The sequence below is a fragment of the Xanthomonas vasicola pv. musacearum NCPPB 4379 genome (genome assembly GCF_000277895.2).
Classification (GTDB): domain Bacteria; phylum Pseudomonadota; class Gammaproteobacteria; order Xanthomonadales; family Xanthomonadaceae; genus Xanthomonas; species Xanthomonas vasicola.
On the sequence record NZ_CP034655.1, the window covers coordinates 3700001 to 3756909 of the forward strand.

A 56909-nucleotide genomic window follows, 5' to 3' on the forward strand; every position below is an offset into this window, starting at 1 on the left:
GGCCCAGGTGCAGATCCGGCGCGGTGGGATCGAAGCCGGCCTTCACCCGCAATGGCATGCCTGATTTCAGCCGTACTTCGAGCTGATCGAGCTTGAGGATCTCTTCAGCGCCACGGCCGATGAGTGCGAGGGATTCTTCGATAGTGGCCAACCACAGACTCCAGCGGCGCTTGCCGTCAAAAACGTGAATTATGTTAAACGCGAGTTAATTTTGCGCCAAACGAAAATAATGAACAGGCTCAATGGTTTGACGCGCTGTTACAGGCTCTCTATGGTACCGGCGATTGGGCTCGCACTTCGAGCCAGTTAGGAATTTGAACGATGCAGAATTCAGAGCAGGGCCGTGCACGCAAGCGGCGCTTTCAAGAACGCCTCCACGTCCTCCACGACACTGCACTGCATCGCAAGCTCAAGGCGCATCTTCCGGCAGCATTCAACGACCGTTGGACCCGCCGCCATTGGATCCATGCCAGCCTGTTCGCCACGATCGGCGCGCTAGTTGCCACGATTGTGCCGGGCTTCTCCAGCGCGATCGACACACCGCTTTCCAGCCCTTCCACGCTGGCATTGCCGTTGCCGCCGCTGCTGCCCAGCCGAAAGCAGCTGGCGCCGAGTACCGATTGGGAAATTCTGCAGGTCAAGCCAGGCCAGACGCTGAGCACCTTGTTCGGCGAGCTGGGGATTCCGACCACGGTGATGTATCAGGTGCTGGCGCATCCCGGCACCAAGGAGGCGCTGACCAAGCTGCGTCCGGGCGCAGAGATCGCTTTCGATATGCCGACACCGGGGCAGTTGCGCGCACTGCGCTTTGATCGCGACGACAGTCATCGGGTGGAGCTGCGCCTGCTGGGCGACAGCGTGCGCGAGAACGTCACCGAGCGCGCGACCACCACGCGCACGGTGGTGGCTAGCGGCGAGATCAGCAGTTCGCTCTATGCATCGGCCAACAAATCTGGGCTATCGCCAGCGGCGGTAGCGATCATGACCGACGAGATCTTCAAGTACGACATCGACTTCGACAAAGATCTGCAGCCCGGCGACCGTTTCAGCGTGGTGATGGATGAGACCTGGCGCGAAGGCGAGCGGATCAGCACCGGCGACATCCTGGCGGCAACGTTCACCACTGGCGGCAAGACCTACACCGGCTTCCGCTTCGAGCGCGCCGGCAAGCCGGCCGAGTACTTTGATATCAATGGCCGGCCGCTGAAGAAAAGCTTCATCCGCATGCCGGTGGCCTATAGCCGGATCAGCTCCACCTTCGGTGCGCGCATGCATCCGGTACTGGGGACCATGCGCATGCACAAGGGCGTGGACTACGCGGCCGCCTCGGGGACGCCGATCATGGCGGCTGGCGATGCGCGGGTGGTGTTTGTCGGCACCCAGCGCGGTTACGGCAACGTGGTGATCCTGGATCACGGCAAGAACTACAGCACCCTGTACGGGCACATGTCGCGCTTCGGCAAGATCAAGGCCGGGCAGCACATCAACCAGGGCACCGTGATCGGCTATGTCGGCATGACCGGCATGGCCACCGGACCGCACCTGCATTATGAATTCCGCGTGGCCGGGCAGCAGCGCAACCCGATGTCGGTGACGATGCCGCCACCGGAACCACTGCAGGGCGCCGAGCTGGCGGCCTTCCGTGCGCAGACGGCGCCAGCCATGGCGCGCATAGAAGGGATGGAGAAGCTGATCTACGCCGATGCGGGCAAGCCTGCCAATGGCAAGTCGCGCGGCTAATTGCGTGCGGCTGAGCAACTGCGCCGGCCGTTGAGGTGGTTGCACAGTGCAAGGTCCGCCGAAGCTGACATCGCGTGCAGTGATGACGCGCGGCGAGCTGCCGTGCGGGCACTTGCTGCAACCAACTATGCGCAATGACGGCCCGACTTCGCGCACACGGTGTTGGGCCTGACCTGTCGCCCCGCATGCCGTGAACGCGTTCATTAGAGATGCCTGCGGCTTGCGGGCAATCTCGAAGCCTCCCCCGATCGGCGGCAACGCGCGTAGCGCAGGTACCGGTGCCGCGGTGATTTCCCGCTGCGCATCTATTTCCAGATGCAAGACGAGTTGACGGACATGGCACAGCTGCACAAGCTGGCCGACCGTGCATATTTGGCCTCGGCATGCCTGTCCTGGAACACGTTGACTCCCCTCTTTATCTGGGCCTGATGTCGGGCACCAGCGCCGACGGCATCGATGCGGCACTGGTACGCTTTGCCGATGACACCCACCGCCGCTGCGAATTGGTGGCCGGGACGACGGTGGCGTGGGAGCCGCAGTTGCGCGAGACCTTGGTGGCGCTCGGCCAGGGCGCCGAGACCGTGGCCATCGATGCGCTGGGGCAGTTGGATGCGCAGGTGGGGCTGGCATTCGCGGCGGCGGCCAATCAGTTGATCCGCGACAGCGGCGTGGCGCGCCGGCAGATTCACGCGATCGGCTCGCATGGGCAAACCATCCGCCACCGGCCAAAGGCCGACCCGGCCTTCACCTGGCAGATCGGCGATGCCAGCCGAATTGCCGAGCACACCGGCATCACCACGGTGGCCGATTTCCGCCGTCGCGACGTGGCCGCCGGTGGCCAGGGCGCGCCACTGATGCCGGCCTTCCATCTGGCCATGCTGGGCGCAGGCGACGAAGACCGCGCCGTACTCAATCTGGGTGGGATCGGCAATCTGACCTTGATTCCGCGCGATGGCGCGGTGCTGGGATTCGATACCGGCCCGGCCAATGCGCTGCTGGACAGCTGGTGCCAACGCCATCGCGGCACGTCGTTCGATGTCGATGGCGCGTTTGCGGCCAGCGGGCGCGTCGATGCAGCGGTGCTGCAGACGCTGTTGGCCGATCCGTGGTTTGCGTTGCCACCGCCCAAGAGCACCGGGCGCGAGCAATTCCATCTGGACTGGGCCCTGCAGGCGATGGGCAGCGCGACGCTGGATGCCGCCGATGTGCAGGCGACCTTGCTCGAACTCACCGCTGCCAGCGTGGCCGATGCCTTGCTGCGGCTGCAGCCAACCACGCGTCGCGTGCTGGTCTGCGGCGGCGGCGTGCGTAACCCGGTGCTGTTGGCGCGACTGGCGGCGCGGCTGCCGGGCGTGGTGGTGGAATCCAGCGCGCGCCACGGACTGGACCCGGATTACCTGGAAGCGATGGGCTTTGCCTGGTTGGCAGCCGAGCTGCTGGCCGGGCGCGCAGCCAATCTGCCTTCGGTGACTGGAGCGGCCGGGCCACGGTTGTTGGGAGCGATCTATCCGGCGTGAGCCGGTCGGTCTATTCCAGGCTCGATGGAGCGACTGCAGCGCTAGGGATTATTTCCCGCCGGCAGCGCCTTGAGCGCGGCGATCGCTTCGGCCAGGGCATCGACCTCCGGGTGCTGCAGGCCGCCAGTGACCTCGTATTCGCTGGCGAACAGGCCTTGTTCGAGCAGATGCATGACGGTCTGGTGCTGGGTCCAGCCACGTGCGACGGAAATGCGGCGAATACGGTCTACCAGCACCGGGTCGATGTCACGCAATACCAAATCGGTCATGCCCTGCCTCGTGCAATGCGCTGCCCCGCGGACATCATCGGCAACCTTTGCGGACGTTTCAATCCGGTCGTCTGTCGTGCGCCAACAGCCGCGGCCACAACCAAGCCAGCAGCATCAGGGTGGGAATGACGGTCAGGGCGCTGAGGATGAAGAACGTGCTGTACGAAGTCGCCTGGACGAGGAATCCGGACACACCACCTGCGAACTTGCCCGGCAGATTGGCCAGCGAGACCAGCAACGCGTACTGGGTGGCGGTGAAGTTGCGGTCGGTCAACGAAGACATGAAGGCCACCAGCACCGTGGCGGCAAACCCCTGGAACAGGTTATCGGCGCTGAGCGCGGCATAGAACGCCCACAGCTTACCGGGGTTGTGCGCCATCAGCAGGAACGCCAGGTTGGATAACGCCACACCCAACGCGGCTACCAGCAACATGCGCCGGAACCCGAACGCGGCGATTGCGGCACCGCCAGCGAAGGCACCGACGATGCCCATCCAGACGCCGAACAGTTTGGAGACGGTGGCGATATCGGCTTTGGTGAAGCCCGAATCCAGGTAGAACGGCCCCGCCATGACGTCGATCACTTGGTCGGGAAACTTGTACAAGCCCACGAACAGCAGCAGCACGACACCCATCGCCAGCCCATTGCTGGAGAAGAAACTGGAAATCGGCTGCCAGAAGGCGCCGACCACATCGATGCGACGCACCACGGTCGCCTCGGGACGGTCGGGCTCGCGGCACAGCAAGGTGGTGACGATCGGCACCAGCATCAGTGCGGCCATACCCACGTACGCCCACGTCCAATCGAGGTATTGGGCCATGTACAACGCGCCTGCACCGCCCAGGATCAGGCCGATGCGGTAGCCCAGCGTGTAAGTTGCCGCTAGCGCGGCCTGCGCGGCATCCGGAGCGATTTCGATGCGGTAGGCATCCACCACCGAGTCCTGGGTGGCACCCCAGAACGAGGCAAACAACACCCAGCCCACCAAGCCCGTAACGCTCAGATCCGGGCGCGAAAATGCCAGCGCGAACAGGCCGATGGTGACGCCGATCTGCGCCACCAACAGCCAGGAACGACGACGCCCCAGAAACGCGGTGAGCGGAAACGCATAGCGGTCGATCAGCGGCGCCCACAGAAACTTGAGCAGATAGAAGAAGCTGGCCAGGCTGATCAAGCCGATGCTGCCCAGGTCCAGCCCCACGTCGCGCAAGCGGGTCGACAAGGTCTGCGAGGCGATCAGCAGGAACGGAAGACCACTGCCGAAGCCGAGCAGCGCCATGGTCGCCGCCGATGGCGTGGCGAAGGCGCGCTGGATGCCGCGCCAGCCTTTATAAGTGGATGCGGGCTTGGTCATGCGTCAAACCGGTGAGAACGAACGCCGGTAGCTGTGGCGGGCAAGGCAGACTGCGCCGCTGCGTGCAGCGCGCCGTCGACAACAACCATCGCCGCCGAAGTCATGCCTGCGACGGTGTGTGCGGCATCGCCACGACGCTGGGCCGTCCCGAAGAGAAACGCCTTGCTCGCCATCGACAGACCGCGTGATGGCGTCTGAGAGCCACCGCGCGAGCTGCATTGCCCGAAGCGTGGCCGAATGGCGATGCTGCCAGCAAGGCTGTCGCCTTGTTCAGTAAAACGCTGGCGCGATGTTGCGCAAACCACTGACCTCGCCTGTCTCACTGCGCGTAATCCACGATGTAGGGCGCGTGGTCGGAGAAGCGCTCTTCGCGGTAGATCGAGCAGGCCTTCAAGGTGTCGCGCAGGCCGGGGGTGACCAGTTGGTAGTCGATGCGCCAACCGACATTGTTGGTGCGCGCAGCGCCGCGGTTGCTCCACCAGGTGTAGTCCTGGCCTTGTGGATGCAGCACGCGGTAGCTGTCGACCCAGCCGCGGCCTTCGGCGGCGTTGGCGTCTTCTGGCACGTCGGCGCACAGGCCGTTGAGCCAGTCGCGCTCGGGCGGCAGGCAGCCGGAGTTCTTCTGGTTGGATTTCCAGTTCTTGATGTCCAGTGCAGTGCGCACGATGTTCCAGTCGCCGCACAGCACGTACTGGCGGCCACTGGCCAGCCATTCGTCCAGGATTGGCCGCAGCCATTCCATTACCTGGAACTTGTAGCCCTGGCGCAACTCGCCCGAGGAGCCGGAGGGAATATAGAAGGACACCACGCTGAGGTTGCCGAAGCGCGCTTCGATATAACGGCCTTCTTCGTCGAACTCGGGCCAGCCCAGCGCGGTACGCACCTCATCGGGCTCGTGCCGGCTGTAGATCGCCACGCCGCTGTAGCCCTTCTTGGTGCTGGCGTCGCGGAACCAGGCCTTGTAGCCGGTGGGCAGGAAGTCGGGCCCGGCCAGTTGGTGCTCCTGGGCCTTGGTCTCCTGCACGCACAGTACGTCGGCGTCCTGGGCGGCGAACCACGCGAAGAATCCCTTGCTGGCGGCCGAGCGCAGGCCGTTGGCGTTGAAACTGATGATGCGCATAGGGGCCGGGAATGGGAAATTGGGGATGGAGAATCGTAAAGCCTACCCCAGGCGCATGCGGAAGGCTGCCGGCGCGCGATGCGTTTACCATTCCCGATTCCCTATTCCCCATTCCTGGCCAATGACCGACCACCGCACCCGTTTCCTGCAGCTGGCCCTGGGCGCCGATGCCCTGCGCTTTGGCGAGTTCACGCTCAAGTCCGGGCGACTCAGCCCGTACTTCTTCAATGCCGGGCGCTTCGATTCGGGCGTCAAGACCGCGCAGCTGGCGCAGTGCTATGCCGATGCGATCGATGCGGCCGGGGTGGACTTCGACCTGTTGTTCGGGCCGGCCTACAAGGGCATCCCGTTGGCGACCGCGCTGGCGTGCGCCTATGCCGGGCGCGGGCGCGACCTGCCGCTGGCGTTCAACCGCAAGGAAGCCAAGGACCATGGCGAAGGCGGCACCCTGATCGGCGCGCCGCTGGCCGGGCGCAAAGTGTTGATCGTCGATGACGTGATCACCGCCGGCACCGCGATCCGTGAGGCGCTGGGGATTATCCGCGCCGCAGGCGGGGTTCCGTCGGGCATCGTGGTGGCGCTGGACCGCCAGGAGATCGCCTCCGAGCAGGATCGCCGTTCTGCCGCTCAGGCAGTCGCCGCCGAGGCCGGCATTCCGGTGATTGCGGTGGCAAACCTGGGCGACCTGCTTGCTTTTGCGGCAAGAAACGCCGACCTTGTGGACTTCCGGGAACCGCTGTTGGCCTATCGTGGCCGCTACGGGACCGACACCACAGGCTGACGGCAGGCGACAGGGGGCTGCGATGATGCCAATACACACACGTTTGGCGTTATTCGCCGCCATCGCGGCAAATGTCGCTGCGACATTTGCCGTTGCCGTACCGGCCGGTGCGCAAGACAAGGCGACAGCCAAGAAGCTGTATTGCTGGAACCAGAACGGCGCCCGTGTGTGCAGCGATACGCTGCCGCCGGAGGCAGTGAACCAGGCGCGTGACGAATTCAACGCCAAGAGCGGTATGCGCAGCGCCGAGGTGCAGCGCGCGATGAGCAGCGACGAGCGCACTGCCGCCGCGGCCAGCGAGCAGCAACGCCAGGCCGATCTGGCCGCCGAGCAGATGCGCCAGCGCACCGACCAGGCCATGTTGATGTCCTATCAGAGCGAGGACGACCTGCGCCGGGTGTTCAACGAGCGCATCGTCATCGTCGACAACAACATCCATACCGCGCGCTTCAACGTGACCAGCCTGCGTGAGGGGCTGGCCAGCATGCTGCGTAGCGCCGGCGACCGTGAGCTGGCCGGACAGGCGGTGGCCGACAAGCTGGCAGCCGACATCCAGCAACGCCATCGCGATTTGATGGCGCAGTTGCGTCTGCAGACCAGCTTCGAGCAGCAACGGGTGGCGCTGGACAGCGAGATCGCCGACATCCTGCAGCGCTACCGGGCCATGAAGGAGCCACCCGGTGGCGCCTCGCCCACCGGTTGACCGACGCCTGCGTCATTCCCGCCCGTGCGGCGTACCGCCGCGGGCGGCATTTCCCGATCCGACGCCCTGCCCGCATAATGGCCGGTCTTACTCTTCGCCCACGAGGCTCTCCCGCATGGCCCGGATCATCGCCATTGCCAACCAGAAAGGCGGCGTCGGCAAGACCACGACCGCAGTCAATCTGGCGGCCGGCCTGGCGCGCGCGCCCAAGCGTGTGTTGCTGGTGGATCTGGACTCGCAGGGCAACGCCACCATGGGCAGCGGCATCGACAAGCGCGATGTGGCCGCCTCCACCTGCGATCTGCTGCTGGGCGAAAACACCGCCGCCGAGATTCGGGTGACCGCGCCGGAAGGCTTCGACCTGCTGCCGGGCAACATCGACCTGACCGCCGCCGAGATCCAGCTGATGGACCAGGGCGAGCGCGAACAGCGGCTCAAGCGAGCATTGGCGCCGATCCGCAACGAATATGACTTCATCCTGATCGACTGCCCGCCGGCGTTGTCGCTGCTCACGCTCAATGCGTTGACTGCGGCCGATTCGATCATTGTGCCGATGCAGTGCGAGTACTACGCCCTGGAAGGGCTAACCGCGCTGCTGGAAACCATCGAAGCGCTGCGCGCCAACCTCAACCCGGAGCTGGAAATAGAAGGCGTGCTGCGCACCATGTTCGACATCCGCAACAACCTGGCCAATGCGGTGTCGGCGGAGTTGACCGAGCATTTCGGCGACAAGGTGTTCCGCACCATCGTGCCGCGCAACGTCCGCCTGGCCGAGGCACCCAGCCATGGCCAGAGCATCGTCGGTTACGACCGCACCTCGCGTGGTGGGGTGGCTTACCTCGGGCTGGCCGGCGAGATCGTGCGCCGCCAGAACGACCGAAATAAGACCTACCGGCCGGTGGAGACCGTCTGATGAACAAGCCGATGCCCGCAAAGAAGCGTGGCCTGGGCCGTGGCCTGGAAGCGCTGTTGGGACCGAAGGGCGCGGCCGCCGCCGCAGCGCCAAGCGCCGCCAGCGAAGACGCGTTGCAGCCGGGCGACAGCTTGCGCCAGTTGCCGGTGACCCAGTTGCAGCCGGGCAAGTACCAGCCGCGCCGGGAGATGGACGAGGTCAAGCTGGCCGAGCTGGCGGAGTCGATCAAGGCCCAGGGCGTGATCCAGCCGATCGTGGCGCGCGCGCTGGCGCCGGGGCAGTTCGAGATCGTGGCTGGCGAACGCCGCTGGCGCGCCTCGCAGCTGGCCGGGCTGACCGAGGTGCCGGTGGTGGTACGCGAGCTGGACGACCGCACCGTCATCGCGATGGCGCTGATCGAAAACATCCAGCGCGAAGACCTCAATCCGTTGGAAGAAGCGCAGGCGCTGCAGCGGCTGATCGACGAATTTTCGCTGACCCATGCCGAAGCCGCCGGTGCGGTGGGGCGTTCGCGTGCGTCGGTCTCCAACCTGCTGCGGCTGCTGGAATTGCCGGTAGCGATCCGCGTGCTGCTGGAAACCCGCCGCCTGGAAATGGGCCATGCGCGTGCGCTGCTCACCCTGGCGCCGGAACTGGCCAGCAAGCTGGCGCAGGAAGCGGCCGACCAGGGCTGGTCGGTGCGCGAAGTCGAACATCGCGCACAGCAGTTCGCCGCCGGCAAGGTGCCCGGCTCGCTGCGCAAGGGCAAACCGGCACCGGTGGCCCCGCAGGCCGATATCGCCTCGCTGGAAACCGAACTGTCCGAGTCGCTGGGCACCAAGGTGGTGTTCAATCACGGCCGCGGCGGCAAGGGCAAGCTGGTGATCCATTACACCGATCTGGACACGCTGGACGGTGTGCTCGAACGTCTACGTCTGCAGCGCAGCTGATCGCTGTTGCGCATCCAACTGGATCCTCGCCGGCCATGAATCCCGCCAAGGTGGACCGCCAGCATCTGCTGCAGCTGACCGACCTGCCCAACGTCGGGCTGGCCTGCGAAAAGGATCTGCACCTGATCGGCATCCGCGTGCCTGCGCAGCTGCGCGGTCGTGATGCCTACGACATGCATGCACAGCTGTGCCTGCGCACCGGCGTACTGCACGACCCATGCATGATCGATGTGTTCCTGTCGATCCTGCGCTTCATGGACGGCGAGGCGGCGCAGCCGTGGTGGAAGTTCAGAGCCGAACGCAAGGCCAAGCTTGCCAGCGAAGCACCGCTCGCCCTGCGGTGAACGAACACGCATGGCGCGCTGCAGCCTTTACCCGGAGCACCGCATGAGCTGCTACCAGTGCGAATCACGCCTGACGCGCTGCGCATCGCAGGCGCGTCAACAGCATCAAAGCGCCGACGCCGTACGCGGCGATGTCTGCGGCGCGCCGCACGTGCAGATCAGTTGCGCCGGCCTTTTGTTTCCGCATTTCCCAGGATCACAGCCATGACCATTCTCGTCACCGGCGCTGCCGGCTTCATCGGTGCCTACACCTGCCGCGCGCTGGCGGCCCGCGGCGAGACGGTGGTGGGGTTGGACAACTACAACAGCTACTACGACCCGCAGCTCAAGCACGACCGCGTGGCGGCGCTGTGCCCCGGCCTCGATATCCGCACGCTGGACCTGACCGATCGCGATGGCCTGGCTGCGTTGTTCGATGAGATCCAGCCCACACGCGTGGTGCATCTGGCTGCGCAGGCAGGCGTGCGGTATTCGCTGGAGAACCCGTCTGCCTACGTCGACAGCAACCTGGTTGGCTTCGTCAATATGCTCGAGCTGTGCCGGCACCGCGGCGTGCAGCACCTGGTGTACGCCTCCAGTAGCTCGGTGTACGGCGATTCGGCTACCCCGCCGTTTTCCGAAGACCAGCGCGTGGATCAGCCGCGTTCGTTGTATGCGGCGACCAAGGCGGCCAATGAACTGATGGGCTACACCTACGCGCAGCTGTACGGCCTGCGTGCGACCGGGCTGCGCTTTTTTACCGTATACGGGCCGTGGGGCCGGCCGGACATGGCGCCGTTGATCTTCAGCCGCGCGGTGCTGGCGGGGCGGCCGATCGAGGTGTTCAACCACGGCAAGATGCAGCGCGATTTCACGTTCGTCGACGACATCGTGGCCGGCGTGCTGGGCGCGCTGGATACGCCCGGCAGCGAGCCGGTGCCGCACCGGGTGTTCAACCTGGGCAACCACACGCCGGTGGAGCTGGAATACTTCATCGACGTGATCGCGCAGGCCGCAGGCCGCCCGGCCGAGAAGGTCTACCGGCCGATGCAGCCGGGCGACATGATCCGCACCATGGCCGACACCCAGCGCGCGCGGGCCGCCTTCGGGTTCGATCCGGCCACCCCAGTCGAGCGTGGGTTACCGCAGGTGGTGGCTTGGTGCCGGCAGTATTTCGGCGAGCGCGCCTAGGGCTTGTCGGGAGTCGATAGGGTTGGGCGCGTTTGTGGTTGATTGGCGTGCGCGGCGTAGGGTGTTGCGCCACGGCCCGGGCTGCGGGCTGGGCTACGATGTTGCGGGGACCGTGACGCCTATTTTCGCCCTTGCAGCATCTGATCGCGTGCGGCGAACAGAGCAAGTCGCGGCGCAAGACTCCTGCACGGCTGCGCCGAAATGCACGATGTGCCCACTCACCCACGCAGTGTGACTCTCTCTGGTACGCGCCACACGCTCCAGACCGCTTCCCGATCGCTCCGATTCGCATAACGCATGCTTGCTTCATGCCTGACTCAGAGAGTCAGGGCACAATGCGCGATCTTTTCGCTCAGCCTTCATCCGGCCACCCTGCATCCATGAGCCAACCTCAGCTGTCCGTCGTCGTCCCGGTGTTCAACGAGCGCGATAACGTCGCCACGCTGGTGGGCGAAATCGTCAGCGCCCTGCGCGGCGTGGTGGCCTTCGAAATCGTGTACGTCGACGATCATTCGCGCGACGACACGCTGGCAGTGCTGCAGGGCCTGAAGAGCACCACGCCGGAACTGCGCGTGCTGCATCACGTCACCCAGAGCGGCCAGAGCACGGCGGTGCGCAGCGGGGTGAAGGCCGCACGCGCCAGCTGGATCGCCACGCTCGATGGCGACGGCCAGAACGATCCGGCCGACATCCCCAAGCTGCTCATCGCGCGCAGCCAGGCGCAGGCGCAGGTGAAGCTGTTCGCCGGCTGGCGGGTCAATCGCCAGGATTCCGGCTCCAAGCGCTGGGCCAGCAAGTGGGCTAACGCGATCCGCTCGCGCATGCTGCGCGACAACACGCCCGACACAGGATGCGGCATCAAGCTGTTTGAGCGTGAGGCGTTTCTGGACCTGCCCTACTTCGACCATATGCACCGCTACCTGCCGGCGCTGATGCAACGCGCCGGCTGGCGTACGGTGAGCGTGCCGGTCAACCATCGCCATCGCACCGCTGGCGTCTCCAAATACAACAATCTCAATCGCGCCCTGGTCGGCATCCGCGACCTGCGCGGTGTGGCGTGGCTGATCACCCGCAGCAAGCGCACCGTGGTGCAGGAACGCTGATGGATCCGTCCTTTCTCGACCAACCACTGACCTGGCTTTACTGGACCGGGATCCACGTCACCGGCTGGAAGCTGATCGGCTATGTCGGCGCGCTGATGTTCGGCGGCCGCTGGCTGGTGCAGTTCGTGGCCTCCAAACGCGCCGGCAAACCGGTGATTCCGCGCTTGTTTTGGTACATGAGCGTGGTCGGCAGCCTGATGACGCTGAGCTATTTCGTGTTTTCGGCGAAGCAGGATTCGGTGGGCGTGCTGCAGAACCTGTTCCCGGCGTTTACCGCGTTTTACAGCCTGTATCTGGATGTGAAGCATCGCGGGTGGAAGCGGGATCGGGCGGGTCATTGAGGCGGGGATTGGGGGTTCCGATCTTTGATCCGTAACGTCTGGTCTGGATGTTTGTTTAATGATGATCGATGGTCGCTGATGCACGTCATGGCGCGTTGATGCGATCCGGTTGCATGTGCCGATGCAGATGCATTCCTGGACCAAATCTTTGGGCGATCGATTTTGTTAGCGATGCCTCAGCGCATTGATGCGACCGGTGCATTGCCGATGCATCGGATGCCTGACTGGGTTGTTTAGGTGGTGATGCATCGTGAGTGATGCGCGCCGGAGCGCATTGACGTGATCAGCACGCATCAACCGAGGCACTGCTGATTGCAGGACGCGTAGCGCTATCGCTGAAGGTTGACGCCTGCTTTTCGGACACACCACTGCGCATGTGGCCGACGCGATAATAGGGCGCCAGCCGATGTTGCCGTCGTTACGCCGCGGGCAAGCTGTGGTCATGTCCAGCGCACCCTCTCATCGCCCGATGTCCATGACAATGCGCGAGGCAGCGTATTGGTATCTGCGACTGCCCACGCATCAGAACGTGCCGTTGTTCGCGGACTGGCGTTGCGCGCGCGCAGCAGCTGCCAGCTTGGCGCTGCCGCGGCATTGGCCAGGTGCGCAGTTGCTGTGCTGGGTGCTGCTGCCGGACGCATGGTGCGGGTTGCTGCAGGCACCGGGCAAGGCCGTGTTGCTGCAAGTGGCCGCGACGGCGCGGCTGATGGCTGCCGACGCGGTCAATCGCGCGCGCGGACGTGGCGGAACAGTGTGGCAGCCGCAGATGGAGGTTTCGGCGCTTCCGCCACGGGACGATCATCGACAGTTCGCCCGCACATTGGTCGCGATGCCGTTGCGTGCAGGACTAGCCGAGCAGATCGGCGGGTATCCGTACTGGGACGCAGTGTGGTTGTTGCCGGAGGATCACAACGCCGCACCAATCCACACACCACATGGCCCTGCTGAGCTCACCGGAACAGGCGGAACACGCTGATGGCCACTTTCGCCGGGGGAGTTATCGGATAGCGGTCAGCCGCGCCCCGCGCCGGCCCAGCTGCGCTGCCTCTCAACAGGCAGCGCAGATGGCGCCCGCATCTGGCAATCAGAACGCCAACGGATGCTCCGGCAACAAGGTCTGCAATTCGCTGCGGAACAGCGCGCGAATCCGCTCCAATGCTGCCTCGCTGTCGGCTTCGAACCGCAGCACCAGGATCGGCGTGGTATTGGAAGCGCGTACCAGGCCCCAGCCGTCGACGAAATCCGCCCTCAGGCCATCGATGGTCGACAGCCGTGCCGATTCGAACGGCGATTCTTGGGCGGTCTGCGCACGCTCAACAAAACGCGTAACCAGCGCATGCGCATCGCCCTGCACCGGTACCTTGATCTCCGGCGTGGAGACGCTTTCGGGCAAGGCGTCCAACACCTCGGACGGGGTCTGCTCGCGCTGGGCGAGGATTTCCAGCAGGCGTGCGGCAGCATAGATGCCGTCGTCGAAGCCGTACCAGCGCTCCTTGAAGAAGAAGTGCCCGCTCATCTCACCGGCCAGCTCGGCATCGGTCTCGCGCATCTTGGATTTGATCAGCGAATGCCCGGTCTTCCACATCAACGGGCTGCCGCCATTGCGCAGCACGTAGTCGGACAGCTTGTCGGTGCACTTCACGTCGTAGATGACCAACGCGCCGGGATTGCGCTGCAGCACATCGGCGGCGAACAGCATCAACAGGCGGTCGGGGAATACCACCGTGCCTTCCTTGGTCACCACGCCCAGACGATCGGCGTCGCCATCGAACGCCACCCCGATCTCCGCATCGAAGCGCTGCACCATCCTCACCAGGTCGTCGAGGTTGTGCGGCTCGCTCGGGTCGGGGTGATGATTGGGGAAAGTGCCGTCGATATCGCAATACAACTGAACCACTTCGGCGCCGATCGCTTCCAGCAGACGTGGCGCGATCTCACCGGCGACGCCGTTGCCGGCGTCCACCACCACCTTGATCGGGCGATCGAGCTGTACGTCGTCGGCAATGCGCTGGATGTAGGCATCGCTGATATCGCGCTGCTCCAGCTCGCCGGGCGTGGCAGCGGTATGCAGGCGGCCTTCGTTGATGCGCTGATGCAATTCGGCAATGGCTGCGCCGGACAAGGTCTCGCCGCCGATCACGATCTTGAAGCCGTTGTAGTCCGGCGGATTGTGGCTGCCGGTCACCGCTACGCAGCTGCCGGCACGCAGCTCGTACGCACCGAAGTACACCACCGGCGTCGGCGCCAAGCCGATGTCGGTGACATTGCAGCCGGCGCGGCGCAGGCCTTCGATCAGGCCGTTGGTCAACTCAGGTCCAGACAGCCGGCCGTCGCGGCCGACCACCACATCGCGCAGGCCCTGCGCCTGCATCACGCTACCGATGGCCTGGCCGATCAAGGCGGCAACGCCGGGGTTGAAATCTTTTCCCACCACACCACGGATGTCGTAGGCGCGGAACATCTCGGTGGCGATCTGCACCACCGGCACCAGCACCGGCGGCGCTGCGGGCGAGGTCTCGATGTCCAGCGCGCGCGCTTCGCTGGCAATGCTGGCGTCGTGCTGCAGGCTCTGACTGAAGGTGGGTTCATCGGCGCTGGATTGGTCGGCAACCCGGCGGCGTGGCAAGGCCACCTGCCCCCGGCTGGCCAGCACCAGCAGCACGGCAATGATCAGCAGCAGCGCCGCCACAATCGCGCAACCAACGGCGCCCAGGCCCAACGGGCCGCTATCGCCTTGCGGCACCGCTGCAGCCACGCGCAGACCGCTGCTACCGAGCGGTTTGGCCAGCGTTTCGGCCGCACCGGACAACCCGGCATCGCCCTGCTGGGCCACGTTGTAACTGCCCTGGCGCAGTGCCAGATAGGCGCTGCCGGGCACCGCAATCGCGCCCATCGGGCCGGTCAGACGCAATAGCGGCAAGCGTGCATACGCCACCGCTGGCTGCCCGCCCAGGCGCACCGCGGCAGCCACACCCACCCGGACCTGATTGGCGTCGCGCACCACGCGCACCTGCGCATGATCGGCCACCAGCGCCGATTCGAGCAGGCTCAGACGCGCGTAACCGAAATCCTTCGGGTTGGCATAGGCGGCAAGGTCGCCAGGCAATACCTGTACATCCTCGGCGCCCTTGAAGCGCTCGCCGATGGCCGATGCAGCCGCCAGCGCGTCGCCACCGGCCAGCACAGCGACGACCGACGGCTGCTTGAGCACGGCGTCGAGCTGGCTGGCCTGTGTGGCCATCGCCTGACCCACGTCCTGCACTGCGCGGTCGCGCGCCTGCTGCAGGTCCTGCGCCACCGCGGCTTGGCGCCATTGCGCATAACTGTTCCAGCCGAACCAAGCAGCCAGCAACAGTAATATGCCCCCCAACACCGGACCACTCGTACGCACGCTGGACATCGATTGCCTGCGCTCGTTCGCCTTGCTCATGTGATTTCCCCAGTCAGCGCACGCCGGTGTGGCCGAATCCACCCGCTCCCCGCGCGCTGTCGACGAAAGTATCCACCACTTGCAAGCCCACGCGCACGATCGGCAGGATCACGAACTGCGCGATGCGGTCGCCCGGCTCGATGGTGAAGGCCTCGCGGCCGCGATTCCAGGTACTGATCAGCAGCGGCCCTTGGTAATCCGCATCGATCAAACCGGTACCGTTGCCGAGCACAATGCCGTGGCGATGGCCCAACCCCGAGCGCGGCAGGATCACTGCGCACAGCTGCGGGTCGGCCAGATGGATCGCGATGCCGCTGGGGATCAGCGCCGCATCGCCCGGCTGCAGCGTCATCGGTGCTTCCAGCGCAGCGCGCAGGTCCATGCCTGCGCTGGATTCGGTGGCATAGGCCGGCAACGGCCACAGATCGCCAAAGCGCGGGTCGAGCAACTTCACCTGCAAGGACTGGGTCGGGTTACTCATGCCTGCAATCTCTCCGCGATCAGGGCCAGCAGTTGGTCGGCCAATTCGGTCTTGCTGCTACTGGGGAATGCCTGTTCGCCGCCTTGCCAATACGCAGTGGCGGCGTTGTTGTCGCTTTCGAAGCCGCCGCCTTCGATCCCCACCTGATTGGCGATGATCAGATCCAGCCGCTTGGCCGCCAGCTTGCCACGCGCGTAATGCTCCACGTCGTGCGTTTCGGCAGCAAAACCGACCACCAGTTTCAATGCACCGGTCTGCGCGGCAACCTCGGACAGGATGTCCGGGGTGCGCACCAGTTCCAGGGTCAGCGTCTGGCCGGTCTTCTTGATCTTCTGCGACACCACCCGCTTGGGGGTGTAGTCGGCCACGGCGGCGGCGCCAATGTAGATGTCGGCCGGAAATGCGCCCAGCACCGCATCGCGCATCTGCGCGGCCGAGCGCACGTCGATGCGCTGCACGCCGGGTGGCGTGGTCTGATGCACCGGCCCGCTGATCAGTACCACATCGGCGCCTTGCTTGGCAGCTGCGGCAGCCAGGGCGTAGCCCATCTTGCCGCTGCTGCGGTTGCCGACGTAGCGCACCGGGTCCAGGTCTTCGAAGGTGGGGCCGGCGCTGATCACGATGCGCAGGCCCACCAGCTGCGCGCTGCTGGGCACGAACACCGGCGCAGCGGTGCTTTTGCCACCGGCCGGTGCCGCGTTTGCGACAGCACCACAGACCAGCGCGGCAATGATCGCCGCCGGCTCGGCCAGCCGCCCGGGGCCGGACTCGCCTTCGGCCAGCGGGCCGTCGTCCGGGCCCACCACCGCCACCCCCCGGGTGCGCAGGGTGGCGATGTTGGCCTGGGTGGCAGGATGCAGCCACATGCGGTGGTTCATCGCTGGCGCCACGGTCAGCGGCGCGGTGGTGGCCAGGCACAGCGTGGTGACCAGATCGTCGGCCAGGCCATGCGCCAGACGCGCCAGCAGGTCTGCGGTGGCCGGGGCGACGATCACCCGATCGGCCCAGCGTGCCAATTCGATATGGCCCATCGCCTGCTCGGCGGCGCTGTCCCACAGCGTGGTGCGGGTGGGTTGGCCGGACAGTGCCTGGAAGCTGAGCGGGGTGACAAATTGTTGCGCGCCGCTGGTCATGGCGACCTGCACCTGCGCGCCGGCGTCGCGCAGGCGACGGACCAGTTCGAGCGATTTGTAAGCGGCAATGCCTCCGCCGACGCACAGCAGCAAACGCTGTCCGTCCAGGGGGCGGGCCTGAGTGGAGCCGATCACGTCGGAGTCGTCCTACGGTTACGAGGACAACTAGATTAGCCGATGCCCTCGCTTGGCCTGATGGGCGTCGGCGATGAGCACCGGCAAACTCGCCATATGCACATACACGACTGGCCCACCCACGAACGCCCGCGCGAGAAACTTCTGGCGCGCGGAGCCACTGCCTTGTCCGATGCGGAGCTGCTGGCGATCTTCGTCGGCTCCGGCCTGCGCGGCCAGGACGCGGTACAGACCGCGCGCGATCTGCTGCACCAGCACGGGCCGCTGCGCCTGCTGCTGGACCGCCCGGCCAAGGCGCTGACACGCCTGCCAGGGCTGGGCCCGGCCTCGGCCTGCAAGCTCGCTGCGGCGCTGGAATTGGCCCATCGCCACCTGATGAGCGCGCTGGAGCGCGGCGAGGCGCTCAGTGACCCGCCCAGCGTCGGTCGCTACTTCTCGCAGCGGCTGCGCGCGCGGGCCTACGAAGTGTTCGCGGTGCTGTTCCTGGACAATCGCCACCGTGCCATCGCGTTCGAAGAATTGTTCACCGGCACCATCGACGGCGCCGACATCCATCCGCGCGAAGTGGTACGGCGGGCGCTACTGCACAACGCGGCGGCGGTGATCGTCGGGCACAACCACCCGTCCGGCAATCCGGAGCCCTCCGAGGCCGACCGCGCAGTCACCAAACGGCTGCTGGAGAGCCTGGAGTTGGTCGACATCCGCCTGCTGGACCATTTCGTCATCGGCGATGGCCGGCCGGTGTCGCTAGCCGAGCGCGGCTGGCTGGAATGAGCAGTGGTGCACCGACCTGAACCATCGGTCGGACCCTGCGGCACGCGGTCGGGTAAAATCGCTGGTTTGGTTCCAAGCAGGTCCCACGTGAAAGCCCTACTCCGCGCACTGATCGGCCAAGGCATTGAAGCCTTGCGCGCCAACGGCACCCTGCCTGCCGACACCCTGCCGCCGGATTTTGTGGTCGAGCGACCCAAGACCCGCGAGCACGGCGACTTCGCCACCAATGCCGCCATGCTGCTGGCCAAGGCCGCGCGCAGCAATCCGCGCAGCAATCCGCGCGTGCTGGCGCAGGCGCTGTTGGCGGCGCTGCCGGCCAGCGACGACGTGGCCAAGGTGGACATCGCCGGCCCCGGCTTCATCAATTTCCATCTGGCGCCTACCGCGTATCAGCGCGAAGTAGCGCATGTGATCAAGCAAGGCCACGACTACGGGCGCGGGCTGGCCGGCAACGGCCGCTCGGTGGGCGTGGAATACGTCTCGGCCAACCCCACCGGCCCGCTGCATGTGGGCCACGGCCGCGCCGCGGCGATCGGCGACAGCCTGGCGCGCGTGCTCGATGCCAACGGCTGGAACGTCAAGCGCGAGTTCTACTACAACGATGCCGGCGTGCAGATCGAGAACCTGGCGCTGTCGGTGCAGGCACGCGCGCAGGGACTCACTCCCGACAGCGCGGGCTGGCCGGAAAACGGCTACCGCGGCGACTACATTGCCGATGTGGCCAACGCCTACCTGGCCGGCGACACCGTCGACCTGGAAGGCCATCTGGTCACCGGCACCAAGGATCCGGCCGATCTGGAATCGATCCGCCGCTTTGCGGTGGCGTATCTGCGCAACGAGCAGAACCACGACCTGGCGGCGTTCCGGGTCGATTTCGATATCTACTTCCTGGAAAGCTCGCTGTACAAGGACGGCAAGGTCGAAGAAGCGGTGCAGCAGCTGATCGCCTCCGGCCACACCTACGAGGAAGGCGGCGCGTTGTGGTTGAAGTCCACCGACTTCGGCGACGACAAGGACCGCGTCATGCGCAAGTCTGACGGCACCTATACCTACTTCGTGCCGGACGTGGCCTATCACCTGACCAAGTGGCAGCGCGGCTACGAGCGCGCAATCACTGAACTCGGCGCAGACCATCACGGCTCGCTGACGCGCGTGCGCGCCGGCCTGCAGGCAATGGAGTTGGGCATCCCGCAGGGCTGGCCGGAATACGTGCTGCACCAGATGGTCACGGTGATGCGCGGCGGCGAGGAAGTGAAACTGTCCAAGCGTGCCGGCAGCTACGTCACCCTGCGCGACCTGATCGAAGAAACCAGCGCCGATGCGGTGCGCTGGTTCCTGATCGCGCGCAAGCCCGATTCGCAGCTCACCTTCGATATCGATCTGGCGCGTGCGCAGAGCAACGACAACCCGGTGTTCTACGTGCAGTACGCGCATGCGCGGGTGTGCAGCGTGCTGCGCCAGGCGCAGGAAAAGGGCTACAAGTACGACCAGACCCATGGCCTGGCCGAGCTTGCACACCTGGACGACGAGCACTCGCTGGCGGTGATGCTGGAGCTATCGCGTTACCCGGAAGTGGTGGAAATCGCCGGCCAGGCGCTGGAGCCGTACCAGATCGCGCAATACCTGCGTGAATTGGCGCACGCCTTCCACACGTGGTATCACAACAGCAAGGTGCTGGTGGACGATGCCGCCGAGCGCGACGCCAAGCTCACCCTGGCCGTTGCGACCCAACAGGTGCTGGCCAATGGCCTGGAACTGCTCGGCGTCAGTGCTCCGGAAAAGATGTAATCGCGCGGGAGCATCGCGGGCCGCTGGCCCAGCGCATGGCACTGCGGTAACGCCGGCCTGCAACCTCGAGCGCTGATCGCGTTCACCAGGCAATGCGCGCAGCAGCGCGCATTGCCGCAGCAAGTCGGGCCAGCTGGCCCGCAACGACATGATTCGGAGAAGTGGTAGATGGCAGCACGACGCGGTAAGAGTCAGGCCCGACGCAACACCAGCAATGGCACCCCCGGTTGGGTGTGGCTGGTGGCTGGCGCCGCGATTGCGGCAGTGATCTTCCTGGCCGCACCCAACCTGTTCAAAAAGGACGGCGACGGTTTCCTGCGCGTGGGCCCGCGTGCCAACCCGGACGCGCAGCCCGAGCCGGTGGCCGATGCCGACGTGGATACGCCGACCGAATTGCCCAAGCCCAGCGTGCAGCCGCCCAAGCCGCAGGCCAAGCCGGGCGATGCGCAGACCCAGTACGACTTCTACACCTTGCTGCCCGGCAAGGAAGTGCAAATGTCCGACGCCGAACTGGCCGCCAGCGCACGCGCCGAAGAGGCCGCACGGGCACGTGCGGCGTTGGAAGGCAAGCCGGTTGCGCCTGCACCCGGTGCCAGCGTAGCGGCAGCCACACCGGCCGCCAGCGTACCGATGCCGTTGAAGGAAACCGCCGCCAGCGCGCCCAAGCCGCTGCCGCAAACCGCACCGGCACGCCCGGCAGCTGCCCCGGCCCCGGCCAGCACCGCCGCGCTCACCACGCCGGCCGCCGCTGCGCCCAAGCCCGCCGCAACCGCCGCCACTGCAACAGCGACGACGGCTGCCCCGGCGGTTGCCGACAACACCCGCTACATCCTGCAGGCTGGCTCGTTCGGCGCCTCGGGCGATGCCGAATCGACCAAGGCCAAGCTGGCGATGATGGGCCTGGCCGCACGCGTGGAATCGGCCGACATCAGCGGCAAGACGGTCTATCGCGTGCGCATGGGGCCCTACGGCAGCGCCAGCGAACTGGCCGAAGCCAAGCAAAAGCTCACCGGCAGTGGCCTGTCCGCCATCGCGATCAAGGCGCAGTAACCGCGCGTGATACGGCGCATCGCTGGCCTGTTGCTGAGTGTGCTGGCGTGGGCCGGCCCGGCGCATGCCACCGATCAGATCCCTGACCTTATCCAGATCGACGGCCGGCAGGCGACACTGCTGGCCGAGCCATTGTTCGCTCCACTGGACGACCCAGCCACCTGGAAGCGCTTCGTGGCCCACGCCGGCAGTGCGCTGGGCGGCTGCAGTGCCAACTGGCGCGGTTATCGCGCCGACTGGCGGCTGGACGGGCAACAACTGTGGCTCGATCGCGTGGTTCTTGGCGCCTGCAACGACGCGCCGCCAACGCTGCCGCTGGATGTGCTGTTCCCCGGCCAACTCTCACCAGTGCCTGCAGCCTGGGTGGATGGCGAATTGATCGTCGAGCTGGCCGCCACCGCGACGACTGCGGCGCCCGCACCGGCCACATACGTGTTGCTGCGGCTGCGCCGTGGCCATGTCGTCGCACGCGAGACCTTGACCGCAGAAATGCTGCAAGCACGGCGTGACGCAACGGCAAGCCCGCACCCTATTCCGTGAATCTGGTTGCACGAATCCCCCTGTCCCCTGGAGTTCCCCATGTCCAAGACCGTCCTGATCACTGGTGCCACCTCTGGTTTCGGCAGCGCCACCGTGCGCCGCTTCGCCGCAGCCGGCTGGAAGGTCATCGCCACCGGCCGCCGCGGCGAGCGCCTGCAGGCGCTCGCCGCTGAACTGCCGGCCGGGCAGGTGCACACCGCCGCGTTCGACATGCGCGATGCGCAGGCTTTATCGGACGCAATCGACGCACTGCCGGCCGCATTCGCCGACATCGACGTGCTGGTCAACAACGCCGGTCTGGCGCTGGGCACCGCGCCTGCGCAGCAGGCCGACCTGGCCCAGTGGCAGCAGATGATCGACACCAATGTCACCGCACTGGTCACGCTCACCCACCGCCTGCTGCCGGCGTTGATCGCGCGCCGCGGTGCCATCATCAACATCGCATCGGTCGCGGCGACCTACCCGTACAGCGGCGGCAACGTCTACGGCGGCACCAAGGCCTTCGTGCAGCAGTTTTCGCTGGGCCTGCGCGCGGACCTGCATGGCACCGGCGTGCGCGTGACTTCGATCGAACCGGGCATGGCCGAAACCGAATTCACGTTGGTGCGCACCGGTGGCAACCAGGCGGCGTCGGACACGCTGTACCGCGGCGCCACGCCGATGACGGCAGACGATATCGCCGAACAAATCTTCTACGTCGCCAGCCTGCCGGCGCACTTGAACATCAACCGTTTGGAAATCATGCCGGTGACGCAGTCGTTCGCTGGGTTCCAGGTGGCGCGCGACGCGCAGTGAGGCGTTGCAATGTAGGCACGGCGGCAGCGGTCAACGCGCAGCGTGCAACCACGTGGTGCGGTGCACCGCGTAAGCCATAGCAAGCATCGAACGGATGCATCGAAAAGCCGCGCACTGTGCGGCTTTTCTTTTCAACGTCCGCTCGTGCGATGGATGAACCGCAGATCGCCTCACGCCAGCTCGGCATCGCTGCGCACGGCAGCATGTCGCCGCAGCAGCACTCCACGCAGCTGCAGGAACGGGCGCTCCACCGCGTAATGCAGCAACGCGCCTGCCACCAGCGCTACCGCCCCAGCCCGCCGACGACAAACGAATGAAACAGCATCACCCAGACGATGGCGATGCCACGCAACAGATCCAGAGCAGGATAGCGCATGCGGGCGAGATAAACCGAGGGAGCCCGATTGCCGCATGCCGGCAGCGCGCAGTGCGTCGCTGCCAACGACGCACTGCCGCACACCACGCTGCAATGCGCCTATCGAACGCTGCGGCGGATGCGCAGCGTCATCGCACTTATGCGATGGCGTGCTGCGCGGGCCGTGCCGCTGCTGCGGGCGTCACGGCCGTCGGTTTCAGCAGTTGCCAGGCTTCCAGCTGATCGACCGCATTGCGCACGCCGTGTTCCGCGCGAATCCGTTGACCGAGCGCCTGCGCAGCTGCACGCATGGCCGGCTTACTCGCCTGCTGGATGGCAGCGGCCAGGGTTTCTGGCTGCAACCCGGCACGTGCGAGCCCTGGCGGCGCAACGCCGCGCTGGGCCAGGCAATATGCCCAAAACGACTGGTCGTAGCCAAACGGGAGCACCACCGAAGGAATCCCCGCCGCCAACGCGGCACCGCTGGTGCCGGCGCCACCGTGATGCACGGCCACCGACACGCGCGGGAATAGCCAATCGTGCGGTGCCTGTTCCAGATGGAAAAAGCGCTCGGCGTCATCGGCGGCAGCGGCGTCCCCAGCCCCCAGACCGCCCCAGCCACTGGCCAGCAACGCACGCTGCCCGGTCAACCGCACGGCTGCCTTGACCGTGGCAGTGAGCTGCGCGACGGCGCTGCTGGTCATGCTGCCGAAGCCAACATACAGCGGCGGCGGCCCGGCCTGCAAAAACGCCTGCAGCGCGGCCGGCGGTTGCCATTGCGACCGGGGCAGCTGCCAGAAGCCGCACACCTGTGCGCTTTCCGGCCAGTCTGGCGGACGCGGGCACACATGCGCGCTATAGCCGTAGATCACGCGTAGCGCGCTGCGATCCGGGCCGCTCCACGGATACCCCGGCAGCCCCAATGCCGGACGCACGATGCCGTTGACGGCCGGCCGCATCAGCTGCCAGCACATAAAGCGCATCGTGCGATGCAATGCCACGCTGACCCTTCCAGGCAGACGCAGGTTGGGCAACAGCATCAGCGGCAGATGGCGCGACTCGGTGAGCGGCTGCAACTGCGCAAACGCCACCGGCACACCATACGCCTCGCCCAGACTATGGACGAGGAGGCTGGCACTGCCCACGCCCAGGATCAAGCCGGCATCGGCACACGCCGCGCTGCTTTGTGCGGGCCAATCGCGCGCCCACTCCAGCAACTTCTTGCGCAAGATGCCGGGGGCACCGCGCATTTCGGCGACGTCCGGATGGTCTTTCAACAGCTGCTGAAGATCGCCGCTGAGCGGGAAGAATTCCAGGCCGTTGGCACGGATGAACGTCTCGAAGTTGGAACTGGTCAGCACCCGCACCGGGTAACCGCGCCGCTGCAGGCCAAGGGCCAGCGCAATGATCGGGCGCACATCCCCATGCGTGCCAAGGGTGGCAATGACCACCGGGCGTTGGCGTGCCGAATCGGCTCTGGACTCAGGCATATTCGGTCTCTCCGTCGCTGGCGACCGCGCCACGGCCGGCCTGTCCCACCGGCCGCACAGCCCGGGTGGACTCTGCGGTGGCCGCGTGCAGCAAGGTGCTGAGCGTGGCCGCATGCGTCGGCGAGAGCATTGAATGGTGGTCACTGTCCAGAACGTGCAGCTGCAGGTTGCGCACGTACGGGTGCCACGCCTGGGGACGGTAATCCACCCACAGCGCATCGTCGCCGCCGGAGCTCATGCGCACGCTCGCTTCGACAAAGACCACATCCTGGTCCAGCTGCCTGGGCCGATGACGCCGCGCCAGCTGCAGGTGATGCTGGGTGAGGGCGCCCAGATCGTCCAGCAAGGTGGGACGTTGCTCCAGCAACTGGCGCACCGCAGGCAATTCGTTCAGCCCGTAGTGATCGCACAACAGGCTCGCCAGCTCGGCGACCGTGGTCGGCATCGGCTGGCCCGGCGCCAGATGCAAGGCCAACGCGTGCACCGAGGCGCGCACGTTCTCCGATTCCGACAACGCTGCGGCCTGTTCCAGATGCGGGTAACTGTCGAGCATGGCCAGCACCTCGACCTCTTCGCCCAGCGCATGCAATTCGGCGGTGATGGCGTGCGCGATCAAACCGCCCAGCGACCAGCCCAGCAGACGGTACGGCCCCCTCGGCTGCACGCTGCGCAGACGCGCCAGGTAATCGCGCGCGATCGCCTCGATGCTCTCCGGACGGTGCTGCGGGTCGCTCAAGCCCGGCGATTGCAGCGCATACACCGGCCACTGCGGATCCAGCTGACCCAGCAAGGTGAGATACGACCAGCCCAGACCGATGACCGGATGGATGCAGAACAGCGGCGTGCTGCCGGCGGTGCCTGCACGCAGCGGCAGCAGCACGCTCAACGGGTCGTTGGGCGTGTGTGCGCTGCGCTTGATCACCTCGGCCAGGCCGGCGACCGTCGGCGCATGGAACAATGTGCCCAGCGGCAGTTCCACCCCGAACATCTGCGGGAAACGCGCGGCCATTTCCGCCGCACGCAGCGAATCGCCGCCAAGCTCGAAGAAATTGTCGTCCACGCCCACCACTTCGATGCCCAGCACCTCCTGCAGCATCGTTGCCAGCTGGCGTTCGAGCGCATCGCGCGGCGCCAGGTGCGCGCGTTGCGGCAATGCGCCAGGCGCCGGCAACGCGCGCCGGTCCAGCTTGCCGTTGGGGGTCAGCGGCAACGCCTCCAGCGGCACCCACAGGGTGGGAATCATCGATGCCGGCAGGCGCTGCTGCAGATGCGCGCGCAACAACTCGATCGACGGCGCATTGCCGTGCTTGCCCACCACATAGGCCAGCAGTTGCAAGGCATGCTCGCCATCGCCGTGGCCCACCACCACCGCCTGCGCCACTTGCGAATGCAGCAGCAAGGTACTTTCGATTTCGGCCGGCTCCACCCGATGCCCGCGGATCTTCAGCTGCGCATCGGTGCGCCCGATGAATTCCAGCAGACCATCATTGCGTCGACGCACGCGGTCGCCGGTGCGGTACATGCTGCCGCCATCGTCGGCAAACGGGTCGCGCATGAAACGCTCGCTGGTCAGCTGGCGCTTGCCGCGATAGCCCTTGGCTACGCCCGCGCCGCCGATATACAGCTCGCCGATTGCACCGGTCGGCAGCGGTTGCCGCTGCGCATCCAGCACATAGACGCGCGTATTGAGCAGCGGCCTGCCGATCGGCGGTGCGGCGGCATCGGTCAGCTGCAACGGCATGATGGTCGACCAGATCGTGGTTTCCGTCGGCCCGTACAACTGGGTCAGCCGCCCCACCCGGCTCAGCAATTGCGTGGCCAGTTCCGGCACCAACGCTTCGCCACCGATCAATGCATGGATGCGATCCAGCATCAGATCTTCATTAGTCAGCAGGATGCGCCACAGCGATGGCGTGGCCTGCACCACGCTGATCTGCTCGTCCGCGATCAGGCGCGAGAGGCTGCGCGGATCGTTGCTGATGCCGGCCGGTGCGATGACCACACGCGCGCCCACCAGTAACGGTAAATACAACTCCAGCCCGGCGATATCGAAGGTGATTGTGGTAACTGCCAGCACGCGATCGCGCGGACGCAATGCCAGCTCGTGCTCCATCGCATGCAGGAAATTGAACAGGTTGCGATGGCTGATTTCCACGCCCTTGGGCGCGCCGGTGGAGCCGGAGGTGTAGAGCACGTAGGCGGTGCCATCGGGCGTGGCGAGCGGTGCGATCGCTTCAGGCAACACGGCAGGACGCGGATCCAGCCAGACCATGCCGCCGAGCAGATAACGCTCGCACAGCGCCGGTTCGCAGACCAAGCCAATAGCACCGGAATCGTTGAGCATCTGGCGATTGCGCGCGGCCGGGCTCTCCGGATCCAGCGGCAGATACGCTGCACCGCTCCACATCACTGCCAGCAACGCCACCAGCAATTGTTCGCTGCGCGGCAAGGCTACCGCGACCACATCGCCAGGGCCCACGCCATCGGCCACCCACTGCGCGGCAATGCGCGAGGCAAGCTCGCACAGCGTGGCGTAATCGAGCGTGCGGTTGTCGTACTGCGCCACCACCGCTGCAGGCATCAACTCGGCGCGTTGCAGCATGCCGTGCAACAGCGTGGCCGGTTCCGGCAACGGCGCTGCAGTGTTGTTCCAGGTGTGCAGCAAACGCCGGCGTTCGCTATCGCCGAGTATATCGACCTGGCCCAGCGCGCATTCCGGATCGGCCAGCACTGCATCGGCCAGATGGGTCAGACGACGGCAGTGTTCGGCCAGCTCCTCGCTGTCGTACAACGCCGGGTTGGCATCCAGATCGAAACGCAGGGCAGCGCCATCGCCGCGTTCGTAGCAGAAGATGGTGAGGTCGTCGGCCGGGCCATTGGAAAGGTTGTGCGGCACCGCGTACGCCTCGCCGAAGCGCAAGGTGTAGTCGAAGGCATCGATGTTCACCGCCAGGCGCGCGAACTTCTGCTCCATCCCGAACATGCCCAGATCGCGGCGCACGTCCTCGAAGCGATATTGCTGATGGCGCAGCGCATGCCGCACCACCGAGGACACCTGCGCGAACAAGGTATGGATGGGCTGCTGCGGGTCCATTTTCAGCCGCAGCGAAATCACGTTGGCCACCAGGCCGGCGGTCTGCCGATAGCGCGCGTTGATGCGTCCGGTCACCGGCATTGCCAACACCAGATCTTCCGCGCCGGTGCAGCGGTAGTAATAGGCCGCAATCAGCGAAATCAACATCTGCGGCAGACTGGCGCCGTACTCCTTGCCGAGCGCACGCAGACGCACCACCTGCTTCGGCGAAAACTGCCAGGCGCCACGCAGCAACCCGGTGGACAGATGATTGCCCGGCCGCGCCAGCGTCGCCGGCGGCGGCAGATCGGCCAGCTGCTGCATCCAGTACTCGCGGTCGCGTTGGAACCGATCGGAGTTGCGATAGTGCTGTTCCATTTCGAGCAGCGACAGCGCACTGCCGTACTGCGCAGGCTCGGGCTCCACGTCGGCCACGTAGGCGTTATAGAGCACAGCCATGCGCTGCATCATGACCGACGCGCAATAGCCGTCCATCACCAGATGGCTCACGCATTGCATCCAGATATGATGATCTTCACCAAGACGGAACACCGCGCAGTGCCAGAGCGGCCCGTTCTGCAGATCTTCCGGCTTGCGAATTTCTTCGTCGATCCAATGTTCGGCGGCGTTGCGTGGAGCAGGGTCCGAGCTGACGTCGAAATACGGAATCGTGCCGTTGTACTCGGGCAAGACCACCTGCGAAGGCACGCCCTCGTGCTCGACGATGCACAGTCGCAACGTGTCGAACTCCTGCGTCAGCTGCATGCTGGCGCGGATCAGCACCTGAGGGTTCAGTGGGCCGAACATTTCCAACACTTCGGCCAACATCAAGGTGTTGTCGGTGTGCAACTTGTTGGCCACCCAAAGGCCACGTTGCGCTTTGGTCAAGGGAAAAACGGGAGAGGCGTCAGCGTACATTGCGTGCATCCTTCTGGTGTGGCGCGCAGTCCGTCGACACCTCTCAACCGTCATACGGTCGATGGACGCCGAATCAGTACCTGGCCTGAGAAAACGAGGGATAGAAAAACTGCCGACTGCCGACAGTTGCCGGCAATACGCGGTGGAAAGGCACGATGAAGACGCATAGCAAAACGACTTGCACAACAAAAACAACGATGTGCAGGTGACCTAGTTGAATCAGTTGTATGCCTACGGGCTAAGCGAACACTAACAACTCGCGCAGGCGTGAAACCGTGCAAAAATCACGGAAATCACCTAATACCTTAATTTTTTACCGAAGTGTGATTTCAACTAGTGTTCCTGATGCATACATCGGCTCAAGTCCGGCGCCGCATCCAGCGCACGCCAGTGCCAAGCCACGCACGCGGCATGCTCGACGAAAAACACTGTTTTCCATGCAAATAAACGCGCACCACGGTATATCCGGTGCCGCGTTGAATAAGACCATCTCCAAATCAACGTTGCTGGAATCACGTTATTTTAAACATCACTTTAGGAGAGGAATGCGTTTTTACGGCGTGCGCTTCAATCCGTGGGTACGATCACGCGATGGTCGCCTGACTGTCATTGTCGTGCAGCACAACGCAGGAGGGAGCGTACGGCCGAACCGATCGCAAGGCGTGGCGCAAGGCTAAAGTCGGGCGCATTCCTCGATATGAGGACGCGCGTCGCACGAGGCGCAAGACGGAGCGAACGCAAAAACGGCGGGCCACGCGATGGAGCCCTGCAGACCTACAGCAGCCATGCCGCTGATGCGCATGGTCTGCTTTTAAGCGGAATTTGCGACGTGGCGCGGCAGATGTGCCACGCACTGCACAGCAAGCGCTGCGGCACAGGCCGCAGCGCTTGCCGGGATCAGCCCAACGGTTCGTCGGACAAATAGGTGTAACCGGTCAGGCCGGCTTCCAGCGCAGCGCTGAGTTCCTGCGCGCGCTCGGGCGACAATTGCGCGGCAGCGATGCGCTCGGCATAGGTGGCACGCAGCGTGTCCAGGTGATAGCCCACGTAATCCAACATCACGTCGGTGGTGTCGCCGCGACGCTGCTGCGCGATACGATAGCCATCGCCATTCACCACAACCTCCACTGCATCGGTATCGCCGAATAGGTTATGGATATCGCCCAGAATTTCCTGGTAAGCACCCACCAGGAAAAAGCCGATGCGATAGCTCTCACCCGCATTCAAACTGTGCAGCGGCAACGAGCTGTCCAGACTTTCGTTCTCGACATAGGTCTTGACCATACCGTCGGAATCGCAGGTCATGTCGGCGATGATGCCGCGCCGCTGCGGCGCTTCGTTCAAGCGTTCAATCGGCACGATCGGGAACACCTGATCGATCGCCCACACATCCGGGATCGATTCGAACACGCTGAAGTTGACGAAGTACTTGTCCACCAGCCGCTCGTTGAGCTCATCCAGCACCGGCCGATGGCTCTTCTCGTCGAAGCTCAGGCGCGCACGCACGCCGTGTGCGATGGCATAGAACAGATCGTCGATGCGCGCACGGTGGGTCAGGTCGATCTGGCCCAGCGCATACGCACTCAAGCCCTCGGCATGGAAGTGCTGGGCTTCCTGAAACAGTTCCACTGCCGGGCGCACGTCGAGCTCGTCATGAATCTCGCGCAGGTGGCGAATCGCTGCCGGTTCGTCGGCATGCGCGTCCGGCACGCGGCCTTCGGGCGCCTGCTCCACTTCGGAGACGTTGGCGATCAGCACCGCGTGGTGCGCCGTCATCGCGCGCCCGCATTCGGTGACGATGCGCGGTGGCGGCAGGCCATGTTCTTCGCAGGCGCTAGCCAACGGCTGCACGATGTTGCTGGCGTACGAATGCAGGCCGTAGTTGATCGAGCAATAGCTGCGCGAGCGGGTGCCTTCGTAATCGATGCCCAGGCCGCCACCGACGTCCACGTGGCTGATCTTGGCGCCCAGGCGCGAAAGCTCCACGAAATAGCGCGTGGCCTCGCGCATGCCGTTGGCGATATCGCGCACATTGGAGATCTGCGAGCCCATATGGAAATGCAGCAACTTCAGGCTGTCGGCGTATTCGGTGTCGCGCAGCGTCTTCCACAGGTCCAGCACCTGGCGCGGCGAAAGGCCGAACTTGGCCTTGTCGCCACCGCTGTTCTGCCACTTGCCCGCGCCGAGCGAGGCCAGGCGCATGCGCACGCCCAGGCCCGGCTGGACGTCCAGCGCGCGTGCCTCTTCCAACACCAAGTTCAGCTCGGACGGCTTTTCGATGACGATGAAAGTCTGCAGGCCGAGCTTGCGACCGATCAGCGCAAGGCGGATGTATTCGCGATCCTTGTAGCCGTTGCACACGATCAGCCCGCCTGGGCGCGACAGCGCCAGCACCGCCATCAACTCCGGTTTGCTGCCCGCTTCCAGGCCGAAGCCGTCGCCGTGATGGCTGGCCAGGGTACCGGCCACGCCGCGGTGCTGGTTGACCTTGATTGGATACACCGCGGTGTAGCCGCCGGCGTAATCCCATTCCGATTGCGCCTGTGCGAAGGCTGCCTGCAGCTTGCCCAGGCGCTGGCCCAGGATGTCCGGGAAGCGCACCAGCAGCGGCAGCTTGGCGCCTGCAGCACGCGCGGCATCCACCACCTCGGGCAGCGACACCGCCGGGCCATCGGCGGTTGGGGTGACCACCACGTGTCCGGCAGCATTCACATCGAAATACCCGTCGGCCCAATGCGGGATCGAATAGGTCTTGCGGGCTTGGTCGAGGGACCAATCGCTCATTTCGCTGTCTCGGCTGGAATAAAAAAGGGCGTGAAGTGTAACGCCTGGCATGCGCAGGGTCCGTTACAATCCGCGCCGACTTCACGCCCCTCTCCTGTTGGAGCGGGGCCGAGCAAGGGTTAGCCGCTGCGCAGTTTGGCTGCATGAGGCTGCGCCCGACCCTCATCCGGCGCTTTGCGCCACCTTCTCCCGGTGGGAGAAGGAACCGCCCGCTTCTTCCAGCATTAGGACGTCCGCATGAGCACCAACGACAACTGGTACATCGAACACTTCCAGCCGACCGGCTCGGCGATCGGCTTCCGCATCAGCGGCAAGCTGGACGAGGTGCAGTCCCCGTTCCAGAAGATCGAGATCTACCAGACCACCGATTGGGGCAAGCTGATGCTCATCGACGGCGCGGTGATGCTGACCAGCCGCGACAATTTCTTCTATCACGAAATGATCAGCCACCCGGCGCTGTTCACCCACGCCGCGCCCAAGCGCGTGGTGATCATCGGCGGCGGCGACTGCGGCACGCTGCGCGAGGTGCTCAAGCACCCGGGCGTGGAAAGCGCCACCCAGTGCGATATCGACGAGCAGGTCACGCGCATGTCGGAGAAGTATTTCCCCGAGCTGTGCGATTCCAACCACGACACGCGCGCCGAACTGCTGTTCGACGACGGCGTGGCCTATATGGCCAATTGCCCGGCCGGCAGCGTGGATATCGTGATCGTCGATTCCACCGACCCGGTGGGCCCGGCCGAAGGCCTGTTCAACAAGGCGTTCTACGACAGCTGCTTCAAGGCATTGAAGGACGACGGCATCCTGGTGCAGCAGTCCGAGTCGCCGCTGGCGCTGCTGGACCTGATCAACGAAATGCGCACCGAAATGGGCAAGGCCGGCTTCCAGTCGTTCAAGACCCTGCCGTTCCCGCAGCCGTGCTACCCCACCGGCTGGTGGAGCGTGACCATGGCCAGCAAGCAGGCCAACGCGGATTTTGCGTTTCGCCAGGATGCTGCGCAGACCAAGGGCTTCGAGACGCTGTACTACACCGCACATCTGCACACTGGCGTGCTGGTTGCGCCGCCGTTCGTGGCCAAGGCGCTGGGCGAGTAAGCGGCGAGCCACAGCCACATAGAGTGAGCAGTCTGCCTCGAGGTGGTCGTCGGTCCGCTACCGGACGCGTCACCACCTCGGCTCAGCCGAGATCTGCACCGCATTGGCCGCCTTCAGGGGCGGCCTTTGTGTATGAGCGGCGGCAGGCGCGCAGATGCGCAGTGGCAATCGATCCATCTCTCGGCCGCGCCTGTCTGATGGCTGGATACAGTTGTCGATCGCCGCGGTCGGTCACCCACGTTCGGCATTGTGATTCGCATGCCGGCGGCCAAAAGCGCTGAGCAGCATAGGCCGCAACTTGAGGACTTCCAGAATCGCTACCGGCATCGCTTGGCGCGTCCAGTGCCTGCTCGTCTCTGCAGCGCACTTGGCGCGGCCCGTACGTCCTTGCACTGTAGAGCAGCTAACCAAACGACTGCGCCGCCGCGCCAGGCGGTCGCGACCGGTGCTCGGTTTGGCATCTAGCACTCGTCCACTGTGGTTCCTGCGCGCCGTCCGCACCTGCCTGATGACTGCTCGCTACGTGTTGTTAGCTGCTCTAAAGTTCCGGCGCAATCCTCCCGCCCGGCTGGCGGGTGCATGTTGCACGTATAGCCCTTACAGCCGTGCCAACACCTCGGCTTTCTTGGCGTCGAATTCTTCCTGCGTGACCAAACCGGCATCCAATAACTGCTTGAGCTTGCTCAGCACCTGCACCGGATCATCGGAGGCGGCCAACGCGATCTGCTGGGCCGAAGGCAACGCTCCCTGCGCGCTGGGCGCATGCACCACCACGCCGCCGGCTGCCGCACGCAGCTTGTCGATTTCCAACTGCTGGCGCTTTTCGTAGGCAGATTCTTCCACCTGCTGCGCGTAGGCGTACACGCGCCGCGCCTGTTTCTTGGGCAGGCTGTCGATGGAGGCGTAGGCACCCTGCGTGGTGCGGCACATGATGGTCGCCCCGAGCATTTGTTCGCTCATGTGCACATCGAGCACCTCGCGCCAGGGGAAATCGCGGAACGTCATGCCGAGCAATTTCGGGTACACCACGATGAAGCGGCGGTTGGTCAGCACCACCGCGTCCGGCGACAGGTTCACCATCTTCTTCTGCACGGCAATGTACTCGACCTGCTCGTCGCGGGTCAGCAACTCGGTGATCTTGGGCAGGATCTTGCCCACAGCCACCGGGTCCTGCTCGTCTGTCAAAAACTGCGCCAATGCGTCCATCTGCCCTCGCCCACGGCTGAATCACTGCGTTGAGCGCGACACTACAACACCCCGCATGGATGGCTGTGCAATGCCGATAACCGTTTGCGCTACCGGCTTCAAATGGAGTTGCTGTCTACTGCATAGCTGTTGCGTGCGGCATGACGCAGAAGGGCGAGCGCTGCCGTTCGCCTTTCTTTGCCGTTGACCCGCATCAAAAGCGGATTTCGGCTCCGCAGCTCAGCACTTCCGCACGGTTGATCGTGAGGTCTTCGTAGTTGCCGTAATACGCGTCAGCGTAGACGTAATTGGTGTAAAGCGCGCTCAAGCTGACGTGCTTGCCGATATCTACACCGAGACCGGCACCAACGTATGCGCCATAAACGCGTTCGTTGTAGTCCTCACCTTTCGCCGTGCCGCCCCAATAGCCCAGCCGCACAAGCGCAAAGACAGGTGCATCGCCAAAGTTGAAGCGCGCCGTTCTACCGACGCTGCCGGAATCCACGTTTGGAACGACAACAAAGCCGTCCTCATCCTTGGAACCATCCACTTTCCCGGTTGCGGCTTCGATGCCGAGCAATGTGACCGGACCTGCGCGCCAGCGGTAGCCAACGTTGAAGCCCTGCATGTCCTGCTTGCCGTTTTCAAACACTTTGGCTTTGCCACTCTGGACACCGAGGAACACGCCGCTTTTGAGGCGTTGCTCTTCTTCGCGCGGCGGCGGCGGTACGTAGGCAGGCGCGGCGGGCGCTGCCTCGGCCGATGTCGGCTCAGTCACCGTGCTGAAACCACCGGATTCGCCGGTTCCGGTTCCGCTACTACCGACAACAGCCGGCGCTCCGCCGGTGCCCGCTTGCGCAGGGCACGACGACGGCGCTACCGGCGCGGTGGCGGCCTGGGTGCCGGCCTGCTGCTTTTGCTGTTGACGGTAGCTGTCCCACCGCGCGACAACGATTGCCCCGAGGCCTGAGCCGTGACGCCGAACGCCGTGCAGGCCAACAGCAGTGTTGCGATACTTTTCATTGCATCCCCAATGAGTCGTACTCCATCGTTCCCGCATCCTTGCGCACGCAGGGTCACCCTGACGGCGTCTGGAAGTGGCACAGTTGCTGTCGAATTCGTGGGCTTTCCCGGCATCACCGGATGTTGTTCGACATCGCTCCGGGCGCCGCCCGAAGAACGTGCCCGTGCTATCGGGTGATGCAGCCCCTGACCGCAGCCGGCACAGTGCTTGGAGTCCCAGCGGCTGCAAGAAGCGATGTGACCATTGCTGCATTGTCAAACGGCGTGGGTTGCCTGATTGTGGGCCGGGAGCCGGAGCCAGGCAGTGCGCTGGCGGTACGACAAGGCAACTTGTGGCTGGCGTTGCCCGCATCCATCGCCAGCGCGCGGCAAAAAATCGAAGAGAATTCCATCAAGCGCTTGATTAGCAAAGCCGTTCCACTTCCGGAACATTACATTTATTAAATAGATGTAATTTCAGTACTAAAAAGTTCTAAAATTCCCCGAACCGATCCCCTGCGATCATCGTGAACCTGTGCAACGCGTGACATCTCCGCGCCGCCACGGTCCGGAGACCTGCCATGCATTACCAGCCGCTGGATGTGTCCAGCCTGCACCTCGTCACTCCCGTTCTGCTCAAGCAAGGCACGCGGCTGCTTGAGCCCGACGTCTACCGCACCCACCTGGATGGGCAGCTGGCGGTGGTCAAGGACTACGGCCGCTATCGCAGCACGTTGCTGGCGCCCATTGCGCGGCTGATGGTGCGCCATGAGGCCAGCATGCTGCGGCAGTTGCAGGGCTGGCGGCATGCGCCGGCCCTGCTCGGCACGTTGGGCGGCCTCGCGCTAGGCATGGAATTCATTCCTGGCGACACGCTCAGCACCAGCACAATCGTGGGCCAGGAAGTCTTCCAGCAATTGCAGCAGGCGTTGCGCCGGCTGCATGCGTTAGGCATCACCCATAACGACCTGCATAGCACCAATGTGGTGGTCAGCGCGGGCGTGCCGGTGCTGATCGATTTCACCTCGGCGTGGCGATTCCCGCGCTGGCTGCAGCGCGGCACGCTGGCACGTCAGCTGCAACGCAGCGACGTGGCCAACTTCCAGAAAATGCGCCAGCGCCTTGCCAGCATCGCGCCGACTGCCGACGAATCCGCACTCAGTGCCGAACCGCGCTGGGTATACGCGATTCGCAGTGGTTGGAAGCGGCTGTATCGGCGTTTGAAAGACACTGCGTGATCAGCGCTGCTGACATAAGGGTGGCTGAGCACGTTGTGTCATGCCATCCGCTGCGCTGATTGCGTCAGTTTCATTTGCAGAGCGGAACATGCTTATAAGCGTTCTATCCCATGCCACCTGCTGCGATGCAGATGGCAATAGCGCTCCGGTGTTTGCATGCACAGCCACGCGCACAGTCACCCATGCGCGTCGCTGTGCTTCTGCGCTAAGCCATCACTTTGCAGCTGCCGACTCGGCGACTGCCGGCACGCGGTAAGCAATCAAGCGCGGTGCCTGCGCGATGAAGCGGTCGAGCACGCCGTCGGCGATCTTGACCGGGCCACCGAAGCGCGTGGCGCCGGGAATGGATGGAACCGAAGCAGCTGTGGCGGCAAGCGCAGCCGCCTCGGCAAACAACGCCGGTGTCTGCGTGTCGCCGCGATTGCCCGCATCCAGCCCGGCTGCCGTCTTCTGCAGCGCGCGGCCCCAGCCTTCCATCGCGGTCAGCCAGGGACGCGATTGCTCGGCAAAGCCCTTGTCGGCAACGCCATCGCGAATGATCTGCGGCGCGGCAGCCAACTCGTCGGCAGTGCGCACCAATTCGGTAATCGCCTGGGTGCGCGCTGCCGCATCGCCCAGTGCGATCGCTTCGCGCACATGATCAAGCACCGCCTTCAGACGTGGCGCCTGTTCCTGCCACGGCTGGCTGCCGAAGGTTGGTGCCAGGTGCTGGGTATCGAAGAAGGTCAGCAATGCCGCCGTGACACGTGCATCGCCGCCGGCCAGATCGCGCGCTGCCGCATGCCAGGTGCGTTGCGCGTCGTAGTCTTTGTCGTTCCAGGCGAACGCGGTCAGTCCCATCACCGCGACGCGGCTGGGTACTTCCTGATTCATCGGGTTGGAGACAATGCCGGACAATTCGGCCGACAGGCCGGCCTCGCGCCGCGCATACGGCGCCATCAGCAAGCGCCCGGCCGAGGTTTCGAAATCGTTGACCGGGTAGTTGTCCCACAACAGCGTCTTGCGGCCGAATGCCTTGGTGGCAGCGCGCGCATCGGGGATGGAAATGGCCGGCGGCACCACGTCGGTACCGGTCCACTGCACCACGATCCTCGGGTCCAGATGCTTGCGCAACGCTTCCTTGTAAGGGCTCTCTTTGGCGTCGTAGTACTCGGTCGGCACCATGATCAATTCCGACGTTGCATCGTGCCGCGCAACCAGATCGGCCTGCACCAGATTGAGCAGATGCGACTGCGCGATACCGGCTGCCTGCGCGCCGGACTCACCAAAGGTGGTCTTGTCGCGCTCGCAATTCCACTTGGTGTATTCGATATCGTCCAGCGCCACGTAGAAACTGCGCACGCCCAGCGCGCGGAACGCATCGAACTTGCGTAGCAGCGCCTTGGCATCGGCCGGATCGGAGAAGCACACCGTGGGGCCGGGCGAAATCGCATAGACGAAATCGACGTGATTACGCTTGGCGGTGGCGGCCAACTGACCTAGCGCCTTCAAGGTCGCCTTCGGATACGGTTCGCGCCAGCGATCACGCGCGTAGGGGTCGTCCTTCGGGCTGTAGATAAAGGTGTTGGCCTTGGTGCGGGCGAGGAAATCGATGTGCTTGCTGCGGTCGCTCATCGACCACGGCGCGCCGTAGAAGCCTTCGATCGTGCCGCGAATCGGCATGGCCGGGTAATCCTGGATCGTCAGCGTCGGGATAGCCGGCCGCTCGACCAGCTGCCGCAGCGTCTGCGCCGCATGGAACAGGCCATCGTCGTCGTGACCCGCCAGCGTGATCAGGCTGCCGCGATCGAGCGCAACGCTGGCCAGCGTGTAGCCCTCCTTGTGGGTGTCCTGCACGGCCTTGCTGCGCGTGAGCGCATCGCGCACCACAGCCGCATCGCCGGTACCGAGCACGATGTGCGGGCGGTCCAGCGTGGCAGGCAAGCGCGTGGCGGTGGAAATCTTGCTGACACCGGCGCGACGGTGGCCTTGTCCGCGCCAGGCGCGACCACCAGCACTACCGAGCGGCCCAGCGCGATGGTCGCGCCGTCCAGCGTGATCGATACCGGCGTCGGATAGATCGCTGGCTGGACCACAGGCTCGGTCACCGACTGCGCTAACGCCGGGGCGGCCATGCCCAGCGCCACCAATACCGAAAGCAGGCGCACGCCCGGCTTGCTGTTGCGTCGCTTCATATCGAACTCCGGTATTGGAATGGTATTACGCCCTAGAGTAGGCAAGTCGCGTGGCGGCGACAAGCGCGGCCGCATCTGCGTGCGGGCACGGCTTTCTTTGGGGCCTTTCCCAGCGCCGGCTCACGCCCTGGCATTGATCGGAACGGATCCGTCCGCAAGATGTTGCGGTATTGAAATGGTATGAGCTTCATTGGCGAGGATTGGCCAACATGCACAGTAACTTGGCGCATGCACGCGTCCAGCAGTGGGTTAGCCCGTCAGCCGCAGCCGTCAACAGCGTGGACCAGGGTGCAATCGGAGCACGGCATGGCCACGTCACGCTGCCAGCGCTGCCGGCAGCGCGTCGCTGCCAACATCCTTGCCTCGATCAACAGCACACGTGGTGGTCAGCGCAATGGCGCAAACACGCACACATAAAACGCATTACCGCTTGCATTCCCGCACCACTGTCAACGCACGGATGCCCCGGCCAAGGGCAGCTAACAAAACGATCGCGCTCACCCCCAAACGGGAACAGCCGGGGGCTCGGCATCGGTATGTGCCAGACGCGTGCGGTGCGTTCCCTACGTGCGGCCCACTCACCCAACCATGCTCGCTGGGTTTTGTTTGCCGCTCTCAGCAGCAGACCTACAGCGCATCGCTATCCAGCTCGCCGGTGCGGATGCGCACCACCGTGCCCAGGTCGTACACGAACACCTTGCCGTCGCCGATCTTGCCGGTGCCGGCCGCCGCGACGATCGCCTCGACCACGCGCTCGGCCTGGTCGTCGGTCACCGCCACTTCGATCTTCACCTTGGGCAGGAAATCGACCACGTATTCGGCGCCGCGATACAGCTCGGTGTGGCCCTTCTGGCGTCCGAAGCCCTTGACCTCGGTCACCGTAATGCCCGCCACCCCGCAGCCGGCGAGCGCTTCGCGCACATCGTCGAGCTTGAACGGTTTGACGATGGCCATGATCATTTTCATCGGTGCAGGTCCCAGGGCATGACGGCCGCGCAGCATACCGTGGACGGGGGCAACACTCATCCCACCGCGCGCTGCCGTCAGCGCGGACGACAGCCGAATGGGACTATCCTTACCTTCTGCCGACTGCCTTGCCGATGTCCCGCGTGTCCCGGCCTGCACTAGGCTTCCTACGGACCTGCGGAGAACACCATGATCGATTTCAATCAGCTCGACGACCTTGCCCGCCGCCTCAGCGACCTGGTACCGCCGGGCCTGCGCCAATCGCGCGAAGAACTGCAGAGCACCTTCAAGGGCGCGCTGCAGGCAGGGCTGGGCAAGCTGGACCTGGTCACCCGTGAAGAGTTCGACGTGCAGCGCGCGGTATTGCTGCGCACCCGCGAAAAACTCGACGCGCTTGAGCAGACCGTCGCCGCCATGGAAGCGAGCGCGCCCGGCACGCCGCCCGCTGCACCGCCCACCACCCCCTGAGTCAAGGCCACCCACGATGAGTCTGGCGCTGGTGCACAGCCGTGCCCGCGTGGGGGTGCATGCGCCTGAGGTTCGGGTGGAAGTGCATCTCTCCGGCGGTCTTCCCTCCACACAGATCGTGGGCCTGCCCGAAGCGGCAGTGCGCGAATCGCGCGAGCGTGTACGCGCTGCCCTGCTGTGCGCACAGTTCGAATTCCCCGCCCGGCGCATCACCATCAACCTGGCACCGGCCGATTTACCGAAAGAAGGCGGCCGGTTCGATTTGCCGATCGCGCTCGGCATCCTGGCTGCCAGCGGGCAGATCGACCGCCAGGCCCTGGCCGATTACGAATTCCTCGGCGAGCTTGCGCTCACCGGCGAACTGCGCGGTGTCGACGGCGTGCTGCCCGCTGCGCTGGCGGCCGCGCAGGCCGGGCGACGGCTGATTGTGCCACTGGCCAATGGTGCCGAAGCGGCGATTGCCGGGCAAGTGGAAGCCTTCACTGCGCGCACCCTGCTGGAAGTCTGCGCCACGCTCAATGGCAGCCAGAAAGCACCTGCCGCCCAGCTGGCCATGCAGGCGCTCGGCGCACGCGCCCTGCCCGACATGGCCGATGTGCGCGGGCAACCGCACGCCCGCCGCGCGCTGGAGATCGCCGCCGCCGGTGGACATCATCTCCTTCTGGTCGGCAGCCCCGGCTGCGGCAAGACCCTGCTGGCCTCGCGCCTGCCCGGTCTGTTGCCAGAAGCCAGCGAAGCCGAAGCGCTGGAAACCGCCGCCATTACCTCGATCAGCGGCCGTGGCCTGGATCTGGCCCGCTGGCGGCAACGGCCGTACCGGGCTCCGCACCACACTGCCAGCGCAGTTGCGCTGGTGGGCGGTGGCACGCATCCGCGCCCTGGCGAGATCTCGCTGGCCCACAACGGCGTACTGTTCCTGGACGAATTGCCCGAGTGGCAACGGCAAACTCTCGAAGTGCTACGCGAACCCTTGGAATCTGGTCTGGTCACGATCTCACGGGCGGCGCGCAGCGTGGATTTCCCGGCACGCTTCCAACTGGTCGCAGCCATGAACCCGTGCCCCTGCGGCTGGGCGGGCGATGGCAGTGGGCGCTGCCGCTGCAGCAGCGACAGCATCCGCCGCTACCGCAGCCGTATCTCCGGCCCGTTGCTGGACCGCATCGATCTGCATGTCGAAGTGCCACGCCTACCACCGCAAGCACTGCGTAGCGGCAACCTCGGCGAGGACAGCGCCAGCGTGCGTGGACGCGTGGTCGCCGCGCGGCAGCAACAACTTGCGCGCGGAGCGCTGCCCAATGCGCAACTGGATCAGCCCGACACCGATCGCCATTGCCGTCTGCAGCACGACGATCAGTTGTTGTTAGAGCGTGCCATCGAACACCTGCAGCTGTCTGCACGCTCGATGCATCGCATCCTGCGCGTGGCACGCACCATCGCCGATCTCGACGACAGCGCGGACATCGCCACGCGGCATCTCACCGAAGCCATCGGCTATCGCAAACTAGATCGCGCACTAAGTGCTGCCAGCGCGGCGTAGCGTGTTTGGCCGGGCACTCCGGGGCATGTGATTCGGACGCCACGGCCGCTGAGGTCAGCATGGCCTTTATGAATAAGGCATACCACATGGCCGGCACCAAGGAATGGCACCACTGCGCCGTACGGTTTAAGGCTACGTAACGGCTGCTGCCAACGGCGACACGGGCACACCCATCTGCAAATGCAGCACGTGCGCATTGTTAGGGCACTACGTATATCTTCAGGATGGTACGTAATGTGCCGCCGCTACGGCATTTCCCTGGCCCGGCAAATGCGCGGAAACATTCTGGCCAATGGCAGCAACAGCCCGAAGCGCAGCGCACGCAGCACCAATACGCTCGCAACCGTGGCCGCACCCGCTCGCCCGTATACCAACATGTATTTCATGGCGGTGCACGTACAACAGGCGCCATTCCATTATGCAGAGGCCCGCATGAGCCACCATCCCGAACTCACCACTGTCCCGGCGCTGGATCTGAATCGCTATCTGGGCACGTGGTACGAAATCGCTCGCCTGCCGATCCGCTTCGAGGATGAGGATTGCACCGATGTGTCGGCGCATTACACCCTGGAAGACGACGGCAGTGTGCGCGTGCAGAACCGTTGCCTCACCGCGGAAGGCGAGCTGGAAGAAGCGATCGGCCAGGCGCGCACCATCGACGACACACACAGCCGGCTAGAGGTGACCTTCTTGCCCGAGGCCCTGCGCTGGATCCCTTTCACCAAGGGCGATTACTGGGTGATGCGCATCGACCCCGACTATACCGCCGCACTGGTCGGCAGCCCTGATCGCAAGTACCTGTGGCTGCTGGCACGGTTGCCGCAGCTGGACGAAAACATTGCGCAGGCCTATCTGGCGCACGCACGCGAACAAGGCTTCGACCTGGCACCGCTGATCCACACTCCGCACACCGGGCGACTGACCGAGCAACCGCTTCCGTAGTCAGGGAGCCGTCCTCGGGGCGCGGGACGCGGCCTTGAGCGTCTCAACCGACACATCCCGTATGACCCCGCCCACTGGCTTGATCGCCATGCACAAGACAAGCGATCAAGCGCACGAACACAGTGGGTCGACCAGCATGCCGCCGGCACATGGCCTCCGCGGTCAGCCGTTGAGCGTGCCCAGATCCTTGGCAGCCGCCTGGGCACCTTCCAGGCTGTCGAAGGCCACGCCGGTGTCACCGACCACGTACTTGGTCAGTTCGCCATCGCGTGTGGTTTCCTGCATCTTGAAAATCGGCACTGCGTCAGTGCCGCCGACGCGTTCTTTCTGCGTTGTCATGGGTGATTCCTCCAGTGAAAGCGCCTTGCATGGGACCGGATTGTCCCGCTGCTCCCCTCCGGGAGCGCAGACCACCCGACCCTAACGCGGCATCGTGTGGAGGCACGTGAATCCGCAAGCGACCCCGACTGCCATGATGCGGCGCAGGACGATCGACAAAAATCACGGCGGCTTCGCTCCACAAACGCGCGCAATCCACGCGTGTGTCGTACATTCGCGACGTGCAGCCTCATCAGTCCATGCCGTGTGTCACCAATCGCTGCGCGCGACGCGTTCGCCTGCACTCCGGCGAGCCTGTGTCGGCCAGTCGCTACCGCGCGCATTGCGCGCATCGCCTCAGAGGCCGTGCGTGAACCGGCCGCACCGTCGATGCGGGTGGTGAGGTGAAACGCCAACGCATCATCAATGTGACCGTGCTGCTGGTGTTGCTCTGCGCAACACTTCCGGTCGGGCTGTCCTACTACCTAGCCTGGCGGCTGGCGTTGGCGCGCGAAGAGGGCAGGCTGAGCCAGCTGGCTGCGCTGTCGATCCGGCGCACCGAAACCGCCTTCGACGAGGCACATGGTGCGTTGCTGAGCATGGCCGGCTCGCGGCTGCCGTCGTGCTCGCCCGCGCATCTGGCGCAGATGCGCGCACTGGTGCTGACCAGCCGCTACATCGTTGAGCTGGGGCGTTTTCAACAGGGTCGTCTTAGCTGTACCTCATGGGGCCAACTGCGCAACAGCATTCCGCAGACCAAGGCCGACTTCGTGGTCAAGCGCGGCATCGCGGTGACCACGCGGCTGCTGCCGTTAGCCAATCCGCAACGTCCGCTGATGGCCCTGCAACTGGGCGACTACAACGTCCTGATCAACCCAGACACGCTGGCCGACATCAATATTCCGCCTGGTCTGCAGCTGGCGATCGGCACCCCGGAGGGGCAGCTTCTCAGCAGCACCGGAACCGCCGCCGAACAACTGCTGATCGGGGCAACCGCGGAACGCGCGCCGGACGACCGCGCGCTGTCGCAGGTGCTGTTCGGACGCGACCGCCGTGGCGACTGGACGGCGGTGGTCACAGAACCGGTGCCCTATCTGCGCGGACCGCTGGCGGCGGCACGGTTGCAGCTAGTGCCCGTGGGCATCGCGGTGGCGCTGCTGCTGGTCGGTGCCGTGCTTTTGGTCTCGCGGCGGCGGCTGTCGCCGCTGGCGCGGCTGGAAATCGCAGTGCAGCGTCGCGAATTCATCGTTCACTACCAGCCGATCATCGGGCTCGACAGTGGCGCCTGCGTCGGCGCCGAAGCCTTGGTGCGCTGGCAGCAACCCGACGGCGTGCTGGTGCCGCCGGATGCCTTCATTCCACTGGCCGAAGAAAGCGGCCTGATCCTGCCGATCACCGACCTGGTGGTGGCCGAAGTCATCCGCGAACTCGGCACCACCCTGGCTGCCGATCCGGCGCTGCACGTGGCCATCAATGTCTGCGCCCAAGACATCAAAAGCGGCCGCGTGCAGAGCGTGCTGGCGCAAGCGTTGCGTGGCACCGGCGTTAACAGCGGCCAGCTGTGGGTGGAGGCGACCGAACGCAGCCTGATGGACATCGACGCGGCACGCACCACCATTACCCATCTGCGTGGCGCTGGCCACACGGTGTCGATCGACGACTTCGGCACCGGCTACTCGAGCCTGCAGTATCTGCAAGGTCTGCCGCTGGATGCGTTGAAGATCGATAAGTCGTTCGTGGATACCATCGGCACCCATTCGGCCACCAGCGCAGTGACCGCGCATATCATCGAAATGGCCAAGACGCTGCGGCTGCGCACCATCGCCGAAGGCGTCGAGCGGCAAGAACAGCTCGATTATCTGCGCGCTCATGGCGTGGACCTGGCGCAGGGCTGGTTATTCTCGCATGCATTGCCTGCCACCGGTTTTATCGCCTATCACGCACAGGCACGCAGCACGGCGCATTGACCGCAGCAACAAAAAAGGCCGCCAGTGGCGGCCTTTTGATGTCGATCACGCGTTGCGCAATCCGATTACGCGCTCTGCAATGCACCGCTGCTCTGGCGCGCCGGCTTGGGCCGGCTCGGGAAGGCATGACGCACGATCCGCCACATCACCTGGCCGAACTGCCGCGGCAGCGAGCCGGTGTTGTAGTGCTGACCGTAGCGCGCACAGACCTGCTTCACTTCAACTGCGATCTGCGCATAACGATTGGCAGGCAGGTCCGGGTAAAAGTGATGCTCGATCTGGTGGCTCAGATTGCCCGACAGCACATTCATCAGCTTGCCACCGGTGAGGTTCGACGAACCGCGCAACTGACGCAGATACCAATGACCACGCGACTCGTTGCGGATGGATTCCTTTGGAAACACTTCCGCATCGGCAGTGAAGTGGCCGCAAAAGATGATCACGAACGTCCAGATGCTGCGCAGCACGTTGGCGGCCAGATTGCCCAGCAGCACGGTCAGGAAAAACGGGCCGGCCAGCAGCGGAAACACGACGTAGTCCTTGAGCATCTGGCGGCCCATCTTGCGGCCGACCGGCAGGAACAAAGCGCGCAATTCGGCTGTCTTCATCTTGCCCGCGAACCAACGGCCCAGACGCAAGTCCTGGATCGCTACACCCCATTCGAACAGCAGCGCGAACACCACTGCAATAAAGGGCTGCAGCAGGTAGAACGGGCGCCAGCGCTGTTCCGGGAAGATGCGCAGCAGGCCGTAGCCGATGTCATCGTCCATCCCACGCACATTGGTGTAGGTGTGGTGCTTGAAGTTGTGCGTCTTGCGCCAGTTGTCGCCGGTGGCAACGATGTCCCACTCGTAGGTGTTGCCGTTGAGCTGCGGGTCGCCCATCCAATCGTACTGGCCGTGCATGACGTTGTGGCCCAGCTCCATGTTCTCCAGGATCTTGGACAACGTCAGCAGCACCACACCGGCGATCCATGCCGGAATCAGCACGCTGTGGACGAATGCGCCCACTAACAGCAGCGCACGACCAGCAACGCCGGTCCAGCGCACGGCAGCCACGATGCGGCGGATGTAACGCGCATCGTCGGCGCCCACCTGGCGCTGCACGCGGGCGCGGATGGCATCGAGTTCGTCGCCGAAAGACTGCAGCTCGCCAGCGGACAAAGCACGGTTATGGACTCGGCTCATGAAGATTCCTTACAGATCCAGGATCAGGTCAGTGCTCGGGGCACTGATGCACAGCCGGACCTGTGCGGTGGGTTCGTTGCTGCGCTCACCGGTGAGCAGGTGGCGCGTGGTACCGGACTGGCGCGCGCAGGCGCAGGTGTTGCAAATGCCCATGCGGCAGCCGTGTTTGGGCCGCAGGCCTTGCGCTTCCAGCCCTTCCAGCAGCGACTGGCCGCGCGGCAGGGTGAGCGTACGGCCGCTGCGTGACAGCTGGACCTGCACCTGCCCCGCTTCGCTTTCGTCCAGTGGCGGCACACTAAAGGCTTCGGCCTGAAATGCAGCCACGCGTCCTTGCAGGCGTTCGCGCGCGGCCTGCACAAAACCGCCCGGGCCGCAGACCATCACATGGCGCTGGTCCAGCGCGGCAATCTGATCCAGCGGATAGGTGTCGATGCGGGCGGCCGGTGTCTCACCTTCGCGGGTGGTCAGCAACTGCACGCGCAGGCGCGGATGCGCCGCGGCCAGCGCAGCGAATTCGTCCACAAAACAGGCTTCGTCGCGCTGGCGCACCCAGTACAGTAGGTCTACGTCCATCGGCATGCCGGCTTGCGCAGCGGCCTGCAGCAACGCGCGCATCGGCGTGATGCCCGAACCGGCGGCCAGCAACAGCAACGGCGTCGGGGTGGTCGGCAACAGCATGTCGCCGAACGCCGGCTCCAGCGACACCACCGTGCCCAGCGCCGCATCGTGCGCCAGGAAGCGGCTCACCAGACCGCCCTCGATCGCCTTGACGGCAATCGCCAGGCGGCCGTCGGCCAGCACGGTGGGGCTGTAGCTGCGCAGCAGACGGCGGCCCTCGATCTCCACGCCCAGGCTCACATGCTGGCCGGCCTGCAGGCCACGCCAATGGCCGTTGGGCTGCAAGACCAAGATCACCGCATCGCGGCTGGCCGGGCTGCGCTCGACCAGGCGCGCCATTGGCTGTTCCAGCGTCCACAACGGGTTGATCCGGGTTGCCCAGAAATCGAACAGCTGCGGTGACACCAGCCGGCGCGCCAGACGTGCCGGCAGCGGGGACTTGGGCTTGGGAGAAGATGCCAGGTTCATGGGTTGCACTATACGCATGCATGCACAGCCGTGTATACACTTGTATATTGCCAGAAGGGCTATGATTCAGGCCCACGCCCGGCTGCAGCCTCATGACCTCCATTGCCCTGCCTTCCCACGACGCGCCGCCGTCCCGCAAGCCAGCGATTTCACGGGAGGATCTCATTGCTGCCGCGCTGTCGTTGATCGGCCCGCACCGCAGCCTGTCTACGCTGAGCCTGCGCGAAGTGGCACGCGAGGCGGGCATCGCGCCGAACAGCTTCTACCGCCAGTTCCGCGATATGGACGAGCTCGCCGTGGCCTTGATCGACCTGGCCGGGCGTTCGCTGCGCACCATCATCGGCCAGGCGCGCCAGCGCGCGACCTCCACCGATCGCAGCGTCATCCGCGTCTCGGTCGAAGCCTTCATGGAACAGCTGCGTGCCGACGACAAGCTACTGCACGTGCTGCTGCGCGAAGGCGCGGTGGGCTCGGACGCCTTCAAGCAGGCTGTAGAGCGCGAGCTCAGCTATTTCGAAGACGAGCTGCGCGTGGACCTGATCCGCCTGGCAGCCGCCGACAACGCCAAGCTGCACGCACCCGCCCTGGTGTCCAAGGCGATCACCCGGCTGGTGTTTGCGATGGGCGCGGTGGCGATGGATTCTCCGCCGGAGAAAGATCCCGAGCTGATCGAGCAGATCTCACAGATGCTGCGCATGATCCTGACCGGCGCGCGCACCTTGGGCACGCACGGCGGCTGATTGCTCGCTTCGATAGTGGTGCGCGAGCGAGTTGTCGGGCGCGTGTGCGCATTGGCGGAGTTGGCTTAGCAAACAAGGCATTGCCAGACAGCGACGCGCTGCAGGTCACTGACATGGGTTACTGCATGGCCTGAAACCAGCGCATCGCCGGGCGACGATGCTTCTATTCATTCGCCGCAGCGCATCGCAGCCGCTGCATAAACTGCATTCTCTTTCGACTGCCCGAAAGATAATCCGAAAAATAATTGCATAAAGTGCTTGCGCAATGAAAAAGACGCGGGTAATGTTCGCGCCCTCAGCAGGCAGGCCTGCACTTTCACCGAATCACATTCATGCCCCTGCTCACTTCCGCCACATTCAATCGACTGCCCGGCGCACACCGCGCGGCATCGTTTGTGCGCACGAAGAAAGCAGCCGTGCGCATCACCCTCTTCGACTGATGTCCTGACAAGGAGATCGGTCACCCGATCTCCGAGGCAAGCGAACGCCCTCGGATGCTGCAGCCGGGGGCGTTTTCGTTATGCGTTGGCATCGACTCTGGTGGATGACCTTCCAGGCACCCGGGCATGGAGCGCCCGACAATATGGACGTTGCACGCGACGAGGCGCGAAAGCGCTGTACCCAGGTGCAGTGCACGGGTTGCGCGTCATGCACATAAAAAGATTGCCGCTCTAATAAGGCTGCAATTAGAAACATTATGGAAGATATTCAGCGGCCTGGAGTTTATCCCAGCTGGTGCGCGCGGCTGTGCTGTGGCGTATACCGAACTCTTTCTCATGTTTCTCGTTACGGTTATCGGCTCCTGGTGGAGCGGCGGCGAAGGCCATAGGCCTGGTTCGATTCCGGAATACTCAACACCGGATAGCTCAGTTGGGTAGAGCAACAGGTTTTTTAATCTGTCTGTCGCGCGTTCGAATCCCGCTCCATGCATGACCTTCTCGGTCATTCCTCGGGACGCAAGTCCCTTTACGGAAACGCCCATGCCGCAGGTCAACAGGCGAGCCGTCGCCTGACTGCAGCAGCGGCGCCCCTGCCGGACCCTTGCCCTGGACGCGCGTGCTGCGCGGTTCGCTGCCGCTACGCAAGACATCGCACCGCAGCAGTCACGCACATGCAGGCGCCAACAGCGCCTTGCGCCCCGCACGGCCGCCGTCACCGGCGTTTCCACCTTTTAACGCCGCGTTGCATCGGCACGCGTTTCGCCAGCAGTCCGATCCGGGCGGCGGGACGGCTGCATTCCCGGATCGGACCACCACAGCCAAACTAAAAGCGGCTGACAAAACGTAGCGAGCAGCCGTCAGGTGGGCGCGGACGGCGCGCTCAGAAGCGGAGTGTACGAGTGACATATGCCGATTCCGAGCACCGGCCACGCCCGCCGGGCGGCTGCGCAGTAGTTTTGTCAGCTGCTTTAAGGAGGAGTGCCATGTTCTGGACCAATAGGGTCGTGATCGGTGAAGGCGAGCGCGGCCTGGTGTATCGCAACCGTCGATTCGAGCGCGTGCTCGTCCCCGGTGTGAATCGCCTGTTCGATCCATTGGGTCGCACTGAAATGATTGTCCACGCCATCACCCAAGGCGCCTGTGTCGGCCGCGGCGCGGAGATGCTGATCCACACGCTCGGCAGCACTCTGCCGCAGCACTTCGTGCTGGCCGATATCGGCACCGCGCAGGTCGGCTTGTTGATTCGCAACGGCAAGCTCGACGACGTGCTGCCACCGGGCGCGCGCACGCTGTACTGGCGTGGCCCGGCGCCGATCGAGGTGCAAAGCCTGCCATTAGGCGATGGGCTGCAGGTGCCCACCGATGTGCAGCGCAGGCTGCATCAGCTCGGCACGCTGTCGCGGCTGGCGGTGTGTATGGACGTGCCCGCCGAGTCGCAAGGACGGTGTTCGTCGAAGGGAAGCTGGTTGCGCCGTTCGGACCGGGGGCGTGTGCGTTCTGGAATTTCCAGAAGAACATCGCCACCGAGGTGATCGATCTGCGTGTGCAGTCGGTCGAAGTGTCCGGGCAGGAACTGTTGACGCGCGACAAGGTGTCGTTGCGGGTCAACCTGGCCGCCAGCATGCGCGTCACCGATGCCGTGGCGATGCGCGCACGCGTGGACAAGGCCGGCGATTATCTGTACCGCGCGTTGCAGTACGGCCTGCGGCGCGCGGTCGCGTCCAAGACGCTGGACGAGTTGCTTGGCGACAAAGCCTCGCTGGATGCGGATATCTTCGGGTATGTGCGTGGCAGCGTAAGCGGCTTCGGCATCGAAGTGCTGGTCGCCGGCGTCAAGGACGTGATCCTGTCGGGCGAGATGCGCGAGATCCTCAACGCGGTGGTACAGGCGGAGAAGCAGGCGCAAGCCAACGTCATCCGCCGGGGCGAAGCGGCCAACGCCGCACATTCGTTGCTCAACACCGCCAAGCTGATCGAAGACAGCCCGGTGCTGATGCGTTTGAAGGAGTTGGAGGTGCTGGAAAAGGTCACCGAAAAGATCGACAAGCTCACCGTGTTCGGCGGCCTGGATGGCGTGCTGAAGCAATGGGTGACGATCAGGCAATAAAGGCTGCGCGTGGCAGAAGGATCTGCCACGCACTGCCGCAAAGGAATGACAACAATGAGTACTTCACAACACTTTGAATTTCTGCATGCCGAAGGCAGCACCCCGATCAAGGGCTGGGTGCGCGGCGTGCCACTGGAAGAGCAGGCGCATGCGCAGCTGCGCAATATTGCAGCAGTGCCGTTTGTCGGTCCGTGGGTCGCAGTGATGCCCGATGTGCATCTGGGTAAGGGTGCAACCGTGGGCTCGGTGATTCCGACCCGTGGCGCCATCATCCCGGCGGCGGTGGGCGTGGACATCGGCTGCGGCATGGCCGCGGTACGTACCACGCTGCGTGCCAACGACCTGCCCGACAACCTGGCGCAGTTGCGCTCCAGCATCGAGCGTAGCGTGCCGGTGGGCAACGGTCGTGGCGGCGAGCATCGCAAACTGCCGGACAGCATCGAAACCCGCATTGCGCAGTCGGGGTTGATGCAACGTCTGGACGCGATCAAGCAGCAGCACAAGCGCATCCGCACCGACAAGCTGGACTGCCAGATCGGCACGCTGGGCGGCGGCAATCACTTCATCGAGATCTGTCTGGACGAAACCGATGCAGTGTGGGTGATGCTGCACAGCGGTTCGCGTGGCACCGGCAACCTGATCGGCACCTACTTCATCGAGCGTGCGCGTGAGCAACTGGCGCATCGTGTGTTGGGCTTTCATCTGCCCGACAAGGACCTGGCCTTTTTCATGCAGGGTGAGCGCTTGTTCGACGAGTACGTCGAAGCGGTGTCGTGGGCGCAGGATTACGCCCGCGAAAATCGCGAGGCGATGATGGCGCGTGTGCTGGCTGAGATGCGTCATCGGTTGCCGAAGTTCCAGCTAGAAAAGTTGACAGTCAATTGCCACCACAACTATGTGCAGAAGGAGACGCACGCTGGCGAGGAATTGTTGATCACGCGTAAGGGCGCGGTGAGCGCACGGGCCGATGAGCTGGGTATCATTCCCGGCAGCATGGGCACACGCAGCTACATCGTGCGCGGGCTGGGCAACGCCGACAGTTTCCATAGCTGTAGCCACGGCGCAGGGCGGGTGATGAGCAGAACAGCTGCACGTGCGCAGATCACGCTGGCGCAGCACCGCGAAGCCACCGCACATGTGGAATGCCGTAAGGATGCAGCAGTGATCGACGAGTCGCCTTCGGCGTACAAGTCGATCGATGCGGTAATGGCCGCGCAGCAGGATCTGGTCGAAGTGCTGCACACCTTGCGCCAGGTGGTGTGTATCAAGGGGTAGAAAAGGGCCCGCACGAGCAACTTTTTTTGGTTGCAGGCACCTTGCGCGCGCGAGCCAGCAACCTGATCCGCAGCGCGATGCACAATTCAGTCATGTCGCGATGGCACTCACATCAAAGCACGCACGTTTCACTCTTTCGACGCCATCGTTGCGCCTCGTTCGCGACCCGATCTACAGGGCGCATCCATCAGATCATCCGGAGGCGATATGAGCAATCTCGGCAACCAGGAACGCAAAGAAGAAGCAAAGGATTTGAACCGCGACCCGATCTCCGGTGCACCCGGTGCGCATCCGGTTGGCGTGGGTGTTGGTGGCATCGCCGGTGGTGCAGCAGCAGGCGCGCTCGCAGGCACGGTCTTCGGCCCGCTCGGTACCTTGATCGGTGCGGCAGCCGGTGTGGTCGCTGGCGCAGCAGCAGGCAAGGGCGTGGCCGAGCGTCTCGACCCGACCGTAGAAACCGAATACTGGCGCCAGGAGCATCGCAACCGTCCTTACTACAAGGAAGGCACCGACTACGACCGCGACTATGCCACCGTCTATGGATTCGGTTTGCAGGCACGCGAAACCCGCCCCACCAGCACCTGGGAAGAAACCGAAGCCACACTGGCTGGCGAATGGCCGCGTAACCGCGGCGAATCGCGCCTGGAATGGGAAGAGGCCTGTCTTGCTGCACGCGACGCGTGGGACCGTGCAGATCGCACCCACACTGTCTACCGCGACAACGACACACATTACGAAGGCCGCTTCGACAGCGCCAGCTACCGCGATGCCGAATATTCCTATGACGACTATCGCCCGGCCTATCGCTACGGCATGCAGGCGCGCCAGCAGCACGCCGGCCGCCAGTGGGACGACCATCTGGAGCGCGATCTGGGCGATGGCTGGGACCGCTTCAAGGCCAATTCGCGCCTGAGCTGGGAAAAAGCCAAACACGCAGTGCGTGAAGCGTTCGATTCTGAGAATCATGATGCAGCGGCACGTCGCAACCCGACCGACCCGCGCGTTTAAGGGCTCGTCGCCGCATGGCAGAAAGTGCCGTTGTAAACGTAATACGGTGAATCAGAACGGGCCCGCTTGGGCCCGTTCTGCGTTGTGGAGGCACGTCGAACAGTTTATTCGCCAGCATCCAGAGCGCATCTGTGCCGGCACGCATTTCGGCAATCAACTCCACAAGGCCTTCGATGCGCGCACTGCGCATCCATCACGCCGAAAAGGCGCCGCATGCGCGCCACCGTCCCTCTTCATGCGCCTCATTCCGGGTAACTACCCTGAGGTCTTCTCCACCGCACGGATATCGCCACGAAATACAGGCGCAGCCTGTTCCAGTTGGGCCGCAGCAGCACCCTGCTGATCCTTGAGCAGTTGCTTGCGTGTGGCCACCACTTCCTTGGCCAATGCGATGCGACGGCCGACGACCATTTCGGTCAGCCAGTCGATCAGTGCACGCGTGTACTGCTGCTGATGTTCCTTGATGCTCAGCGCATGGTCGGCGCCGGCAATCAAGCGCGTCGTGAGCGAACGCGCCTGCACGAAGGCCGCTGCGTAATTCTGCAACACAGGCTGTGGCACGATCACATCGTGCTCGGCTTCCACCAACAACACATCCCCCTTGTAGTTGGCACACGCGGCCAAGGCGATATTGTCTTCCGGACGCAGGCGCTGCTGGCGATAGGCCATCAGATCGGGGTCGGCATTGAGGCTGACCTTGGGCTGGTCCCAATACGCATCCTTGTAGAGTGCAGGCGAACGCAACGCCAGCCATTCCACCGGGCGCTCGCGCGTGAGCAACGCCGACAGATAACCGCCGTAGCTCAGCCCGACCACTGCGATGGACTGCGCATCCACATACGACAGACTTGCCAACTGATCATAAGCGGCCTTGATGTCGTCCAGGTTCTGCGCGCGCGTCACAGTCTGGCGCATCGATGCGTAGCCTTCATGGCCGCGCAGATCGAAGGTCATGCAGATGCAGCCTAGGCCAGCCGCCTCGCGCGCGCGCACCAGACTGTGGTGTTGACTGCCGCCCCAACCGTGCACGAACAGGACCGCAGGCATGCCCGAGGGTGTCAGCAAGGTGCCACTGAGTGCATCCTCGCCGACAGGAATATCGATACTGGAAAGTTTGGCTTCCATTACGTCGCAGAGACCCTCCTGTATTTGTAACGCGGCCCCGGCCCGGATTGGGTTGCGCGGTAGTAGACCTGCGCATCGGCCGGCGGCTCGCCCTGATAGATTTCATGGGTGGACGCAGTGACCCACTGCAATGCGGGGTCTTGCTGAAATGCGGCGACTGCAGCGAGTTCGGCCGGTGTAGCGCCGCCAATCCGCCACGATTGTTCAAGCACGCCGCACACCTGCACGTGGCCAGCATCTTCCCCGCTCACCACATCATAGTTGCGGCGTGAGATCTGCAGCTCAGGATAAGCAGCGGTGATGAATCGATCGTATCTGCACGCCTGTTCGACCACCCGCTGCTCAAGCGGCGGCAATGCGGTGGCCATCAACGCCTCCAGCGATCCGCGGAACACGCGCAGCGCCGAGCCACCGTAGACATCGGTGCCATCCAGGTTGGGCACGCTGCATTGCGTGCCGTAGTAAGCGACCTGGATGCCTGCGACGCACAGCTCGCCCACGCTATGCGTCAGGGGCTGCAGGATATTGCGCTCCAGCACCGCGCCATGCGTGGCTAGATAGGTGTCGGGCAGGCAGTCCAGCACCTGAGTGAGCTGCATTACGTCAGCAACGCGCCACTGGTCGTTACCACCCACGCCGGTCGGCAGCTTCAAGCGCACGCCTCCGTCGCCAGACAGCGCCTCGAATGCATGTATCGCATCCTGACGAGAAAACACAGTGAAGCCCGGCAACGTGGCGGGAATCAGTGATGCGGCCAGCGCCTGATTCCAGCCTTCGGTACGTGCTGCACTGTCGTTGATCAATGGGTGACCAATCACCTTGGTCGCCAGAAACGCATGCGGCACGATTCCTCCGAGCAAATCGTCAGCGCCATGGATGCCGAATCCACGTGCTTGCGCCGTGGTCAGCGTGTCATCGGGCACATGAAAGGTGCCGGCATCGATGACGCCATCACCGGCGACGCCGGCATCGCGCACCCCCAGCAATCGCGCAATCTCACTGCACACCCACGCATGTGTGGCGCGCTCGTGACCATGCTCGGGCACACGGCGCGTGGCGTGCCCAAGCACTTGTCGATGGTGCGTCTGTACCATGACCTCTCCCCTGCGGCATGACCGCGCGTCGTTGCTGGCCTCGGTCGCAGCTGAGGAACGGGTCTGATGTGCGTTGGTGCTAGCGCCTTATTTCAGCGCCAGATACAGGCCTAATACGATCAAGAACACCACGATCAAGCTGACGGCGATACGCCCACCACGCAGCTCCAATAGGGCATGCCACCACACGCGTGCTTCTGCTGTGCCGCTGGCATGATGCGGCTTACGGCCACTGGTCTCGCTGTCCTGCATCCTAAGTACTCTCGCTCCATCACGTCGTTCTCCACCATAACGATCAGACGTTACACAAGTGTGGAGCGGTTCAGAATCTTCCGTAAAATTCGGCAGTGCACGAGCGAATTTGCCTGATCCGATAGCAATGTGCACATCTGCCTGCCGGGTGTAGCCCGCGCTCGGTAGCAGAGCGAGGCGAGCCCGCTGTCTTCGTTCGACGAAGTGGCTGCCGGCGCGTCATGTCGTGTGCGTTGACGACATGCATGCATCTGCATGCATCGCGTATAGAAACGCCGAAGTAGCCTGACCAATTAAGCGTGCGTCGCACTGCCACGCTGCAATGGTTGGGTTCGATGATCATTCGTTGACATACCCGCAGTTACTCTGCAGGTCAAGTTTGTTTACCCCGGAATACGTCAAGTCATGAGCAGAGATCCATCCGTCATCGATGTACAGGCCGAAATCGCGCATTGGCAGGCGCGGCATGCTCAGGGGAACCTGGGCGCAGGCAAGTTCAGCGAGTTGTCCCCGGTGGTGAAGATGGCCTGCGATATTTATTTGCAGGCACCGCGTTCGAGCGATCAGGAACGTCTGCGCCTGTTCCGCGACCGCTTGGAGCACCACTTCATTTCATCCAGCACACAGTCCAACTACGAACAGTTGGCCACCGATTGCTGGCAGCGTTTGGGTGCACGCAATAGTTGAGTTCGCAGTATCGAGCAGTACGAGCAGTACCTGTTTTTCATTGGAGATTGTCATGAAAACCCCGTATCAAGTGCAGCAGGAGCTGGAACGACTGGAGCGGTTGGTTCCGCACATCGTCAGCGACCAGGGCGACCGCGCGGAGGAAATCCTTGGCTTCCACGTTGCCAGTCTGTTGGGTAGCGCCCCGGCCAGCGAACACGCGTTGATTCGCGAACGCACCGCACGTATGGCACGCACCTGTCGCAGTGCGCAGGATGCGGTGCGCTCGCCCAAGGTACCTGTCAGACCATTGGGTATGGCGCCCGTTGCCCAGCCGCAGTGGGCCTAACCGACGCATCTCCGGAGCCGCATCGCGGCTCCTTTGCATTACACACTCGGCAGATGCCAATTCTTTTTCAGGACCCCCATGAAATCCACGCTCATCACTGCTTCGTTGTTGGCCATGCTCTCCCTGACCGCGTGCGATCGCCCTGGCGGCGATGCGTCGCGCACCGCACCAGCGGTGTCGCCCGAACCGACAGCTGCGCCTGTCAGCGGCAGCGGGGCGACCGAATTGGCCAAGGGTGATGGCGCAGTGCTGGGCGTGCTGGCGGCCATCGACGAAAACGAGATTGCGCTCGCCAAGCAGGCCATCGAACAGGATCTGGGGGGCGCCACTGGCGACTTCGCGCAGCAGATGCTGCACGACCACGAAGCGAACCTCGAAAAAACCAAGTCGCTTGGCGCAGCCGGCAGCCCGCGTGCTGAAGCCATGCGCGCCAAGGGCAAGGCTGCAGTGGAGGCGCTGTCCAAGACGCTGACCTTGCCCGACGGCAAGGACGCATACCGCAACGCATTCATGCGCAACATGGTGATCGACCATGGCGACACCATCAAGATTATCGATTCGGAACTGCTGCCCGCCGCCGAAAGCGCACCGGTCAAGCAGCATCTGGAAGAGACCCGCCGCGTGGTCTCGGCGCATTTCGAACGCGCCCATGCGGTGTCTTCGTCCAAGTAAGCAGCTGACCACGCTGCTCCCTGCAAACGCGCCGACTAGTCCGGCGCGTTTGTGTTTAGCGGCCCGCACAAGCTGCTGCCTGTGAGGCACTTCGGCCACGCAAGAAGGCGGCCCAGCGCACAGCCGCGTGCCTATGCCCGTGCCAGCTTCACCTCGCTTGGCGTGATCCTGGCCTATGGTGCCGCATCGATTCGGCCCAGGAGCCCTCCATGCATCTGCTCATCACCGGCGGCACCGGCTTCATCGGACAAGCCTTGTGCCCGGCATTGCTGCAGGCAGGCCATCAGGTCAGCGTCCTGACCCGCGACGTACGACGCGCCAGGCACACTCTGCCCGGCGTCACAGCAGTGGAGACGCTGGACGGGGTGCAGGCCGATGCCGTCATCAACCTGGCCGGCGAGCCGCTGGCCGCAGGCCGCTGGACCGATGCCCGCAAGCAGCGTTTCCGCGAATCGCGCCTGGGCATCACCCATCAGTTGCAGAACTGGATCGCGCAGCAGCCGGCCGCGCAGCGTCCGACCGTGCTGATCTCCGGCTCGGCCGTGGGGTATTACGGCGAACGCGGCGATACCGCACTGACCGAAGCCGACCCTGCCGGCGATGATTTTTCTGCATTGTTGTGCCGCGACTGGGAAGCGGCAGCCAACACCATCAGCGCGCTCGGCCCGCGCGTGAGTTGGGTGCGCACCGGTATCGTGCTGGATCGCGATGGCGGCGCACTGGCACGCATGCTGCCGGCATTCCGTTTCGGCGGCGGCGGGCCGTTCGGCGATGGCCGGCACTGGATGAGTTGGATCCACCGTGCCGATATGGTCGCGCTCTTGCTGTGGCTACTGCCGCACGGCCAGCCCGGCGCCTACAACGCAACGGCACCCAACCCGGTGACTAATGCGGAGTTCGCGCGCACGCTGGCCAAGATGCTGCACCGCCCCGTCCTGCTGGCCTTGCCGAGCGGCTTGCTACGGCTGGGCTTCGGCGAGATGGCC

At 64.4% G+C, this 56909-nt stretch carries 49 protein-coding genes, 2 other RNA genes and 5 pseudogenes (2 of these 56 running past the window's edge); 32 read left to right on the plus strand and 24 right to left on the minus strand.

Translation table 11 applies throughout. The features are described 5' to 3' along the window. On the minus strand, nt 1-151 hold the 5' end (the start) of the coding sequence (tyrS, locus tag KWO_RS17085; RefSeq protein WP_010374689.1) for a tyrosine--tRNA ligase. It extends 1061 nt beyond the left edge of the window; the window shows 151 of its 1212 coding nt (coding positions 1-151); it begins with the start codon at nt 149-151; its stop codon lies beyond the left edge, outside the window. Nucleotides 152-321: 170 nt separating this feature from the next. On the opposite strand from tyrS, the gene KWO_RS17090 reads away from it, so the two are divergent. Both KWO_RS17090 and KWO_RS17095 read left to right on the plus strand, forming a co-directional pair. Further along, entirely contained in the window at nt 322-1740 is a 1419-nt protein-coding gene (locus tag KWO_RS17090) for a M23 family metallopeptidase (protein WP_010374695.1), read from the plus strand. A 383-nt stretch (nt 1741-2123) separates the two neighbouring features. Further along, nucleotides 2124-3257 carry an anhydro-N-acetylmuramic acid kinase gene (locus KWO_RS17095; RefSeq protein ID WP_010381985.1) on the plus strand — a complete coding sequence of 378 codons (1134 nt, stop codon included), beginning with the start codon at nt 2124-2126 and terminating at the stop codon, nt 3255-3257. A gap of 41 nt (nt 3258-3298) precedes the next feature. On the opposite strand, the gene KWO_RS17100 is transcribed toward KWO_RS17095, so the two are convergent. The 3 genes from KWO_RS17100 to KWO_RS17110 form a co-directional block, all read right to left on the minus strand. Further along, a complete protein-coding gene (locus tag KWO_RS17100) occupies nt 3299-3526 on the minus strand; it encodes a hypothetical protein (protein ID WP_003489057.1) in 228 nt (75 codons plus the stop codon). Nucleotides 3527-3584: 58 nt separating this feature from the next. Next, nucleotides 3585-4880 carry an AmpG family muropeptide MFS transporter gene (locus KWO_RS17105; RefSeq protein WP_010381983.1) on the minus strand — a complete coding sequence of 432 codons (1296 nt, stop codon included), beginning with the start codon at nt 4878-4880 and terminating at the stop codon, nt 3585-3587. Nucleotides 4881-5199: 319 nt separating this feature from the next. Next, a complete protein-coding gene (locus KWO_RS17110; protein WP_010381978.1) occupies nt 5200-6000 on the minus strand; it encodes an exodeoxyribonuclease III in 801 nt (266 codons plus the stop codon). Between the two features lie 121 nt (nt 6001-6121). On the opposite strand from KWO_RS17110, the gene pyrE reads away from it, so the two are divergent. From pyrE to KWO_RS17160, 9 genes are all read left to right on the plus strand, one after another. After that, the gene (gene pyrE, locus KWO_RS17115; protein WP_010381976.1) at nt 6122-6781 is read left to right on the plus strand and encodes an orotate phosphoribosyltransferase; all 660 of its coding nucleotides are present in this window, start codon (nt 6122-6124) and stop codon (nt 6779-6781) included. Nucleotides 6782-6803: 22 nt separating this feature from the next. Beyond that, nucleotides 6804-7484, plus strand: a complete 681-nt coding sequence (locus KWO_RS17120; RefSeq protein WP_042504360.1) for a hypothetical protein — start codon at nt 6804-6806, stop codon at nt 7482-7484. A gap of 115 nt (nt 7485-7599) precedes the next feature. Beyond that, on the plus strand, nt 7600-8397 hold the full coding sequence (locus tag KWO_RS17125; protein ID WP_010374718.1) for a ParA family protein: 798 nt from the start codon (nt 7600-7602) through the stop codon (nt 8395-8397). Then, nucleotides 8397-9326 (plus strand): ParB/RepB/Spo0J family partition protein, encoded by a 930-nt coding sequence (locus KWO_RS17130; RefSeq protein WP_010374720.1) that lies wholly within the window; start codon nt 8397-8399, stop codon nt 9324-9326. Before KWO_RS17125 ends, KWO_RS17130 begins: the two co-directional genes overlap by 1 nt. A 35-nt stretch (nt 9327-9361) precedes the next feature. After that, entirely contained in the window at nt 9362-9670 is a 309-nt protein-coding gene (locus KWO_RS17135) for a helix-hairpin-helix domain-containing protein (protein WP_010381973.1), read from the plus strand. Nucleotides 9671-9874: 204 nt separating this feature from the next. Continuing rightward, a complete protein-coding gene (locus tag KWO_RS17145; protein ID WP_010381966.1) occupies nt 9875-10840 on the plus strand; it encodes an SDR family NAD(P)-dependent oxidoreductase in 966 nt (321 codons plus the stop codon). Nucleotides 10841-11220: 380 nt separating this feature from the next. Beyond that, nucleotides 11221-11943: a glycosyltransferase family 2 protein gene (locus KWO_RS17150; RefSeq protein WP_003489074.1), complete on the plus strand. Its 723-nt coding sequence runs from the start codon at nt 11221-11223 to the stop codon at nt 11941-11943. Continuing rightward, the gene (locus tag KWO_RS17155; RefSeq protein WP_010374733.1) at nt 11943-12284 is read left to right on the plus strand and encodes a lipid-A-disaccharide synthase N-terminal domain-containing protein; all 342 of its coding nucleotides are present in this window, start codon (nt 11943-11945) and stop codon (nt 12282-12284) included. Before KWO_RS17150 ends, KWO_RS17155 begins: the two co-directional genes overlap by 1 nt. 406 nt (nt 12285-12690) lie before the next feature. Beyond that, nucleotides 12691-13260 (plus strand): hypothetical protein, encoded by a 570-nt coding sequence (locus KWO_RS17160; protein ID WP_026113207.1) that lies wholly within the window; start codon nt 12691-12693, stop codon nt 13258-13260. Nucleotides 13261-13368: 108 nt separating this feature from the next. Here KWO_RS17160 and KWO_RS17165 read toward each other — a convergent pair whose 3' ends face one another. The 3 genes from KWO_RS17165 to coaBC are packed head-to-tail and all read right to left on the minus strand — an operon-like array spanning nt 13369 to nt 17463. Beyond that, on the minus strand, nt 13369-15714 hold the full coding sequence (locus KWO_RS17165) for a phosphomannomutase/phosphoglucomutase (protein ID WP_017112244.1): 2346 nt from the start codon (nt 15712-15714) through the stop codon (nt 13369-13371). A 13-nt stretch (nt 15715-15727) separates the two neighbouring features. After that, nucleotides 15728-16195: a dUTP diphosphatase gene (dut, locus tag KWO_RS17170; protein WP_010374738.1), complete on the minus strand. Its 468-nt coding sequence runs from the start codon at nt 16193-16195 to the stop codon at nt 15728-15730. Beyond that, complete coding sequence (gene coaBC / locus KWO_RS17175; protein ID WP_010381953.1) at nt 16192-17463, minus strand: bifunctional phosphopantothenoylcysteine decarboxylase/phosphopantothenate--cysteine ligase CoaBC; 1272 nt, start codon at nt 17461-17463, stop codon at nt 16192-16194. The genes dut and coaBC overlap by 4 nt, the downstream gene beginning before the upstream one ends. Nucleotides 17464-17559: 96 nt before the next feature. Here coaBC and radC point away from each other — a divergent pair, with 96 nt between their 5' ends. From radC to KWO_RS17200, 5 genes are all read left to right on the plus strand, one after another. Further along, the gene (gene radC, locus KWO_RS17180; RefSeq protein WP_010381948.1) at nt 17560-18237 is read left to right on the plus strand and encodes a RadC family protein; all 678 of its coding nucleotides are present in this window, start codon (nt 17560-17562) and stop codon (nt 18235-18237) included. Between the two features lie 87 nt (nt 18238-18324). Continuing rightward, nucleotides 18325-20025 (plus strand): arginine--tRNA ligase, encoded by a 1701-nt coding sequence (argS, locus tag KWO_RS17185; RefSeq protein WP_010381945.1) that lies wholly within the window; start codon nt 18325-18327, stop codon nt 20023-20025. A gap of 168 nt (nt 20026-20193) precedes the next feature. Further along, nucleotides 20194-21075 carry an SPOR domain-containing protein gene (locus KWO_RS17190; RefSeq protein WP_039443110.1) on the plus strand — a complete coding sequence of 294 codons (882 nt, stop codon included), beginning with the start codon at nt 20194-20196 and terminating at the stop codon, nt 21073-21075. Between the two features lie 6 nt (nt 21076-21081). Continuing rightward, the gene (locus KWO_RS17195; protein WP_010379322.1) at nt 21082-21615 is read left to right on the plus strand and encodes a hypothetical protein; all 534 of its coding nucleotides are present in this window, start codon (nt 21082-21084) and stop codon (nt 21613-21615) included. A gap of 39 nt (nt 21616-21654) precedes the next feature. After that, nucleotides 21655-22410, plus strand: a complete 756-nt coding sequence (locus KWO_RS17200) for an SDR family NAD(P)-dependent oxidoreductase (protein ID WP_010374757.1) — start codon at nt 21655-21657, stop codon at nt 22408-22410. Nucleotides 22411-22580: 170 nt separating this feature from the next. On the opposite strand, the pseudogene KWO_RS23130 reads toward KWO_RS17200, so the two are convergent. The 5 genes and pseudogenes from KWO_RS23130 to speA form a co-directional block, all read right to left on the minus strand. Beyond that, nucleotides 22581-22703, minus strand: a pseudogene (locus KWO_RS23130) (acyltransferase family protein); the annotation flags it as partial. Next, nucleotides 22700-22786: pseudogene (locus KWO_RS17205) on the minus strand (heparan-alpha-glucosaminide N-acetyltransferase domain-containing protein); the annotation flags it as partial. The pseudogenes KWO_RS17205 and KWO_RS23130, both read right to left, overlap by 4 nt. A gap of 137 nt (nt 22787-22923) precedes the next feature. Then, a complete protein-coding gene (locus tag KWO_RS17210) occupies nt 22924-24255 on the minus strand; it encodes a glycosyltransferase (protein WP_010379319.1) in 1332 nt (443 codons plus the stop codon). Next, nucleotides 24248-28189 carry a non-ribosomal peptide synthetase gene (locus tag KWO_RS17215; RefSeq protein WP_026113206.1) on the minus strand — a complete coding sequence of 1314 codons (3942 nt, stop codon included), beginning with the start codon at nt 28187-28189 and terminating at the stop codon, nt 24248-24250. Before KWO_RS17215 ends, KWO_RS17210 begins: the two co-directional genes overlap by 8 nt. Before the next feature lie 954 nt (nt 28190-29143). Further along, nucleotides 29144-31030 carry an arginine decarboxylase gene (gene speA / locus KWO_RS17220; protein WP_010379314.1) on the minus strand — a complete coding sequence of 629 codons (1887 nt, stop codon included), beginning with the start codon at nt 31028-31030 and terminating at the stop codon, nt 29144-29146. A gap of 237 nt (nt 31031-31267) precedes the next feature. Here speA and speE point away from each other — a divergent pair, with 237 nt between their 5' ends. Further along, nucleotides 31268-32125: a polyamine aminopropyltransferase gene (speE, locus tag KWO_RS17225; protein ID WP_010374763.1), complete on the plus strand. Its 858-nt coding sequence runs from the start codon at nt 31268-31270 to the stop codon at nt 32123-32125. A 459-nt stretch (nt 32126-32584) separates the two neighbouring features. Further along, nucleotides 32585-32660, plus strand: a non-coding RNA gene (locus KWO_RS17230) — sX9 sRNA. A 62-nt stretch (nt 32661-32722) separates the two neighbouring features. Here the strand turns inward: KWO_RS17230 and KWO_RS17235 are convergent. Together KWO_RS17235 and KWO_RS17240 are read right to left on the minus strand one after the other, a co-directional pair. Next, on the minus strand, nt 32723-33331 hold the full coding sequence (locus KWO_RS17235; RefSeq protein ID WP_010379311.1) for a PH domain-containing protein: 609 nt from the start codon (nt 33329-33331) through the stop codon (nt 32723-32725). 193 nt (nt 33332-33524) lie between these two features. After that, a pseudogene (locus KWO_RS17240) lies at nt 33525-34333 on the minus strand (outer membrane beta-barrel protein). Nucleotides 34334-34453: 120 nt separating this feature from the next. On the opposite strand from KWO_RS17240, the gene KWO_RS23135 reads away from it, so the two are divergent. Continuing rightward, complete coding sequence (locus KWO_RS23135) at nt 34454-34777, plus strand: hypothetical protein (RefSeq protein ID WP_227479923.1); 324 nt, start codon at nt 34454-34456, stop codon at nt 34775-34777. A gap of 116 nt (nt 34778-34893) precedes the next feature. Further along, on the plus strand, nt 34894-35550 hold the full coding sequence (locus KWO_RS17250) for a phosphotransferase (RefSeq protein ID WP_010379305.1): 657 nt from the start codon (nt 34894-34896) through the stop codon (nt 35548-35550). Between the two features lie 213 nt (nt 35551-35763). Here KWO_RS17250 and KWO_RS17255 read toward each other — a convergent pair. Further along, nucleotides 35764-37724, minus strand: a pseudogene (locus tag KWO_RS17255) (glycoside hydrolase family 84 protein). A 627-nt stretch (nt 37725-38351) separates the two neighbouring features. Beyond that, nucleotides 38352-38726, minus strand: a complete 375-nt coding sequence (locus KWO_RS17260) for a P-II family nitrogen regulator (RefSeq protein WP_008574841.1) — start codon at nt 38724-38726, stop codon at nt 38352-38354. A gap of 153 nt (nt 38727-38879) precedes the next feature. Here KWO_RS17260 and ubiK point away from each other — a divergent pair, with 153 nt between their 5' ends. The 3 genes from ubiK to KWO_RS17275 all read left to right on the plus strand — a co-directional run bounded on the left by ubiK (nt 38880) and on the right by KWO_RS17275 (nt 41637). Continuing rightward, a complete protein-coding gene (gene ubiK / locus KWO_RS17265; RefSeq protein ID WP_010374776.1) occupies nt 38880-39158 on the plus strand; it encodes a ubiquinone biosynthesis accessory factor UbiK in 279 nt (92 codons plus the stop codon). A 16-nt stretch (nt 39159-39174) separates the two neighbouring features. Continuing rightward, complete coding sequence (locus KWO_RS17270) at nt 39175-40695, plus strand: YifB family Mg chelatase-like AAA ATPase (protein WP_010379301.1); 1521 nt, start codon at nt 39175-39177, stop codon at nt 40693-40695. A gap of 432 nt (nt 40696-41127) precedes the next feature. Continuing rightward, nucleotides 41128-41637: a lipocalin family protein gene (locus tag KWO_RS17275; RefSeq protein WP_026113205.1), complete on the plus strand. Its 510-nt coding sequence runs from the start codon at nt 41128-41130 to the stop codon at nt 41635-41637. Nucleotides 41638-41799: 162 nt separating this feature from the next. On the opposite strand, the gene KWO_RS17280 is transcribed toward KWO_RS17275, so the two are convergent. Then, nucleotides 41800-41976, minus strand: a complete 177-nt coding sequence (locus KWO_RS17280; protein WP_010374782.1) for a hypothetical protein — start codon at nt 41974-41976, stop codon at nt 41800-41802. Between the two features lie 383 nt (nt 41977-42359). Here KWO_RS17280 and KWO_RS17285 point away from each other — a divergent pair, with 383 nt between their 5' ends. Then, the gene (locus tag KWO_RS17285; RefSeq protein WP_010374785.1) at nt 42360-43922 is read left to right on the plus strand and encodes an EAL domain-containing protein; all 1563 of its coding nucleotides are present in this window, start codon (nt 42360-42362) and stop codon (nt 43920-43922) included. Nucleotides 43923-43987: 65 nt separating this feature from the next. On the opposite strand, the gene KWO_RS17290 is transcribed toward KWO_RS17285, so the two are convergent. Further along, nucleotides 43988-45109: a fatty acid desaturase family protein gene (locus KWO_RS17290; protein ID WP_010374787.1), complete on the minus strand. Its 1122-nt coding sequence runs from the start codon at nt 45107-45109 to the stop codon at nt 43988-43990. A gap of 9 nt (nt 45110-45118) precedes the next feature. After that, complete coding sequence (locus tag KWO_RS17295; protein ID WP_010374790.1) at nt 45119-46195, minus strand: ferredoxin reductase; 1077 nt, start codon at nt 46193-46195, stop codon at nt 45119-45121. A gap of 92 nt (nt 46196-46287) precedes the next feature. Here KWO_RS17295 and fabR point away from each other — a divergent pair, with 92 nt between their 5' ends. Further along, on the plus strand, nt 46288-46935 hold the full coding sequence (fabR, locus tag KWO_RS17300; protein ID WP_010374793.1) for an HTH-type transcriptional repressor FabR: 648 nt from the start codon (nt 46288-46290) through the stop codon (nt 46933-46935). A gap of 167 nt (nt 46936-47102) precedes the next feature. Here the strand turns inward: fabR and KWO_RS22640 are convergent, their stop codons facing one another. Together KWO_RS22640 and KWO_RS17310 are read right to left on the minus strand one after the other, a co-directional pair. Beyond that, nucleotides 47103-47399 (minus strand): hypothetical protein, encoded by a 297-nt coding sequence (locus KWO_RS22640; protein ID WP_162471419.1) that lies wholly within the window; start codon nt 47397-47399, stop codon nt 47103-47105. Nucleotides 47400-48206: 807 nt separating this feature from the next. After that, nucleotides 48207-48283: non-coding RNA, sX9 sRNA (locus KWO_RS17310), on the minus strand. Nucleotides 48284-48358: 75 nt separating this feature from the next. Between KWO_RS17310 and KWO_RS17315 the strand changes: the two are divergent. The 3 genes and pseudogenes from KWO_RS17315 (at nt 48359) to KWO_RS17325 (ending at nt 51765) form a co-directional block, all read left to right on the plus strand. After that, a pseudogene (locus tag KWO_RS17315) lies at nt 48359-49482 on the plus strand (slipin family protein). A 54-nt stretch (nt 49483-49536) separates the two neighbouring features. After that, nucleotides 49537-50757, plus strand: coding sequence for an RtcB family protein (locus KWO_RS17320; RefSeq protein ID WP_010379298.1), 1221 nt, complete (start codon nt 49537-49539; stop codon nt 50755-50757). Nucleotides 50758-50964: 207 nt separating this feature from the next. Then, nucleotides 50965-51765 (plus strand): hypothetical protein, encoded by an 801-nt coding sequence (locus tag KWO_RS17325; RefSeq protein WP_010379296.1) that lies wholly within the window; start codon nt 50965-50967, stop codon nt 51763-51765. Nucleotides 51766-52020: 255 nt separating this feature from the next. Here the strand turns inward: KWO_RS17325 and KWO_RS17330 are convergent, their stop codons facing one another. The 3 genes from KWO_RS17330 to KWO_RS22645 all read right to left on the minus strand — a co-directional run bounded on the left by KWO_RS17330 (nt 52021) and on the right by KWO_RS22645 (nt 54236). Next, nucleotides 52021-52890 carry an alpha/beta hydrolase family protein gene (locus tag KWO_RS17330; protein WP_010374804.1) on the minus strand — a complete coding sequence of 290 codons (870 nt, stop codon included), beginning with the start codon at nt 52888-52890 and terminating at the stop codon, nt 52021-52023. Beyond that, nucleotides 52890-53984: a DUF3182 family protein gene (locus KWO_RS17335; RefSeq protein WP_010374805.1), complete on the minus strand. Its 1095-nt coding sequence runs from the start codon at nt 53982-53984 to the stop codon at nt 52890-52892. Before KWO_RS17335 ends, KWO_RS17330 begins: the two co-directional genes overlap by 1 nt. 87 nt (nt 53985-54071) lie before the next feature. Continuing rightward, entirely contained in the window at nt 54072-54236 is a 165-nt protein-coding gene (locus KWO_RS22645) for a hypothetical protein (RefSeq protein ID WP_010374806.1), read from the minus strand. Nucleotides 54237-54641: 405 nt separating this feature from the next. Between KWO_RS22645 and KWO_RS17340 the strand changes: the two genes are divergently transcribed. From KWO_RS17340 to KWO_RS17355, 4 genes are all read left to right on the plus strand, one after another. Further along, nucleotides 54642-54923, plus strand: coding sequence for a hypothetical protein (locus KWO_RS17340; protein ID WP_003486531.1), 282 nt, complete (start codon nt 54642-54644; stop codon nt 54921-54923). Nucleotides 54924-54975: 52 nt separating this feature from the next. After that, on the plus strand, nt 54976-55251 hold the full coding sequence (locus KWO_RS17345; RefSeq protein ID WP_010379292.1) for a hypothetical protein: 276 nt from the start codon (nt 54976-54978) through the stop codon (nt 55249-55251). 78 nt (nt 55252-55329) lie between these two features. Beyond that, a complete protein-coding gene (locus tag KWO_RS17350) occupies nt 55330-55923 on the plus strand; it encodes a DUF4142 domain-containing protein (protein WP_010374814.1) in 594 nt (197 codons plus the stop codon). Between the two features lie 209 nt (nt 55924-56132). Next, nucleotides 56133-56909, plus strand: partial view of a TIGR01777 family oxidoreductase gene (locus tag KWO_RS17355; RefSeq protein WP_017112300.1) — the 5' portion only. It continues 111 nt past the right edge of the window; only the first 777 of its 888 coding nucleotides appear in the window; its start codon is at nt 56133-56135; the stop codon falls past the right edge of the window.

Excerpts from the sequence above, each read along its gene's own strand:
- KWO_RS17090 (WP_010374695.1), top strand. The coding sequence starts at position 322 with ATGCAGAATTCAGAGCAGGGCCGTGCACGCAAGCGGCGCTTTCAAGAA.
- KWO_RS17095 (WP_010381985.1), top strand. The coding sequence starts at position 2,124 with ATGCCTGTCCTGGAACACGTTGACTCCCCTCTTTATCTGGGCCTGATG.
- KWO_RS17100 (WP_003489057.1), bottom strand. The coding sequence starts at position 3,526 with ATGACCGATTTGGTATTGCGTGACATCGACCCGGTGCTGGTAGACCGT.
- KWO_RS17105 (WP_010381983.1), bottom strand. The coding sequence starts at position 4,880 with ATGACCAAGCCCGCATCCACTTATAAAGGCTGGCGCGGCATCCAGCGC.
- KWO_RS17110 (WP_010381978.1), bottom strand. The coding sequence starts at position 6,000 with ATGCGCATCATCAGTTTCAACGCCAACGGCCTGCGCTCGGCCGCCAGC.
- pyrE (WP_010381976.1), top strand. The coding sequence starts at position 6,122 with ATGACCGACCACCGCACCCGTTTCCTGCAGCTGGCCCTGGGCGCCGAT.
- KWO_RS17120 (WP_042504360.1), top strand. The coding sequence starts at position 6,804 with ATGATGCCAATACACACACGTTTGGCGTTATTCGCCGCCATCGCGGCA.
- KWO_RS17125 (WP_010374718.1), top strand. The coding sequence starts at position 7,600 with ATGGCCCGGATCATCGCCATTGCCAACCAGAAAGGCGGCGTCGGCAAG.
- KWO_RS17130 (WP_010374720.1), top strand. The coding sequence starts at position 8,397 with ATGAACAAGCCGATGCCCGCAAAGAAGCGTGGCCTGGGCCGTGGCCTG.
- KWO_RS17135 (WP_010381973.1), top strand. The coding sequence starts at position 9,362 with ATGAATCCCGCCAAGGTGGACCGCCAGCATCTGCTGCAGCTGACCGAC.
- KWO_RS17145 (WP_010381966.1), top strand. The coding sequence starts at position 9,875 with ATGACCATTCTCGTCACCGGCGCTGCCGGCTTCATCGGTGCCTACACC.
- KWO_RS17150 (WP_003489074.1), top strand. The coding sequence starts at position 11,221 with ATGAGCCAACCTCAGCTGTCCGTCGTCGTCCCGGTGTTCAACGAGCGC.
- KWO_RS17155 (WP_010374733.1), top strand. The coding sequence starts at position 11,943 with ATGGATCCGTCCTTTCTCGACCAACCACTGACCTGGCTTTACTGGACC.
- KWO_RS17160 (WP_026113207.1), top strand. The coding sequence starts at position 12,691 with ATGTTGCCGTCGTTACGCCGCGGGCAAGCTGTGGTCATGTCCAGCGCA.
- KWO_RS17165 (WP_017112244.1), bottom strand. The coding sequence starts at position 15,714 with ATGAGCAAGGCGAACGAGCGCAGGCAATCGATGTCCAGCGTGCGTACG.
- dut (WP_010374738.1), bottom strand. The coding sequence starts at position 16,195 with ATGAGTAACCCGACCCAGTCCTTGCAGGTGAAGTTGCTCGACCCGCGC.
- radC (WP_010381948.1), top strand. The coding sequence starts at position 17,560 with ATGCACATACACGACTGGCCCACCCACGAACGCCCGCGCGAGAAACTT.
- KWO_RS17190 (WP_039443110.1), top strand. The coding sequence starts at position 20,194 with ATGGCAGCACGACGCGGTAAGAGTCAGGCCCGACGCAACACCAGCAAT.
- KWO_RS17200 (WP_010374757.1), top strand. The coding sequence starts at position 21,655 with ATGTCCAAGACCGTCCTGATCACTGGTGCCACCTCTGGTTTCGGCAGC.
- KWO_RS17210 (WP_010379319.1), bottom strand. The coding sequence starts at position 24,255 with ATGCCTGAGTCCAGAGCCGATTCGGCACGCCAACGCCCGGTGGTCATT.
- speA (WP_010379314.1), bottom strand. The coding sequence starts at position 31,030 with ATGAGCGATTGGTCCCTCGACCAAGCCCGCAAGACCTATTCGATCCCG.
- speE (WP_010374763.1), top strand. The coding sequence starts at position 31,268 with ATGAGCACCAACGACAACTGGTACATCGAACACTTCCAGCCGACCGGC.
- KWO_RS17235 (WP_010379311.1), bottom strand. The coding sequence starts at position 33,331 with ATGGACGCATTGGCGCAGTTTTTGACAGACGAGCAGGACCCGGTGGCT.
- KWO_RS23135 (WP_227479923.1), top strand. The coding sequence starts at position 34,454 with ATGTTGTTCGACATCGCTCCGGGCGCCGCCCGAAGAACGTGCCCGTGC.
- KWO_RS17250 (WP_010379305.1), top strand. The coding sequence starts at position 34,894 with ATGCATTACCAGCCGCTGGATGTGTCCAGCCTGCACCTCGTCACTCCC.
- KWO_RS17260 (WP_008574841.1), bottom strand. The coding sequence starts at position 38,726 with ATGCTGCGCGGCCGTCATGCCCTGGGACCTGCACCGATGAAAATGATC.
- ubiK (WP_010374776.1), top strand. The coding sequence starts at position 38,880 with ATGATCGATTTCAATCAGCTCGACGACCTTGCCCGCCGCCTCAGCGAC.
- KWO_RS17270 (WP_010379301.1), top strand. The coding sequence starts at position 39,175 with ATGAGTCTGGCGCTGGTGCACAGCCGTGCCCGCGTGGGGGTGCATGCG.
- KWO_RS17275 (WP_026113205.1), top strand. The coding sequence starts at position 41,128 with ATGAGCCACCATCCCGAACTCACCACTGTCCCGGCGCTGGATCTGAAT.
- KWO_RS17280 (WP_010374782.1), bottom strand. The coding sequence starts at position 41,976 with ATGACAACGCAGAAAGAACGCGTCGGCGGCACTGACGCAGTGCCGATT.
- KWO_RS17290 (WP_010374787.1), bottom strand. The coding sequence starts at position 45,109 with ATGAGCCGAGTCCATAACCGTGCTTTGTCCGCTGGCGAGCTGCAGTCT.
- KWO_RS17295 (WP_010374790.1), bottom strand. The coding sequence starts at position 46,195 with ATGAACCTGGCATCTTCTCCCAAGCCCAAGTCCCCGCTGCCGGCACGT.
- fabR (WP_010374793.1), top strand. The coding sequence starts at position 46,288 with ATGACCTCCATTGCCCTGCCTTCCCACGACGCGCCGCCGTCCCGCAAG.
- KWO_RS17320 (WP_010379298.1), top strand. The coding sequence starts at position 49,537 with ATGAGTACTTCACAACACTTTGAATTTCTGCATGCCGAAGGCAGCACC.
- KWO_RS17325 (WP_010379296.1), top strand. The coding sequence starts at position 50,965 with ATGAGCAATCTCGGCAACCAGGAACGCAAAGAAGAAGCAAAGGATTTG.
- KWO_RS17330 (WP_010374804.1), bottom strand. The coding sequence starts at position 52,890 with ATGGAAGCCAAACTTTCCAGTATCGATATTCCTGTCGGCGAGGATGCA.
- KWO_RS17335 (WP_010374805.1), bottom strand. The coding sequence starts at position 53,984 with ATGGTACAGACGCACCATCGACAAGTGCTTGGGCACGCCACGCGCCGT.
- KWO_RS22645 (WP_010374806.1), bottom strand. The coding sequence starts at position 54,236 with ATGCAGGACAGCGAGACCAGTGGCCGTAAGCCGCATCATGCCAGCGGC.
- KWO_RS17340 (WP_003486531.1), top strand. The coding sequence starts at position 54,642 with ATGAGCAGAGATCCATCCGTCATCGATGTACAGGCCGAAATCGCGCAT.
- KWO_RS17345 (WP_010379292.1), top strand. The coding sequence starts at position 54,976 with ATGAAAACCCCGTATCAAGTGCAGCAGGAGCTGGAACGACTGGAGCGG.
- KWO_RS17350 (WP_010374814.1), top strand. The coding sequence starts at position 55,330 with ATGAAATCCACGCTCATCACTGCTTCGTTGTTGGCCATGCTCTCCCTG.